This window comes from Gynuella sp. (assembly GCF_050297175.1).
GTDB lineage: Bacteria > Pseudomonadota > Gammaproteobacteria > Pseudomonadales > Natronospirillaceae > Gynuella.
Genome location: NZ_JBNKSF010000026.1, coordinates 114,064 through 171,734, shown reverse-complemented (window position 1 = coordinate 171,734; position 57,671 = coordinate 114,064). Strand labels below are relative to the sequence as shown.

Sequence of the window (57,671 nt, the reverse complement as noted above, 5' to 3'; positions counted from 1 at the left end):
TGTACCTGGGGAGTGGCGGCATGACTTAGCTTCATCTCCAGATAGAGTCCGAATTCGTCATGCCGCATAGTCAGAGGTTCGGTACGCGCAAACAGTAATTCCTGTACTCTGGTCAGCTGCACAAAGAATTCATGCAAAGAGCTACAGGACAACAAGTAGTAAGAAACTGCACCAAATTGACCAACATCCAGTGAATTCGCCACCTGCAGATGCATATTCTGTTGCCCGGTGGTTTCCACCAACCACTGCAGCAGCTTCTCAAGCGTTTGCATTTCTACCCTGGACTGTGGATTAAAAGGCCCCCAGTCAAATGGTCCATATAGCCGTTCCGCCAGCTCAAATACCTCTCCCCGGCCCAAAAAATGATGCCGTACCGGTGCAACAAGCTGCAAAGAATAGCTACTGATCTGATTCACCATGACTGTCCCCAACATTGACTTTTCTATGACTCGGATATCAGTACTTCGACAACCTCAACCGTACCAGACTGAATATTGCCTGACAGACTAACACCGTCAGACTATTTTTGCGCAATGGCTGATATCGTCGAGGCAACTACGAAGGTAGGTGTCAACGGCAATCAGCGGTTATGCATATTCGCGCAATGGAATGAAAGAGAAAAGAGTGACAACGCCACATTTGGTGTGAAAGGTGTACTAAAAACTCTCTCCTATATTCCATTATAGAAGAGAGTCGCAGAATCGCTACATCCGTTGGAAATCGTATATTGGTCCCAAATTCAATAAACCGGTCAGTTCATCCAATGCGGACCGACCTTCCTGCAACAGCGCCGGGTCACTGAGGTCATCAAAGCTGATTCGGTCACGGTAGTGCCTGTTCACCCAGACATTCAGCTGGGTAAACAGTTCGTCCGTCAGCAGACATCCGGTGTGAACCGCTGCCAACTCCTCTTCTGTAAGAACCACACGCAAGCGCAGGCAGGCAGGTCCACCACCATTTTTCATGCTTTGTTTGAGATCAAAAATCAGCAGTTCATTGATTGGATTGCTGGTATCACCCACCAGTTGATCCAGAAATGCCGACACCGTGGCAATTTCCCGGCACTCCTGCGGCACCACCAACACCATGGAACCATCCTGTCGGGATAACAGTTGGGAATTGAACAGATACGACCGAATCACATCGCTCAATGGCACCTGCTCAGCACTGACCCGGATCGTTTTCAACACCCCCGGGCGCAGTTTTTCCTCCAGTTCCCGCAACAATTGCGCTTCGTTCAAAAATGCCTCTTCGTGATAAAACAACCACTCACGATTACCAACGGCTATGACATCATTATGAAATACTCCTGCATCAATCGCGTGCGGCGCCTGCTGGGCAAAGACTGTGCGCTGGGGCTCCAAACCATGCAGCCTGGCAATCGCCTGCGAAGCCTCAAGGGTCTGCCTGGCCGGATATCGCGTCGGACGAGCGCTGGTGTGACTGAATGCATGCTGCCCGTAGACAAACAACTCCACTCCCGGCTGACCATAGTCGACGCACAAGCGAGTGTGATTGGCAGCGCCTTCATCACCAAACTGATTAACAGCCGGCAACGCGGGGTGATGAGCGAAGACCTCTTCCCGCGCAAAAATCGCCTGCAGCATTCGGCTGGTCAACGGATGCTCGATGGAACGATGAAACTTATTATTCAGATTGGCTGCAGTGAAATGCACCCGACCATCGTGAGTATCTGCACTGGGAGACACAGTAGCTGCATTTGCCGTCCACATACAGGAAGCCGAACTGGCGGCAGCCAGCAGCTCGGGTGCCTGCCTGGCAGCGAGTTGAAGAATACTGGCTTCGGTACCGCTGAAGCCCAGCATTCTAAGAACCGGAATATAAGGACGTTCATGGGGCAAGAGGATGCCTTGTTTAAAACCGGCATCATGCAACTGTTTCATCTTGGCCAGCCCTTGCAGGGCGGCCTGTTTCGGATTCGATGATTCCGCCACATTGTTGGCAGAGGCGACGTTGCCATAGGATAGTCCGGCATAACTGTGCGTCGGACCAACCAAACCATCAAAATTGACCTCGTAAACACTCATAGTGTTAATCCCGGTGGTAAACTGGCGGGAACGGAAGCCGTATCATCTTCCATTGACGCAACTGGATAGGCGCAGTAATCAGCCGCATAAAATGCTGACGGTCGGTGGTTGCCCGATGCGCCCACACCGCCGAACGGAGCAGCACTGGAAGCTCCGGTAATCGGTTTATTCCAATTGATAATGCCAGCTCTGACCTCTTCAACAAACAACTCGTATTCACTGCGTTCATCACTGATCAGTCCGGCCGACAATCCATAACGAGTGGCATTCGCCAAACTTAATGCCTCTTCCAAGCCTTGATAACGATAAACACTCAACAGAGGGCCGAAATATTCCTGATCAGGCACATTATCAACACCCGTCAGATCGATAATGCCAGGACTCAGCAACGCAGTACCGGGTTGCAATGATTGGAGTTCATACAACGGCCGTCCACCGAGTTCAGATAAATGTTCCCAGGCTTTGACAATCCCCTGCGCGGCCGGCACAGATACCAACGCGCCCATAAAAGGCTGAGGGTCAGCATCGTAATGACCAACGGTCAACTGTGAAGTGCTGCTAACCAGAGCTGCCAGAAACTCATCCCCGGCATCTCCGACCGGTACCATCAAGCGCCGGGCACAAGTACAACGTTGCCCGGCTGACAGAAATGCCGATGACAGAGTGTGGTGAACAGCACCTTGCAAATTAAAACGGGAACCAATGATCAGGGGGTTATTGCCGCCCATTTCCAGAGCCAGAATTTTGTCCGGCCGACCAGCAAACTGTTGATGCAGCAACTGTCCTGTGTTGGAACTGCCGGTAAAAAACAGACCATCAATACCACCATGACCGGCCAGCGCGATGCCTGTTTCTTTCTCACCCTGCAACAAATTCAAGACTCCGGCCGGCAATCCGGCCTGCTGCCAGAGTTGCACCGTTTTTTCAGCAGTTGCCGGTGTCAGTTCGCTGGGTTTGAACAACACGGTATTACCAGCAATCAACGCCGGTACAATATGGCCATTAGGCAGATGCCCTGGAAAATTGTACGGTCCGAAAACCGCGACAACCCCGTGGGGCCGATGACGCAGTACTGTCCGTCCCTGAGGGGTGTCGTTTTCACCATAACCAGTACGCTGCTCATAAGCCCGGATGGAGATATCCACTTTTCCTTTCATAGCCGCTACTTCGGTACGTGCTTCCCAAAGCGGCTTGCCCGTTTCCAGACCAATAATATTGGCCATAGCCTCCTGGTTTTGCTCCAACAATGAGGCAAACGTCCGGATGGTATTGAGGCGTTCTTCGAGGGTGGTTTTACGCCATGTACGAAAAGCATTTCTCGCCGCTTTCACGGCAGCATCCACCTGCTGTTCAGTAGCAGCATTGCCCTGCCAGACAACATCTTGGGAAATGGAATGTGTGGAATAAAACAACCCGCCTTCGCCAGCGAGCCATTGGTCGTTAATAAACAGTGACTCTGTCATCGTGAACTCCGTAATTCGGTTAAATAAATGTTATATTCTGGATAACAGCACCTGCGTGTCAGACCAGTTCTTATCGTCAGAATTTATGTTCGGGGGAAATTCCTACTGCCCGCACCACATCACCCTCTCCACTGCCCAGAACAGCTGCCTGTTCAGGTGTCAACGTGACCTGGTCATTGGTGAAGTTAAACCGGCTGCAGGTAATGACCCGCCAGTCTGCCAGTTGCCGGTTACACACCATCACGGTGTCCATCTTGGGTTCTTTAATAGCAGCGACTTCGGTACGTACCTTCACCCGGAATAACCGGCTGGCACGCACGGCACGAATCTCCCGTAACCGGCACTGCACAGAAGGACCGGCATCAAAAATGTCGAGATAGTTGTTTTTTCGAAACCCTTCCTGCTCCAACAGGGCCAACGCCGGCTCGGTGTTTTCATGCACCCGACCAATGACGGCCTGTGCCTCTGGCGACAGAAACGGGACGTAGATGGGATATTTGGGCATCAGCTCGGCAATGAAGGCTTTGTTACCCAGACCGGTCAGATAATCGGCCTTGCGAAACTCCATGGAGAAAAAGTGCCGGCCAAGGCTTTCCCAGAAAGGTGAATGTCCCTGAACATCAGAAAACCCGCGCATTTCGGCAATCACGTATTCAGAGAAGCGCTCGCTGAATTCCGCCAGAAACAAATATCGGCTTTTACTCAAAAACCGGCCATTCATTCCTTTACGATACTGAGGCTTCAAATAGAGCGTACACAGCTCACTCATGCCGGTCTGGTCGTTGCTGAGAAACAGAGTGGCGATCTGTTTATGCACTCCGAGTTCCTGAGAGGCATGGACGGTATTGCCCAACCGGTAGTTGTACCAGACATCCTGGTGACCAATCTGGCTTTCAATTGCGCTGATACCAATGATGTCACCGCTTTGTGTGTCTTCCAGCACGAACAGGTACAAGGCATCTTTTTGTTCAACCTGGTCGGCAAAGGATTTCACCGAACGGCTGACTTTGGCCATCATTCGATCATAATTGGCAGGTAACGTGGTCACGCCGATACCGGAGTCCTGTGCCATTTTGAACAGCACTTCCGTTTCATCGTTGACGATCGGGCGAATCAGATACATGATGGTTCCTTATAACATCGAGTAACCGGCTACAGTGCCGGCTTCCAGTTGCAGAGCGTCAGCAATTTCCGGATTAATGCGAACAGTATCTCCCACACCGTCCACCAGATTACCGATGACACAACGGAAGTCCCGCAGGCTCTGATTACTGATCAAATATTTTAATCCCCCTACTTGATGACTCACCTTAATCTGTTTGGCGTGATAATCCTTAAGAGTCTTCAGGGATTGCTTTTGTGCCATCAAGACCGGACCACCATCAAAAATGTCCACAAACCGGGTTTTATTAAAACCTTCGGCCAAAAACAGCTGACAGTTCATCTGGGTCTGAGGGTGTTCGCGATTGATAGTTTCCTGGGCTTCCGGACTCAGCAGCGGCAGGTAGATCGGATGCTGAGGCATCAGCTCAGCGATAAAGGTTTTACTTTTGACACCGGCATAATAGTCTGCCGTGGCAAAATCGATATCGAAGAATTTCTGTCCAATACTGTTCCAGAACTCGGACTCTCCCTGCTCATTCAAAACCCCCTGTATTTCGGTACACAAACGATCTGAAAACAGAGACTGAAAAGCGCAGTAAAACATCAATCTGGCACGTACCAACAGCGCAAAACCATCGCTATGCTTATGTTCGGGCTTCATCGCAAATGACTTCAATACGGTTGAACCAGTCAACTCATGGGACAAATGCAATACCGGGATCTGGTTTTTCACTTCCAGGTGATGGGAAGCATGAATCAGATCCTCCAGGCGATAGTTGAAAAACGGATAGCCTGAACCAGCAGATGCTTCCAGACCGCACACGCCAATTACGCTGCCGGTCTCAAGATCCTCCAACACAAACATAAAGAACGGAAACTCTACAGCTTCCTGTTCCAGATTGAATGACTTGGTAGACAGACTGACAATGTCTGCCAGGCGTTCACGATCCTGCGGCAAACTGGTGACATTGACACCATTCTCAACCAGCAATCGTTCGATTGCCGGAATATCGATGACATTAACCGGGCGTACGATCTGCATATTTATCAGCCCGCCATTTTCGCCATGGCGTTGGCAATTCTCTGCAAACCGTCCTCAAGTTCTTCATCAGTCATGTTCAAAGGTGGTAACAGACGCAGGACATTGGGTCCGGCTACGTGCAACAGCACGCCTTCCGTATGGCCGATGTTCACCAGATCTTTGGCACGGTCCTGATAAGCAGGGGACATTTCGCAGCCGATCAGCAAACCACAGTTTCGGATTGCCTGGAACATTCCATACTGCTCGCCAAGTGCCTGAAGTCGAGACGTCAATTTTGTTGCAGTGGTCTCAACATGCTGTAACAGCTCCGGATCTGACAACAGCTCAAGAGCAACTTCACCGACTGCACATGCCAGGGCATTTCCCCCAAATGTAGAACCATGCGTACCGATGGTGAAGCTGGCAGCGATTTTGTCGGTAGTCAGCATTGCGCCGATCGGGAATCCGCAACCCAGCGCTTTGGCAGACGTCAAAATGTCTGGCACCACACCGTATTTTTCATAGGCGAACAACTTGCCGCTGCGGCCCATGCCGGTTTGGATCTCGTCGAAAATCAACAGTGCATTGTGTTTTTCACACAGCGCTTTAACCGCTTCCAGATAACCTTCTTTAGCCGGATGAACCCCACCTTCTCCCTGAACCGGTTCAATGATGACGGCACAGGTTTTATCGCTGATCGCGGCTTCCATAGCCGCAAGATCGTTATAGGGTACGTGGGAAATACCACCAGGAGTGGGTTCAAAGCCCTGTTTATATTTTGCCTGACCACCGACACTGACGGTAAACAGTGTCCGGCCATGGAAACTGTTCAACGTGGAAATAATTTCGTGTTTCTGCTCTCCGTAATGATCATAGGCATAACGTCTGGCCAGTTTGAGTGCCGCTTCATTGGCCTCGGCTCCGGAGTTGCAGAAAAATACTTTCTCGGCAAATGTCAGCTCACATAACCTGGCCGCCAGCCGCAGTGCCGGCTCGTTGGTCATAATATTGGCCAGGTGCCAGAGTTTTTCACCCTGGTCTTTCAAGGTCTGCACCAACCGCGGATGGGAATGACCCAGCGCATTCACGGCGATACCGGCCACAAAATCGATGTACTCACGACCTTCCTGATCCCAAAGTCGCGACCCCTGTCCTCGCACAGGAATGATCTTCGCCGGGGAATAATTTGGCACCATAACCTGATCAAATAAATCTCTACTGACGGAGGGCTTGGAATCTTTCATGTTTTTTCCTTGCTGATACTAAAAGTCAAATAGGCCTGGAATGACTGAACGTGTGTGTGCAGCCAATACCATGCAACCCGGCTCAATACATTCTAGGGACAATCCGGCTCGAACCCCTTACGGAGTTGCGACAGACGGTTATATATTTGCGGATTCCCCGCTGCGATGGAAGGGACATGTTACAGATATTGCGATGTCCGTACGTCTTATAAGTGAATGACCGGCAAAATATTGCCGCTGATAACCTAAAGGCCTTAATGTTTTTAAAGGTCGCGCCGATTTGATCCATAAGCCTTGAGACCCAGCAGAGGATGGCGCATGAAAATCAGTGATTCACACGTGTTATTAAACGGTCAGCAAACCCAATCAGTGCAGACTTCCGAGCTCACCAATCTGACGGTCACCATCACTGACCAGGAACAGGATCAGGCCACGGCTGAATCATCAACACAGAGTCAGACCTCCCCTTCAGACCAGCAGCGTGATGCATCACAAAGTGCTGGTATTACGTTGAGCCTGTCAACCACGACCACTGAGCAGCAGCAAATCAGCACCCATTCCTCTGTCACCCATCAGGACAGCGGCAGCACCAGCGAACATACTTCCAGTTATCTGGCGCAACAGTTGTCACAACAACTGACGGACACCGAAATCACCGTCAGCCGGGTATTCCCCGCCAGCCAAAGTCAGCAGGTTGACAGCGATGTGTATGTCTCCGTCGGCAGTGTACTGACCATCGAGCATGAGGAGACACTGTCGATGGAAGCTCTTGGGCAGGTCACCACTGAAGATGGCCGCAGTATCGATTTTATGCTGGCACTGGACTTCAACCGAAATGTAGAACAACAGCAAACCAATACGTTTGTCGGCAATGTGGATCTGATTGACCCCTTGATGATTAACATCAACGGCGGTGCGGTTGAGTTATCAGATTTAACCTTTGAGTTCGATCTCAATGCCGATGGCAAACTCGACACCGTCTCACAGACCGCGGCTGGTAGCGGATTTCTGGTGTTCGACAAAAACCACAACGGTACCATTGATAATGGCAATGAAATGTTTGGACCGGCCACAGGTCATGGATTTGATGAACTCAGACAATATGATGAGGATGGTAACGGTTGGATCGACGAAAATGACTCTATTTACAGCCAGTTGGGCTTTATGAGTTTTAACGACCAGGGGCAGTCGGTTGAATCACTGGCATCAACAGGTGTGGGTGCTATTTATCTTGGTTCCGTTGCCTCGGATTATGACCTCAACAATGATTCCGGTGAGTTTCAGGGCAGCATCAAACAGAGTGGTGTTGCGCTCAGTGAAGATGGCCAGGTATTACTGGTGCAGGAAGTTCATCTGAAAAACTTTGAAATGCAACCAAACACGGGCCCATATACCCGCTTGGAACAGACCGTAAGTACGGAATCCGGCGACAGCCTGCATGTGGATTCAGCACTGAGCTTTTTCCAGTTTGACGATGCCACACTGGAAGCCCGTGATGCCCACACATTAGTGAGATTATCTTATGGCATGATGCCGGACTTTTCCTCTGTGCTCAATCCGCCACTTACCCGCTTTGACGAGCGTTCCAGCCGTCATCACAGCAGCTATGAGGTTAACTGGGAAGTTACAAAGCAGCAAACTGTTGCAAATAGTGCCGGCTCCCCACAACACAGCCATCATTCATCGCATATGCAACAATGGATTGCCAGTTCCATGCGCAACATCTCTACTACGGACAACCATGTGTCAGTATTAGATCGTCAACCACAGGTAACGATTCCCGAAGCGGCTCGATTCAGCTTTCTGGAAAACCTGCCTGATCGCTTTGATCTTGACAACAGAGATACCGACCCACGATTACAGGAAATGCGCTCCATGATTGAAAACCTGAAGCGCATGCGACAACAGCAGCAACAATCACTCAGAAATCTTTCGGAATATACCAATATTCAGAATCTGGTCCGTTGACCATCCACTTTGTTTCGGCCATCAGCGCAGTTCGCCGGTGGCCAACCAATGAGCACAGTCACTATCCAGTTCACGGGTAACGAACTGTTCATATTTTTCGATCTCCGAGGCACTCAGAACATCCCGCCAGCGACCATTGTTACCCTTATTCATAAACGTCTGCGCACCACCTTTCCAGATTGCACCACCAACGGGTACATATTTTTCCGCATGGCGTTTCATATGCTCAAAACTGCAATGCCGCAGAATATCCGGCCATATTGATTCATCGATCGGTTGTTCAATAAACTCTGCAATCCTGCGTATTTCACCAGCCATGTCCTGCTTGAGATTGGCAAAATGTACCATCAGGACATTCGGTGAATTGCGTACAGCCCACCAGGAACGAATGTGATGCCAGAATGACCAGAAAGGTTCGCCATCAGAATCCAGCCAATAGTGAAAAAATTCAACCACGGACATATCAAGACGAGGCATTTGTGGAGCCTCGACTTTGCCTGAATTTTCAGCCAGTTGTTGCTGTTGATCATGATCAATATTCACGACATGGTTGTATAAACTCCACAACACATCCCGACCATCACGACCGATATAAATATATTTGGCGTTATCGTTGAACAACAGCGCATCTGCCGCCAAATGAGTTTTGATAAAACGCCTGTGCGACTGAGCCTCAAGCTGGGCCAACGTAATTTCTTTTGGTACAAAAGCAAAGTCGAGCCAAGGGGATATTTCGGCCACATCATGTTTTTCTTCACCCGAAAAAATCAGTTGCGCCACAATCTGCTGCATCCAGGTTGTTCCTGATTTTGAATAGGTGCCAATCACAATATCATCATCACGATACTGGAAGTCATTCCATATGGTGGAATCAATTATACTTTTTTGAAACTCAGTGGTTTTTACCGGACTTATCATTTGATTCATACATCTGCCTCCTCTGTTTCCTTCACGCATCATATGCCCGCACAGAAGGCCCCCCTATAAAGCATTAGTAGGATACTTCGACAGATTTTCGCTATCTTTATAAAGAATTTATCGAAATAATAGGAAGCAACGACCTGAAAAATTTTTTAAATCAATCGCACATAAAAAATACGAAAACAAAATCAGAAACATTTTTTATTTTTAACACTTTATTAAGCGTCTTTTTGCATAAAAACTATCTAATACAGAACATATTCATTACGTGAAAAGTACCAATCATGGATTTGAAATGAACATGTGTTGTTTCAAGCAGTATGCAAAACAAATGGCACTTTCAAGTCAATAAGATATATTCGCGGTGGATTTGCAACAAAGTATCTGCACTATTTCTGCCCAATATTTAGGGAACTTCTGAAAAATGGTCTGTTTTTCATAGGCCCCTTAGAAATGCGATGCTAAGCACCTGCAGCCAGTGACACTCAATTTTCGTTGAACCAAACCGGATTTTTCCAACACCTTATCAGAGCGCAATTCGTTGACTAAGACGGCGTTCTTCGCTGGGCGTAATACCGTATTGGCTACGATATGCAGTGCTGAAATGAGCACCACTGGAGAAGCCACAGCTCAGACCAATATCTGCAATGCTATCGGAGCTGTTCAACAACATCTGGCGGGCTTTTTCAAGACGGATCTGTTGATAATATTTTGATGGCACCGAATCAAGATGCTTCTTAAACAGTCGCTCCAGTTGCCGACGGGATATTTTGACATGAACGGAAATATCATCTGTCGTTAAGGGTTCCTCGATGTTGGCTTCCATCAATGCCAACGCTTCAGCCAGTTTAGGTTGTTCCGCCTGTGTACGTTTGGACAGAGGAACCGGAGCTATGCGTGGGTGATTTCCCAATCGCTCATCCACGAAATACTGCGCCACCGCCTGCGCCAATTCCATCCCCTGCTGACGGGCCAATAGAAACAGCATCATATCCAGCGAGGCGGTTCCCCCCCGGCAGGTATAGCGGTTGCGATCCACCGCATACACATCGGTTGATAACACCACGGACTTAAAGGAGCTCATGATCTCCTCATACTTCCACCAGTGAATGACCGCCCGATAACCATTGAGCAGTCCGGCCTTGGCAAGGTCGTAACTGCCGGTGGCAATGCCAGCCAGCACACTGTCCGGATCCAGTCCCGTCAGCCAGGTATGAAGTACTTCTTCATACTGATAGGTCCCTGGAGAAGTACCGGCAATAAAGTAAGCATCCATAGGTTCCAAAGTGTCTACACAATGTTCGCAGGTCACTTTATTACCCAGAGAAGAGACAGAGCTGTTGCCAGTCAGGCAGGCATTTTCAATGCGATAATACTCTTCGCCCATCAACTGATTACATACCAGCAGCGCTTCAATCGCCGATACATAACTGATTGATGAATACCCGGGCATCAACACAAAACCAATTCTCAACGGAGAACTCCTTATACTTTTTCGATCATTTAACCATGATCACCTGTGCAGGTCTGCGGTTGATTCGTATTTTCAACACGACAGTCACATGCAGCAGATGAATAGTCTACCCAGAGGTAATGGCAAAAAAACGCTGATACTTTACAGAATGAAACAATGTTAGCGCTGATCTGTCTGAATATTTTTGTTTCAGTTTGCAGTAATCTGTCCAGTATTAAATCACGCCTCTTTGAGAGTATGCTGTTGATTACACTCGTTCCTTTCAAAAACCACGAAATTGCTCAACAGTTCAACTGTGCAGATGAATTTATCTTCCTTGATGAGCGGGGCAATATCGAAGCCGAAATCAGTGCAACGTCAAGCCCGACCGGTCTTGATCCTGGTCATGAGCAAAGGCTGGCAGAGCTGATTGGCGCTTTTCCATCATGCCGGGTGCTGGTTAAACAGATCTCTTTGGGATGCGCTTTGTTGCTGGAAGAGCACGGTGCAACTATCTGTAAGATTGACAACGACATCCGGTTCCTGCATCAGCTCCACTCGTCATCCCATAAGCAAACACAATAACGCCACGCCATTATAACGTTATAAACCGATCCACGGCTGGTACTGTGCCAGTAATATCTTCTGTCTCCAGATGTTCCACCCTCGCAAATTCCGGTCCCTGCCGCAGCCAGGTCAACAGTTGAGCGATTTCCGCTGGAGACCCATGAGCCTGCACTTCCACCCGACCATCGGCAAGGTTTTTGGCATGACCGGTGACCCCCAGAGATACCGCCATTTGTCTGGTGGAATAACGAAATCCGACCCCCTGAACCCGACCGGTTACCAACACCCGCACCGATTTCGTCTGACTCATGATGTTCTCCTGACATGTCACTGGATGTTATAAACAGAGCTTATCACCAATAGTAAGATATCATTCCATATTAGGCGTGTTCACGCTAATGGCTATCGGGAAAGCCATCAACCCACCGGTTTCCGACATCTGATGCGTGAGTTTTCAGCAATCTGCAGGCGGTTTGTAAAAAGCTGCCATTTACTGGAGTAAATGGCAATGTGAGAGATGCAACTCCGGACGGAACTGACAACGTCGAGGTCATCTGCTGAGACCGAAACGAACGTCCGTCACCTGTTCCCCCTCAACGAGTACAGTTTGTTATGATAACGATCATTCGCTTTACGGTTCTCTATCTCACTGATGCACAGAAAAAGGCAATAAACCAGTAGCAGAAGAAATCAGAAAAGCACAAAACCGTCAATTTGACTTACCATAGCAACAGAACAACTAACACTCGACTTTAGTCTTACATAACCAACCGTTGTAAAATTACCAGCCGCGTTTCCTATAGTGAAAAACAGCGACTATGACAGCCACTAAAATCAAAAAAAATCGATTTCAATCGCTTATTGAACAACTGTATTCAAGCATGGAAAAAACCAAAAAATGAAATTTCGCTGAAACCATTATTTCGCCACAAGAGAATCATTCTTGTCCTTATCGCTAGTTTTACGTCAACATTCTTTCAAGTTATTTATTCCGTAATAAAAACATTCTGGTTTATTTTTTGAACGTCTAATACTTCAATCAAAAAACTGTCTCAGATCATACATCCTCAGCATGTCGGTGCTGTAATCCTGCGGGTCACCTCATATAAAAACCCCGAAGAGGTAAAGCATGCACAAACAAACCATGGACATGACTGTCCCTCCAGATTTATCAAAAAGCGGTGGTACGGGTCCGGCGGTCAACCGTCGTCCGGTCTATCAGGATTTTATGCCACCGTGTAACTCTGCCTGTCCTGCCGGTGAAAACATTCAGGGCTGGCTGGCCTTGGTTCATGACAAACGTTACCACGACGCCTGGCAATTGCTGATCGAAAACAATCCTATGCCGGCCGTTCATGGCCGGGTCTGTTATCACCCTTGCGAAGGCGGCTGCAACCGCGAACAGGTGGATGGGGCCGTCAGTATTCACCAGGTGGAGCGTTTTCTTGGCGACATGGCCATCGAACAAGGCTGGCAACCGAATTACACCAGTCGCAAGACCGGTAAACGAGTGTTAGTGGTGGGAGCTGGCCCAAGTGGTTTGAGCGCTGCCTATCATCTGGCCCGCATGGGCCATACCGTGGAAATCAGAGACGCCGGAACCCGTCCGGGCGGGATGATGTATTTCGGTATACCGGCCTATCGGCTGCCACGCGATATATTGATGGCGGAAATCCAGCGCATCGAACGTATGGGGGTCAAGATCACCCTCAATCACAAAGTTGAGGATCTGCAAAAAGAAAAAGAAGAAGGCGCATTTGATGCCGTCTTCGTGGCGGTAGGCGCACACATTTCCCGCAAAGTGGACATTCCCGCCAGAGAGGCCGGCAGAATACTGGATGCTGTCAGCTACCTGCGTGAGGTGGGCGAAGGACAACGACCCATGCTGGGGCGCAGAGTTGCCGTTTATGGCGGAGGAAACACAGCCATGGACGCAGCCAGAACCGCCAAGCGACTCGGAGCCGAAGAAGCCATGATTATTTATCGCCGTGACATCGATCATATGCCGGCGCATAAATTTGAAGCAGAAGAAGCCATGGAGGAAGGTGTTAAAATCAACTGGTTGCGAACGATTTCCGAACTGGAACTCGATCAGATCAAAATCGAAAAAATGATGCTCGATGAAAACGGCCGGCCACAGCCGACCGGGGAATATGAAACCCTCGAAGCTGATGCAGTCATTCTGGCTCTCGGCCAGAATATTGACTCAGAACTGATGCAAGGGATACCGGAAATCATGTTTTCTGAAGATGGCACAGTACAGGTCGATGAACACATGATGACGGCCCATACCGGCATCTTCGCCGGCGGCGACATGGTACCAAGCGAGCGGACGGTCACCATAGCAACGGGTCATGGTAAGCATGCTGCCCGAAATATTCACGCCTTCTTAAGCGGCCAGGTATTTGCGCCCAAAGCCAAATCTCCGGTAGTGCCGTTTGACGCTCTGCACATCTGGTACTACACCGACACCGAACAGACCTCCCAGCCTGTGGTTCCGCCGGAACAACGGACTCAGAGTTTTGACGAAGTACTTGGTAACCTCACTGAAGAGGAAATCCGTTACGAGGTCCGGCGTTGCTATTCCTGTGGCAACTGTTTCGAATGCGATGGCTGCTATGGAGCCTGTCCGGAAGATGCCATCATCAAACTCGGTGAAGGCCGTTTCTATCAGATTGATTATTCCAAATGCACCGGCTGTAGCGCCTGTGTCCTCCAGTGCCCAACGGCGGCAATCCATATGACTGACAAAGCTTGAGGAGATTACCATGGCTAAAACAAAACTCAGGCAGGTCACAATCGATGGCGGTGAAGCAACCGCTTACGTGGCTTATCGCGTCAACGAAGTCTGTGCCATCTATCCGATTACACCCTCCTCCCCCATGGCCGAATTTGCAGACCAGTGGGCCAGCCAGGATATCAAAAATATCTGGGGCGAAACGCCACTGATTGCTGAGATGCAAAGCGAAGGCGGGGCAGCCGGAACTGTTCACGGTGCCCTCCAGACCGGTGCCCTGACCACCACTTTCACTGCCTCTCAAGGCTTGATGTTGATGATCCCTAACATGTACAAAATTGCCGGAGAACTGACGCCGGCAGTGTTTCATGTTGCAGCCCGTTCACTGGCGGCTCAGGGTTTGTCAATCTTTGGCGATCATCAGGATGTCATGGCCGTACGCATGACCGGTTTTGCCCAACTGGCTTCTTCCACCGTCCAGGAATGTCACGACATGGCGCTGGTGGCTCAGGCTGCCACCCTGAAGAGCCGGGTGCCGGTGGTACACTTTTTTGATGGCTTCAGAACCTCTCACGAAGTCTCCAAAATCATCCTGCTGGAAGATCAGCAAATTCGCGCCATGATCGATGACAAACTGGTCTTTGCCCATCGTCAAAGAGCGTTGAATCCCGACCGCCCGCACATGCGCGGTACCGCTCAAAACCCCGATACGTATTTCCAGGGCCGGGAAAGCGTCAACAACTACTATCGGGAAGCCATCGGCATCTATGAAGAAACTCTGGAACAGTTTGCGACACTCACCGGCAGGCGCTATAAGCTGTTCGAGTACTATGGCGACCCCAAAGCCGAACGGGTGATCGTAATTATGGGCTCGGGTGCGGAAACCGCTATTTCCACTGCCGACTACTTGAATCAAAACGGCGATTCCGTCGGTGTTCTCAAAGTCCGTTTATATCGACCTTTCAGTGCTCGGCATTTTCTGGCCGCGCTGCCTGCCCAGGCTAAACGGATCGCAGTACTGGACCGTACCAAAGAACCCGGCTGTGAGGGTGAGCCTCTGTATAAAGATGTCGTGACCGAACTGGCTCAGGCCCTTGTTTGCGGGGAACGGAAAACCATGCCGATGGTCATTGGTGGACGCTTTGGCCTTTCCAGCAAGGAATTTACACCCGCTATGGTGGCCAGGGTATTTGCCGAACTGTTGCACGACCAACCCAAAAACGACTTCACCATTGGTATCATTGATGACCGCTCCAATACCAGTCTCGATGATGTCGAAGCGATGGATATAGAGCCTCAGGACACTGTCCGGGCATTATTTTTCGGGCTCGGTTCAGACGGGACTGTGGGTGCCAATAAAAACAGCATCAAGATCATTGGTGATGAAGAAGGCTACTTTGCTCAGGGATATTTTGTTTACGATTCCAAAAAAGCCGGCAGCATGACCACCTCCCATCTGCGTTTCGGACCGCATCCGATACAGGCACCTTACCTGATTCAGTCAGCCGGTTTTATCGCCTGTCATCAGTTCAACTTTGTTGACCATGTTGAAATGCTTGATCGAGCCCGTCGCGGCGCAACGTTTCTACTGAACAGTCCTTACGACAAGGACGAGGTATGGGATAAATTGCCGCGTCATGTACAGCAGGAGATTATCAATAAAGATATTCAGTTCTACGTCATAGATGGTGCTAAAGTTGCCCGTTCGGTAGGAATGGGCCGACGCATCAATACTGTTATGCAAACCTGTTTCTTTGCACTTTCGGGTGTGATGGAAAAAGATCAGGCAATTGAGAAGATTAAACAGGCAGCGAAAAAAACCTACAGCCGCAAAGGCGAGGAAATTGTAAAACGTAACTATGCTGCTATCGATCAGGCACTGGCACATTTGCAACAGGTGAACTACCCGAAACAGGTCAGCAGTGAATACGACCCTGATCCAATGGCCGCATTTGAACAAGCGCCGGAGTTTGTCAAACAAGTAACCAGTGAAATCATTCACGGCCGTGGCGACCTGATTCCGGTATCTCTGCTACCCGACGATGGCACTTTCCCGACCGCCACGACTAAATGGGAAAAACGCAACATCGCTCAGGACATTCCCATCTGGGAACCCGACCTGTGTATTCAGTGTGGCAACTGTTCTATCGTCTGCCCACACGCAGCGATCCGGGCTAAATTCTACAATGAAGATGTCTTGGCACAAGCACCAGAAGCATTCCGTTCGGCCGAAGTCAGTGCCCGTGGGTTTCCGGACATACGGTACACGCTTCAGGTCTATCCGGAAGACTGCACCGGCTGCGGATTATGTGTTCGTGCCTGCCCGGCTCAGGACCCTTTGGACGAGCACCATCACGCCATCAATATGACGGACAAAGAAACCTGGTTGAGTACCGAAAAGGTCGGACTACAGTTCTTTGAGCAATTACCTTATAACGATCGCAACCGGGTTGATTTCTCCAACGTTCGCGGAGTGCAATACCTACAACCCTTGTTCGAATTCAGCGGCGCCTGTTCCGGTTGTGGCGAAACACCTTATCTGAAACTGATTAGCCAGTTATTTGGTGACCGTTCACTCATCGCCAACGCAACCGGCTGCTCCTCCATCTACGGTGGCAATTTGCCGACCACTCCCTGGAGTCAGAATAGCGATGGTAAAGGACCGGCATGGGCTAACTCTCTGTTTGAAGACAATGCCGAGTTTGGTTTTGGTTACCGGCTGACGGTTGATCAACATACCCGACTGGCACAAACCCGGTTACAGGAACTGGCTTCCGAGATCGACCTGGACCTTGTAGCAGAAACTCTGAATGCACCTCAGACGCTGGAAAGCGAAATCATTCAACAACGCCGTCGGGTGACAGATATCAGACAAAAACTTGAACAGCTGAAGACTCCCAAAGCACAGGAACTGTTATCGGTTATCGACCACCTGGTCCGTCGCAGTATCTGGATCGTCGGCGGCGACGGCTGGGCCTATGACATTGGTTATGGCGGTGTCGATCATGTCCTGGCGAGTGGTCGTAATGTCAACGTGCTGGTGATGGATACCGAAGTTTACTCCAACACCGGTGGCCAGGCCTCCAAAGCCACGCCTATCGGAGCGGTTGCCAAGTTCGCTGCTGGCGGAAAGGTTGTGCCACAAAAAGACCTGAGTCTGCAGGCCATTGCCTACGGGAACGTCTATGTCGCCAGAGTTGCCCTGGGTGCCAACCCGCAACAGACATTACAGGCTTTCCGTGAGGCAGAACGTTACGATGGACCATCCTTGATCATTGCTTACAGTCACTGCATTGAGCATGGCATCAATATGGATGAGGGCCTGGAGCAACAGCGTCTCGCCGTTAAAGCCGGTTATTGGCCGTTGTATCGTTACAACCCGGCACTACACAGCGCCGGTAAAAATCCGTTTATTCTGGATTCCCTCAGACCTACCATTGACGTCAAGGATTATGCTTATCGAGAGAACCGCTACAAGGTACTCAGGGATCGTAATCCAGAAGAGGCAGATCGCCTGATGCAGCTGGCCCAGCAGGTAGTGAACCAAAAATGGTCAGTTTACGAAGAAATGGCCACGCGCTCAGCCGACGAGTTTATTCCTGACACTCGGATGTAACGCGTTTATCAGGCAGGCTGCACCCCACACAGCCTGCCATCCTTCGTCCCATCGCTCCCACCATATACTTATTTAATTCATCAAATCGCTATTCTTATAATATTCTCCACCAGCCTCTCACACCAAACCGGGCATTGACGACACCCATTAAATCAAATAGCTTTAAACAGATTTTCGATTCGTACGTCCGAAATATTTCAATAAAAATAAAACAGATAAAAAAAGGCAAATATGAAACACACCATAAAATCTATTTTTAAATTAAAAAAACCTGCACATCCGATCATTTCAAAAAGCATGAAACATATGCTCGTTGGCATTGGTTTTATCAGCGCAACACTGACATCATGTGCCGGCCTGGAGACACAAAAAATGACTGACTCAGCCACTTTGCAGATATTTATGGCTGGCGATTCAACCATGGCCATCAAAGATCCCTCCGACTATCCAGAGACCGGCTGGGGTGTCCCTTTTGCCAAGTTTTTTGACAAGTCCGTCAACACCATTAATCTCGCCAGAAACGGGCGCAGCACCAAAACATTTATTTCTGAAGGACGATGGCAGGCCGTTATCGATAACATTCATGCCGGAGACTATGTCTTTATTCAATTTGGTCATAACGATGAAGTGCCCAGCAAAGTCGAACGCTACACCACTCCTGAGGAGTACAAAGCCAATTTAAATCGTTTTATCAAGGATGTGGAAACCGCCGATGCTCATGCGATTTTGATGACCCCGGTGGTACGCCGAAAATTTGATCAGAATGACCACTTGGTATCAACTCACCCTTACGCCCAGCTGGTACGCGAAGTGGCGGCAGAACATCCGGAAATAACATTCATTGATATGGAAAAGGTGACACACGACTATTTCGAAAACCTGGGCCCCAAAGACTCGGAGTTGCGGTTCATGCACCTGCAACCGGGTGCTCATCCCAACTATCCTGATGGCAGATCTGACAATACCCATTACACCGAATTCGGTGCCCGTGAAGTGGCGCAACTGGTACTGGCGGAACTACGGAAAATCAATCACCCATTGACTAAATACATTCGTGTAGCAGATCCCAAGCACCTGAAAAAATAGGCTCTGCTACATCCACTGCCGTGAATATGAAACATCCTAAAACGATATTCATATACGCGGCTCCACTGACCATGACCAGCACCATAATTCCAGACCGGACCAGATCGTCAGTGAAATCATTATCTGGCAAACAATTGAGTCAGGTCTTTGAACGCTTTGAACTCCAAAGCATTACCACACGGGTCGAATAGGAACATGGTGCCCTGTTCACCCACCTGACCTTTGAAGCGCACATAAGGCTCGATCAAAAACGGAATATCGAAAGATTTCAGCCGCTCAGCCAGTGCCTCCCACTGAGACCATTCCAGTACTACACCAAAATGCGGTACCGGAACATCGTGACCATCCACCGCATTCGTGTGAGCCTGTTGTTGTGCCGGGGTCTGAAGATGTTCATGGATGACCAGCTGATGCCCGAAAAAATCAAAATCGACCCAATGCTCGGAAGACCGGCCTTCTTCCAAACCGAATACCTCAGTATAAAAATTTCGTGCCGCATTGAGGTCATAAACTGGAATGGCCAGATGAAAAGGTTGCAGACTCATACAGATTTCTCGTTTTGTGTTTACGGATGAATCGATCAGGACGGAAGCCGTCGATCACTGTTTAACATGAAAACCATTTATCCTGCAGACGATAGGGCGTTATACCCATAGACAGGCCGAATGTAAGAGCGCAATCGAACCTATCAGCTATTTGTAGCTTGGCAAGCAGGCGGTGTCCATGTAAGAGGTTCCCTAACTCAATGTCTCAGATGATACTTCATGTACGCCCGGCTCAGCACGAACAGCAGCATCCAGCAGGGCTCGGGCAATATTATCAGCCGGATTGCAACGCCACCGTCGAGGCAGAACCGGTGCCAGTATGGTCAGCAGTAATTGCATACTCCGTTCTCCCAAACGAAACTCAGTCCGCTGACCAGCGATCAATCCCGGCCTGACCAACGTAACGGATGCAAACGACAGCGCCTGCAGATCGCGCTCCAGTTCACCTTTGACCCGGTTATAAAAGAACCTGGAATTCACATCTGCTCCCATGGCCGAGTTGAGCACGTAACAGCGGCCACCATATTGTTGCGCGTGTCGGGCAACAGCCAAAGGATAGTCATGGTCGATGCGATAAAACATCTCGCGGGAACCGGCTGTTTTCAGGGTTGAGCCCAAGGTGCAGATAACGGCATCACACTGCCAGAGCTGTGCGTCATCGGGCAATTGATCAAAATCGACACTATGGCATTGCAATTTCCCAGTCGACGCCAATGGCTTGCGTGCCAACACCGTTATGTGACTGATTCGGGGATCAGCCTGTGCCTGCGTCAGTACTTGCTGGCCAACCAGACCAGTCGCCCCCACTACCAGTATTCTCATATGCCTGCCTCAAGAGATATCCATGTAACAACCGCTGTCGCGCCGCTCATCGACGTTGAAAGTTACGCCAGTATATGCAAGACACGACGGCTTTGCTTTATCTCCAACAAATCAACGACATGCGCCATATAACAGATACAGACACTGTATTTTTTGTGAAAGTGACTGAGATGGGTCAGCCTAGGTCAATGAGGGCTCATGTACACTAAAGAAGACGTTATAACCGCCGGCCTGAAGCATCTGATAATGAAACTATGTGACCTTGTTCAACGCCGGATAGCTGGAGAACCTTCGAACTGAACCCGATCAATAATAGGTTGAAGGCATAAAAACGTTATAATCTATATTTCCATACGATCTTTCTTTCACCTGCAGCCAATATCGGAACTCAGTATGAACAAAAAAGGTTTAGAAATTTTAAGTAACCCAAGAACCAATAAAGGCACCGCTTTCACGCTGGAAGAGCGCCAGCAACTCGGTTTAACCGGTTTACTGCCGCCTGTGGTCAGTAGTCAGCAACAACAAGTCAATCGTTCACTGGCCAATCTTCGGAAAAAAACTACCCCCATTGATCAATATATCTCCCTGGCTGCACTGCAAAAACGCAATGAGCGTGTTTACTATAAAATACTGATTGATCATATCGAAGAATTTATGCCGGTGGTTTACACCCCAACTGTTGGCAAAGCCTGTCAGGATTTCGCGATAAATTTCCGTGAAACCAATGGTTGCTATATTTCCTATAATGATCGCGGCAACATTGAACAACTACTGCAAAACTGGCAAGAGGATGTCCGTCTGATCGTGGTGACCGACGGCGAACGGATTCTCGGCCTGGGTGATTTGGGCAGCAACGGCATGGGCATCCCGATTGGCAAACTGTCTCTGTATTGCGCCTGTGCTGGCGTTGATCCTGCCCACTGTATGCCGATCATGCTGGACGTGGGAACAGATAATGAAGAGGCCCGCGAAGATCCATTCTATCTGGGCCTACGTCAGCCCCGCATCCGTGGCGAGGAATATGACGCCTTTGTCGACGAATTCGTACAAGCCGTCAAACAACAGTTCCCCAATGCACTGTTACAGTTTGAAGATTTCTCCACTCCAAATGCCGTCACTCTGCTGGAGCGTTATCGCGATCAACTACTGTGTTTCAATGACGATATCCAGGGCACTGCAGCAGTCGCATTGGCCGGTTTGATGGCCGCCACCCGGATCAACGGCATGCAGCTGAAGGATATGCGTTTTATGTTCCTGGGTGCAGGGTCAGCCGCGACCGGTATCGGTGATCTGGTGGCCAAAGCCATGCAGCGTCAGGGGCTTAGCGCCGAAGAAGCCAATGCCCGCATGGTCTTTAACGACAGCAAAGGTCTGGTCGTGAAAAGCCGCGATTATATCAAAGAACATGTACGCCCCTTTGCCGCCGACATGTCACCGATGACGGCCCTTGAAGCACTGAAGGAATTCCGCCCACATGCGTTAATTGGAGCCACCGGCAGACCCGGCCTGATCACTCAGGAGATGGTGGAGTTCATGACCGCCAACAACGAACACCCTGTTGTGTTTGCACTTTCCAACCCAACAGCCAATGCTGAATGTACCGCGGAAAATGCCTATCAGTGGAGTAACGGACAAGCAGTATTTGCCAGTGGCAGCCCGTTTGACGTGGTTCACATCAACGGCAATGTGAAAGTTCCGGGTCAGGGCAATAATGCCTATATTTTTCCGGGTCTGGGCCTTGGCGCCTTACTTTCCGGTACCACTCGTATCAATGACGACATGTTGATTTCAGCCGCCGAAACACTCGCCGCGGAGGTCTCTCAGAAACAGATCGATCTGGGATGTTTGTATCCACCACTGAAGCAGATACGTGAAGTGTCTGCCAAGATTGCCGTCGCGGTGGGTGAAAGTGCCCAACGCAATGGGCTATTGAAAGGTGAGCTGCCGGAGCAGTTTGAAAGCTTTGTCAAACAACATCAGTACGATCCCAGCTACTGATCAGTCAGCTGATCACAGCCCGTCAACATGGTGACGGGCTGCTCTGAACATTAGTCCTGTCTGCGTCTGAGCAGCGTGACCAGTCCGAGCAATAACACCCCAAAGCCCGCAGAACCACCCCCTGATGAGTTGCTCGGGTTGTCTGTTGCGGGTTTTTCTGATCCGGGCTGTTCGCCCTCCGATGACCCTGTCGGCCAGTCATCAATATGACCATCAACATCGCGGTCTGCCCAGATTCTGCCCAGTAACAACATTCCCGGCGCTTCAGTATTGCTGCCAAACTGCCATAGAGTCTTGCCCTCGGCATTTTTGACCTGGTCGTAACCCTGATAACTCAAACCGTTACAACGATTAGCGGCGCTGGTGGCACATTGTATATCCACCAGGTCGAGATATTGCGGCGCAGGTGCCCAGTAGCCATATTGATAGCCACAGGCTTCATCGCGGCCAGCCAAATCTCTGGCCCAATAAATGCTGTTGTATTTCTGATCAAGATCACAGTAACCAACAACGGCCCCGAGCTTAAACTCATCGTCTTCATCTTTTTGCAATTTAACCAGAGAGATGGCCCGGGAAAGACTTCCTTTAGCCACCCCCCCAAAGATACCACCTGCAAACTGATTGCCAGGATAGTCACCGTCGATCAGCAACGAACCGGTCACCAACAGGTCCTCTAAGCTATCGCTGACTGAGTAGCCGGCAATCCCGCCAATATAGTTATGTGCGGTGACATTCACTTCAGCAATCAGACGTTGATACTGGCTGTCGTGACTTTTCCCAACGATGGCTCCAATCCGTGTTTCTCCGGAAATGGATGCGCGCACCACGACATCGCTCATACTCGCATTGGCTAATTCACCAACCACGCCGCCAACGATGCCTTCTCCCGATACGTCAGCCTCAAGACGAATACCTGAAACACTGGAACCTTCATCAACGATAGCGATCAGTCCACCGATAATATTACAATCATCAACTTCGTCACAGCTGCCGTTAGTGCCCATCGCAGTCACTTTTACCTGCGCGGAAATATTCTCAACCCGGGTTTTCCAGATATAACCCAGTAATGTTCCGGACTCCCGTCTGGCTGTTATATCGGCCTGCAGCTTCAAATCATGGATGTAGGCTTCTTCGGCATACCCAATCAGGGCTCCAAACCTCTCACTTGGTCGTACCATGAACAGATTCCGGATCATATGACCGTTTCCATTCAGCTCGGCCGCAAATTTGACCGAAAACGCCCCTAACGGTTCCCAACCAGCTCCCTCGTTCCAATACAGATCACCTTCATCGATGCGGCCATTGCCATTGGTATCAAAATCCAGATCCGCCACCAGTTCATAGCCATGACAACCGGACTCCGGACAACCAGTATTCACACCATACAAAGTATGTCCCTGGAAATACTGGATGACACCAACGGTATCGTAATTGTTGCGAATCTCATTCAGATCCTGCAGATCCTCGATTTCGATCAGGCCATCATCATCAAGATCATAGTCCTGACGTTCTGCGCCATAGGCGTGGGAAACAGAGAAACAGGCCAGTGTGGCCAGAGATAACGTTCGAATTGACCGACTGATAGTATGCATGAGCACTTCCTTAATGCCAGAAAAGGCCGCTTAGCATACTGGTGGGATTTACGAAGGACAAGAAAGATTCTTACATAGGTGTATGGATATTAACCATTTAGCCCAATCATAGTGGAGTATCTTATTGGCCGGCAACACTGGCCAATAAGATTGCTCAATCAGATTAATATGACAATCACATTAACCATTTCCACCAGATAAAGACCAGTAAAAAGCCAAACAGATAAACCAGTCCGGCAATTGAGAGCCACTTGAGGCCGGAGCTGACGGCTAACTCACCGGATAACCGGGTACGACCCACCAACATATGATTCAGCAACGCGAAGAATGGAGTCGTCATAAATGCCATGATCATGGCAAAGTTCAACATGGGCAATAATGCCGATGCCCAGAAGGCAATAATGCCCAGCGCCAGTACCGATGTCAGCAATACCCAAATACTGTATGAAACTTCACTGTATTGTGGTTTTTTCTGCAGTAATGCCAACGACTCTGCGACGACTCTGGAATAACCATCTAAAACCGTTATGGTGCTGCCAAAGATGCAGAAAAAAGCGATCACGGCAATCAGATAACGGGACCATTCACCGATTGTCGAGGCATATAAGCCTACCAGCTGGTGAGTAAAACCGATTCCGGATCCAGCTAATGTGACACCGCTGCCATGTAAAACCAACGCCCCCAGAGCCAGAAACATGACCGCCAGAATAGCCGTTCCTACATAGCCGACATTAAAGTCAAACAACGCCGAACGGGGTGTGACTTTCTGCTGACTGCACTGACTTTTAAGCCATACTGAGGTAATACTGGATATTTCGATTGGTGCCGGCATCCAGCCCATGGTAACCACCAGAAAACCAATGGCACCGATGGTCCACGGTGAAGCAGTCTCCACCGCAACCGGAGTCGTACCGCTCTTTCCAAACGCTATCACCACTGCCAGCAGTGTGGTTATGGTCAAAACAATCATGATTGTCTTGGAAAGAACATCCAGTGCCTTATAGTGACCGGCAAATAAGATAAACAGACAAGTTACCACCACAATCACCGACAAAGTGATCATGGACAGCTCAAACGGCACAAAGTAACTAAGCAGGCTGGCACTGAATAACACCAGTGCGGCGGTATTGATCACTGCGGAAAAAATACATAATACGGCAAACAGCCATAAATAAGCCTTGCCCATACCTGCATATCCGCGCACAAGGCTGTTACCGGTTGCCATGGTGTACTGAACACCAGCCCGAAAAAACGGATATTTAAACAGATTGACCAGCAGAATCAGCAACACCAGTTGCCATCCATAAATAGCTCCGGCTTTGGTAGAAGCCACCAGGTGAGAACCACCCACTGCCGCTGCAGCCATCATGATTCCTGGACCGAAAGAAGAGAAAAACCGCGACAACCGAGAATTACCGGCAGCCTGCTGCGCAATCGCATTTTCCATGGAGTATCCTTTTTTACTAACAAAAAATAGAGAGGGATTGTGGTTACGAATACTGAGGATCAAACTGAAAATATGCTGGAACATCTGAATGATATCGGCGAGGAAACCGGAGCAAGGTAAAAATCTGTGACCAATCCGCCTGGTGCAGATATGGACCGCTCGTCTGATCAGCGACTGAAGCACTGGATGTTCCGAGCCGGAAGCGGATGTTTATAAAGTATAAATAACCGATTCGAGCAGATTTTGAACCTGGCATGGCAACACAGGTAATAATTCAGAGACTCCTTTTGTAGTTTATAAAGTCAATACGACTAACCATACAGATCCATCACGAACTGTAATCATAATGTTACATCAATATTCCGGGCATTGGTAAGCCTCGATTTTTATAAACTGGTCAACTTCCGCCCTACTGTTGTGCAACCATCGGTAACCGAGTGATACATCCTGGCACCTTAATGCTGATTCCCCCCCATTATGGCTTTTTCGATCTGCATAAAATGACCATGAAAAATCAATGGAATAACAAAGACACCTCGCTTCGGGTACTCCATGAGCCATTAGTTCCCACCTTCTGCTTTTCACATACAAAAATACCGGAAGCATGCTCATCAATTAGTACAGACAAAGGGTGTTTTCTTTGACCGGGGGATCAGGCTTTGCTTTGTTATTAACTTGGTTATGGTAGCGGGCCGGGAATAACCATACTTAAAATACAGTAATAGCAGAATAAAGGGCGGCGAAGAAAGCAGACTACATCTGTGACCAATCCGTTGAGAGCGAATTTTTGCCGCCCCTTTGCGACGCTGGCAGTTGTTCAGACGTTGTTATAAGCATTGCTATTTGCGGTGACTTCCCATTCATAACCACCCAACCAGTTACGCCAGATGTTTCCAGCGGTTCAGAAAAAGACTGCGAATTACGCATATTTTCCCTGCATTGATTCTGAGGATGGCGGCTCAATGACAGAAGGGGATCTCTAAACAACAGGTTTTTATGAGAACGAGGACGCACCGCGCGCAGAACCGCAGTTTACCCGTAGTAAATGAGGATTTGAGCACGGAGCTGACAAAGTAATCGCGGAAAAGAGACTTGTTAGAGATACCCATAACAACAACCCGATACAGGGGATACGAAATACATGATGAAAACATCAACGATTACATCCTTGTTCGCCACGAGCGTTCTCTGGCTGTCAGCAGAGGCTTGGGGACACAGTGCGATGTTCACAGACGGTTTCAACTATGATGACTCTAATGGCGGTGGCGGAAATCCGGCTATGGAGAGACTGCTGACAACAGACTCATTCTCACTTTCTGCCAATTCCACCACTGCCACTTGCACCGGAGGCTCAGCCAATGGCTATCCATGCGACAATATTGATCTGTTGTCATTCCTGCCTAAAGCCAGCATGGGCGGCGGCAATGCTGACCTCAGCGATATCTGGGGCTACACCGATCCGCAGACCGGTGCTGAAATTGCCATTGTAAGTCGTACCAACGGCACCTCATTCGTGGATGTTACCGACGGCAACAATCCTGTGTTTCTGGGGTTTCTGCCATCCCATAACAACGGCAATGACTCCTGGCGGGACGTTAAAACCTATGACCATTATGCTTTCATTGTGGCCGATGGCAGCAGGAACCGTACACATGGTTTGCAGGTATTCGACTTATCGACTCTACGCAATGTAACACCGGGCAGCACATTGAGCGAAACCGCCCATATGTCCGGATTTGGTAATGCCCATAACATTGTCATTAACGAGGCCACCAGCTACGCCTACATCGTCGGCAGCAATCAATGTAGTGGCGGACTCTATATGGTGGATATTTCCGATCCACTCAATCCAACCTATTCAGGCTGCTTTTCCAGTGATGGTTACACTCACGATGCACAATGCATCATCTACAATGGACCGGACACAGAATACACCGGTAAAGAAATTTGTGTCGGCTACAATGAAGACACCATCACAATTGTTGACGTGACATCAAAGTCCAATCCGTATCAGATCTCCCGTACCACTTATGCTGGCTCGCAATATACCCACCAGGGTTGGTTCGCGGATGATAATCATGCCATTTTGATTATGAATGATGAATTGGACGAGCAGTACAACGGCCACAACACCACATCCTATATTTATGATGTCAGCAATCTCGACCAACCGGTTGAACTTGGGCGCTATGTTGGTCCGACAGCGGCTATCGATCACAACCTGTATACCCTGAACGGATATATTTTTGAATCCAATTACCGCGCCGGTTTGCGCATTCTGGATGCGGCGGATATCACCAATGGAAGCCTTCATCAGGTGGGGTATTTTGATACCATCCCAGCCTCCAACTCTGCGCAATTCTCCGGAACCTGGAGCAACTATATTTATTTCGCCAGTGGCAACATCATTACCAGTGATATCGGCAATGGTCTGTTCACCTTAAAACCAGACTGGGATGCCATCAGCAATACGGATCCCGATCCAGACCCAATCGCTTATTGCAACGCTTCTGGCAATGATGCCAAGTATGAGTGGATCAGCCAGGTCGACATTGGTGATTTCAGCCACGCTTCTGGCGCGGATAACTACGGCGACTTCACCAGCCAGACCATCAATCTGGCAACCGGCGAATCCCCCATATCACTGGTTCCGGCATTTTCCAGCAACAGCTACGGCGAATTCTGGAAAATCTGGATTGACCTGAATGGCGACGGCGATTTCAACGATACTGGTGAAGAGGTCTTCAGTTCTGCAGGAACCTCTAACAGTACCGTCACCGGAGCACTCAGTATTCCAGTCGATACCGCCGGCATCACAACCCGCCTGCGTGTGAGCATGAAATACAATGGAGCACCGGCCCCCTGCGGTACTTTCGACTATGGAGAAGTAGAAGACTACACTGTCAACATCGGCACCGCCGACAATGGCGGTTCTGGTGATACGGCCTTTTTTGAGAGCGTGACCGCCGTTCAAATACCGGACAACAACAGCACTGGTGTCTACAGTCCGCTGACAGTCACGGGGAATACTGAAGCTACGTCAGTGTCTGTTACGGTGAACATCACCCATACCTATATTGGTGACCTGATGGTCGACCTGGTCGACCCAGAAGGCACCATCTACTCTCTGCACAACCGCACCGGCGGCTCAGCAAATAACCTGGAAAAAAGTTACTCCGTGACACTAACCGGAACGATCATTACCGGAGAATGGCAACTCAGAGTTCGGGATCTGGCTCGCCAGGACAATGGAACCCTGAACAACTGGAGCCTGCAGTTCTAGTAAAAGCTGCTGACAGCTGTTATCTGAATCAGAGTCTGTACGCAGATTCTGATTCAGATACAGGCACGAACCAAATGATTCAAAACAACATGACAAACACCTATCCCATAGATATTCCATCAAGCCATCACAATCGTAAGGAGTTGGCGAATGTCGGTTAATTTCACCCGAACCCTGTCAGGCTGCATGTTATTTATCTGCTCACTGTTCAGTCAGGCAGATACGAGACTTTTGCAACAGGCGAGCCGCTTATTGGAACAGGCGGAAACGTTGGAAATGGACAGTGTGTCGGTGTTTGGCAATGCCAATCAACTGATGCAACAAATCAAAACGCTCCGAGCCGATCAACGGAATTTTGCCGGGACCGAACAGGAACCGCGTCTGGTTGAGGTCGCAGATGTTCTGAACGAACAGCGCCAGCAACTGCAACAGCTTGGCAGCCGTCTGCGTCAACACAGCACCGCGTTAAAAACACAAGGCAAAACTTTATTGAAAGATGGTTTTCTCCAGGTCTGGCCTGACCGCATCCACCTCACAAATACCATGCATCTACTATCGGACCCGCAGCCAATCATGGCACATAACACCCAGGTACGCTCCGTCCATCCGACCATGTTAAATCGCATGGATAGCGGACCGGATATACAGCAACCGCAAGACATGACCATGGCAATGCCGGCGATGGGCGGACAACAGGCTCCAGAAGATCTGGATGTATCCACCTTTCAGGTATCCCGACAATTGCATTATTTCGCACATATCGAACCACTCGATGGACAGGGTATTCCTCTCAATAACATTCACCAATGGACATTATGGTTGACGGACGCAGAGGGAAATCCGGTCACTCAAGCTCATATCGACATCACCGGCCACATGCCTGGGCACGTTCACGGTTTGCCCACACAACCCCAAATCACTGACGAACTCTCACCAGGAGAATACCGAGTGGATGGCATCAAATTTCAAATGACCGGCTGGTGGGTGATGCAGTTCGAAGTTCATAAAATGGACAAACAGGATACCTTGACTTTCAACCTGGTACTCTAAGAGGACAGTATGATAACCAAACGATGCGGCAATGTGTTATTCGCCCTTTTACTCTTTATAAGCAGGGCTCACGGCGCGTCTGATCCTTACCTGTTTACCGATGCAGATATTATCTTTCTGTCAGGATTTATGCTCAGTGACTCTCACCGGTTACCAGACACACCGGACAACAAAGTGGCAGATGATGAACGTGCTGCCCGGCTTGGCCATCAGCTGTTTTTTGATCGCCAGCTCAGTGCCAATGGTGAAGTTTCCTGCGCGACTTGCCATCAACCTGAACAACACTTCACCGATGGTCTGGCGAAGTCCGTGGCATTGGGAATTACCCGTCGTAACGCTCCATCCATTCCTGGTGCACTATACAGTCCCTGGCAGTTCTGGGATGGTCGTGCCGACAGTCTGTGGGCACAGGCATTGGGACCATTGGAAGACCTTCACGAACAGGGTTTGGATCGCACCAGCGCAGCCCGCTATTTTATTTCTGCTTACGGCTCCAAATATCAGGCACTGTTCAACAATGCGGAACAGGTGGACGTGGTACGTCGACTGAGTGTACCTGCAAGTCCTGCTCATCCTGGAGTGCATGCAGATAACTGGCAAGCGCTGTCTGATACGGAACGCACGGCCGTCAATCAGGTCTTTGCCAATCTCGGCAAGGTACTGATGGCCTACGAGCGCAGACTGACACTGCCACCGGCTCGCTTTGACCATTTTGTTGAAGCTCTCAAAGACCAGGCAGAACCATCCCACTTACACACACTCATGAATCCTCAAGAGGTAGAGGGTATGCGTCTGTTTATGGGAAAAGCGAATTGTGCCAGCTGTCATAACGGGCCGATGTTTTCAAACTTCGAGTTCCACAACATCGGTGCTCCGGAACCGGACCAAAGTCATGTGGATTTGGGGCGTTATGAAGGCGTTATTACTTTGCAGAACAGTGAGTTTACCTGTCTGTCACCTTACAGTGATGCTGCCACAGAGCAATGTGAAGAGATGCGCTTTCTGAAAAAGCAGGGGCCAGAGCTGGTCGGTGCTTTCAAAACCCCCAGTCTGCGCAATGTGACCCGAACCGCACCGTATATGCAGTCCGGTCAGTTCAGTTCTCTGCAAGAGATTGTCAGTCACTACAACAAACCAGTACCACCGTTCTACGATCGCAGACAACATCCAAACCGGCCACACTTTGATATTCTGCCGCTGAATCTGACCGAACAGGAACAACAGCAACTGATCGCATTCCTGGATACCCTCACATCACCCATACCTCAGGACAGTCCGTGGTGGAACACGCCCTGATCCAAGTCCGGCAGCTGAGTATCCAAAAACAGCTGCCGATTAACTCTGAGGCTATTGTGAAACCGGTATGGTAGCAGTATCCCAGTGTTCTACCATTTTCGTCCCTTTAACCCGGAACATATCAAACCAGGTGGTAGTATAAGGGTGGCCATTAGCGTCCTTGTCACTGGCCACTGTTGCCAGCACCACCAGATCACCCTCTGCCACCATATTCACTAATCCATCCAAGGTTGGCTGAACAGCCTTTGGCTGAGCAAATTGACGGAAAAAATCCATAAATCCAGAGAGTCCGGTATTGGCCAGAGGGTTGTGCTGAATATAGTTTTCAGCGAGATACTTCGGAGCTTCCTCAACCTGCTGAGCATCCAACAGCACTCTCCACATGTCATATACCCGACGTTTGTTGGCGGCCAGTTTGACATCGTGACTACTCAGTACCGCCTGTTGATCGGGGTTTTCCACTACCGGAACATAACGACCAGCAACACTGCCTGGAGCGAGTGTACCGTTATCCCAATGCTCAGTGATGACTCCATTGTCGACCCGGAACATATCAAACCAAGTAGTTGTATACGCACGCGGTTCATGGTGTTCAGCCGCAAACACGAGCACCACCAAGTCTTTTTCAGCCACAATCGCAACCAGATCCTCCTGGATACGGTCCGGTATTGGCTTGGCAGCGCCAAACGAACGGATGGCAGCCAGAATGGCATCGCGTCCGGTATCGATATTGGGATTATGCTGAATATAGCCAGGGGCAAGATATTTTTTACCGGCTTCCACATCATGGGCATCCAACAGCGTCCGCCACATGTCGTAAACCAATTGTTTGTTGGCCGCCAGTTGGGGATCTACACTGCGCAGCATAGCCTCATGATCAGGATTCGCGGTTACTGCCACTGCCGGTTTTGGCATAGCCTGTTCCGTCTCGTGGGCTTTCATCGGCGCACAGGCGGCCAACAAAGTGACCGTGCAACCTGCCAGCAAATAAGCAATCTTCAATCTCATGGTTACTCTTCCTCTTAGCGCTCCTGCGCAGTATTTTTGATATAAAAAATTTATATACTATATATTGTATACTATTACAACCAACCCCAGATCAGCAGAGCACTAACCGCGAGCGACCACTCAATTCTGACGGCATTTTTGAATTCACTGACAAAACGGACCGCCACCGATCATGCTCTCGCACATACCATAGCAGTCCATCCGTTTACCTTCGTCAAGACTGGCAATGCCTCAGCGCTCACAAATCTCACCAATTCATGCGACTAATGCACGATTACCCACCGAATGGCAAAAAGCCCGACAAGATCTTGAGTTAACCTGTCGGGGTTTTACACTGTTCTAAACTCAACAACCTGTACAAGAGACACGCATGAACGACTTCACCGGTTCTGACCGTTATATCGCCAGCCAGGAGTTGCGACTGGCAGTCAATGCGGCAATGATGCTGGAGCGCCCCTTGCTGGTGAAAGGTGAGCCTGGTACCGGCAAGACAATGTTGGCCGAGGAAATCGCTGCCAGCCTGAGCATGCCGCTGGTCCAGTGGCATATCAAGTCCACCACCCGGGCGCAGCAGGGGCTCTATGAATATGACGCGGTATCGAGACTGCGTGACAGCCAGCTTGGCGATGACCGGGTTCACGAGATTGGCAACTACATCAAACCTGGAAAACTCTGGGAGGCTTTCACCAGTGAACAGCGGTCAGTGCTGTTAATCGATGAAATAGACAAGGCTGACATCGAGTTTCCTAACGATCTGCTGGTTGAGCTCGATCGCATGGAATTCCATGTATATGAAACCGGTGAAACCATCAAAGCCCGGCAGCGCCCGGTGGTTATCATTACTTCCAACAACGAGAAGGAGCTGCCCGATGCTTTTCTGCGCCGCTGCTTTTTTCACTACATCCAGTTTCCCGACGCCGATACCCTGAAAGCCATCATCGATGTTCACTTTGCTAATATCGAAACAGACCTGGTCAGTGATGCCTTACGCATCTTTTTTCAGGTTCGCGAGGTCCCCGGCTTGAAAAAACCACCGTCCACTTCGGAGCTGATCGACTGGCTCAAGTTGCTGATCAGTGACCGGCTCGCAACCAACACCCTGAAAGAAGGTGGTATCCGTGAAGCTCTGCCACCGCTGTACGGTGCATTATTGAAAAATGAACAGGATGTGCAGCTGCTGGAGCGGCTGGCCTTTATGAGTCGCCGCTGATGCTGATCCGCTTCTTCTCGACCCTGCGCCAACATGGTCTGAAAGTGACTCCCAAGGAGTTACTGACTCTGCATGAAGCGCTGCAGGCAGGGTTAAGCCGTTTCGATATGGATGGTTTTTACCAACTGGCACGTTTATGCCTGGTCAAGGATGAAACCCAGTATGATCGATTCGATCAGGCGTTTCAGCATTTTTATCAGGGTCTGGAAGCCATGCCTGATCCACTTGGTGGTGAGATTCCCGCAGATTGGTTGCGCCTCGAACTTGAACGCCATTTCAGCGCTGAAGAACGCGCACAAATTGAAGCACTGGGTGGGCCCGAAGCACTCATGAAAGCATTAGAGGAACGGCTTAAACAACAACAGGAGCGCCACCAGGGTGGTCATCGCTGGATAGGTACCGGTGGTACCAGTCCCTTTGGTCACGGAGGTTATAATCCCGGCGGGGTTCGTATCGGCGGACCTGGCGGCCAGCAACGGGCCATGAAAGTCTGGCAACAACGGCAATACCGCAACCTGGATGACAGTACAGAACTCGACACCCGCAACATCAAACTGGCGCTGCGAAAACTGCGACGCTTTGCTCGCAGCGGTGCCCATGAAGAACTCAATCTCGACGATACGATCCGGTGTACCGCACGTAATGCCGGCCTACTGGATATACGCACCCAACCGGAACGACATAACGCTGTTAAAGTGCTGGTATTCTTTGATATCGGCGGCTCAATGGACAGCCACGTCAAGATATGCGAAACATTGTTTTCGGCCTGTCGCAGCGAGTTCAAACATCTGGAGCATTTCTACTTCCATAACTTTATTTACGACCACCTCTGGAAAGACGCACACATGCTGCGGCATCAGAGTATTGCTCTGGAAAACATCACCCGAACCTACAGCCCGGATTATAAAGCGATATTCGTTGGTGACGCCTCCATGGCACCGTATGAAATCAGCGCCGCCTATGGCAGCATTGATTTTATGAACACCCGTCCGGGCAACGTTTGTTTTGAACAGCTAAAACAACACTTCAGCCGCAGCGTCTGGCTTAATCCAACTCCGGAGCCCTACTGGCACTACACTCAAACGATAGGCACTATTCAACAACTGATGGAAGGACGAATGTTTCCGCTGACCGTTCAGGGACTGGACAAAGCAATCACCTGCTTACTTGGAAAAAACAAAACCTACGCAACCGAATCATAATTGTGATCGACGACAAAGACGTCCATATTCAAAATCCTTCAAACCATGTTTTTTGGACAACCGGTCCGCTTCCAAAAACTCCTTTGCCGCCAGTGTCGGTTTTGTAACTGCTGCATATACTGAGGGTGGTTTTCCAGTTCCTGGTAGTCAAGTCCATTGTTATCAAGTTCCAACAACCGACACAGGTATTCGATTGCCTGGGTATAATATTGGGACTGTTCCATAGTGAGAATATTGTCAATCAACGCTCGATAACAGACGACCATCGCCAAAGCCTGTTGGTGCAGTTCGAATGAAGCCAACCAATCCCGGATCATATGTTTATCAGATAACCGAACGCACTTACCGGCAGAGATCAAAACGTCAGCCGCTGTCTGCACATTGCCGGTCAACAGCAACATGTTAATTGCATCATTGGCATCGGTCATTTGCCGGGCAATCTCATTCACTGTTTCCTGAATCAGAGGAACTTCTTCCGCCGAAGCAATCTTCCAATAAGCAACGAGATGAGAATAGCTGGGATCAGCTTCAAACTCACTGCGTAAACTCAGTTTAATCTGATTGATATCACCTTTGGCCTGCAGCAACTGAATACTGAGCGCTCGATGTTGCTCACTAGCAGTATCCCAGCCTGGTTGATCGAGCCAAAAATGGGCACGCTCATAATTTTCGATATCAAGCGCAAATTCCACAACACTGCTCATTTGGATTTCTGTCGCTTTATTATCCCCAAGGAAAGTGGCTGACTCAAACAGCGAGATATCTGCCAGTGCTTCAGCCACAGACTTAAGACCATTGACAGCGAGAGACGTATTACGATTTAAACCAACAAGATAGGAAAGATCATTCGGATCAATATTCATGGCCCTTTGTAGCTGATGTTCAAATCTGCTGGCCAACTGCCTCAATTCTGCCTCACTGAGCAGGATATAACTGTGACTAATGATGTCGTCAAAGCAGCCATAATCATTGTGATCGAAATAAAACAACACCTTGGCCACCCAATCCACATTATCCTGTGATGAATTACTACGCACCTGGGCAGCTATATCCAGCCATACGTCAATAGAACGCTTAAAAAAACGGGTGATTTCACCGTCGGAGTCATCACAATGACCACGTATGTCCTCACAGTGATCCAACAACATTTCCAGGAGTATCAGCGCCTTGCCCGCATGCAGCTGACGCATACGGGTATTGATATCAATGAGTAAATTCTCTAACTCTTCAACAAAGCCATATACCGACTGCCAGTCAACAAACTCACTTTCTGAGGCGCATGCGCGAATTTGCCGATGGATGGAATTGAATACTTTTTGAGTATCATCACCATCCTCATCAAGCATAACTTCTTCAACATAGTGATCTATTATTTCGTTGATATATGTATATTTTCCGTATATTTTCAACAATAAGCACGACAATTGCCGCTTACTTAAAAATCGAAGAGCTTTTTCAATACTCACAAAACACTCCCATGTCTTTTTACGACCATAAAAATCATAAACCAAGCCTCTTTTATGGCCACAACATTTACTTTTCTATCACATAAATGACGACAAAAATCCAGACATCAGACGAAACCGATACGACACAGCAGACACCTTGAATAAACAACCACTTCACGCCAACAACATAAATGCAACATGAAAACCACCTAAAAAAGGATGCACATTAAGCATTTAATGTTTGGCATTCAACGGCGGTATAAGAAGTTTTAAGTGTATTTGTGTTACTACCATACTACCGAACGTTTTGGCGAAAGCATGTTCAACAGCAATTTATCTGCTTTCATAACTTCCGGGACGTAAAATTCTTTTTGGTTTCACGATCTTCCATATAGAATGACCGTTTTGTCCAGGAATTATGGATATTATTGTTCGTGAATTGCCAATTTAATAGCGACCCCCTGTCGCTATCAAGTACTTCTCGTCGTTATCTATGAACCTAAAAAATGGATCTTGCTGGTTGACGTCAGCGAAGACCTTTTATAAACCGCCAAACTAAAAATAGAAAACCTATAAAATAAGTGAAATAACAGGGAAATGGTTTCATAAAAAGACACTTCCACCACTCAGCTGACCACAGCAACTATCAATACATTATTATTTTTATGTGCATACACAACGCGACAGTCGTTTACTGACTCTCTACGAAACAATACAAGACCACCACAATCGATCGGTACAACCTGGATTCATTTTTTCTTTTACCTTTCATCCCTAATACTTCTTGAACAGGGTTAAAATGATTTTTACTACAGTAACATCAAAGTAAATTACTATCATTGGAATCCAGAAATTTTGAATGTCCGCTATTTTAAAATTATCCATGTCATCATAAAAAAGCTCTTAGAGTCAGCGCGATGTAAGAAATACGAGACTTCTCTGAACATCATGCCTTACATTGTAGAGCACATTTTGCATGTATGGATCATCTTAAAAAACACCTAACCTCTATAAGGCTTACCCCTCAGATGCGTAAATCGTTTCAGCAATATAGTCGTCGCTAAAAAATCTGTCATTTATTTGCACACCAACCAAAAATCCCTAAGCCAACTCATATTCAAACGATATATTCGACCTCACGTCTGCGCCAGAAGTTTCAATTAAAATAAAACAACTGAGCCACAAAACATTCATCTCAAAGTACCAGTAACGGAACACCTTGACATATGAGAGCGTCAGTCTAGGGAATCTCTGAAAAATGGCCTATTTTTCAGAGATTCCCTAGACACAAAAGCGGACTAAAACCGCGGAAAAAGCTTCCCGAAGCGAAACCCAACTAATAACAGCCCCGAAAACGTTATCATGATTACACAATGCACTGAATTATGGTTATGCAAAACTATGCCCTGATGGTCGAATAAGCTCCATGTAGCAAACATCATCATCGAAGGAAGTTCGGGTTGGACAACCCATCAAGCATCTGAAATGAGCACGGCTTGTTTCAGACGTTATGTAGCCCGCACACTATGTGTGAGCCTTCAGGGATTTATTTAAATTGGGTTTGTTACAAGGAGTATTCATTGGCGGTAATGGATAAGCTCCCAGAATAATGTTGGCGAGGAATTCAGGGCAGGCGACAACCTGTGACTCACCCACTCTGAGTGGATTTGGACAGGCCCACCGTTAAAGACTGAGGCACAGGATGTGCCCCGCCTAAAACAGTCGTTTATAGATCATGAATGAGCCTTTTTACGAGGAAGCTTTACATTCCATTCGCAGCACAAACAGACAACGAACAATCCGTTCACCAACATTATTCATAAGTTCATTTAATTAACGATACAGAGTATGTACCTGTGGTATCCACCGGCTTGCGATAAAGTCAATTGCCAGCATGGTAATCATTGTCGCTGCTGCCATAGGAAAAAGCAGCGATAATGGTAACAACAACCATGTCGCATGCTGCCAGCGCCGAAGATCTTTGGGCATCGGAGGAGCACCTAGAACCAGTAACTTACCTGGTCTTCTTTGCCACCACATAATCACACCGGTGATGCACAACCCCAATACGCCGACGCAATAGAACGTGCACAACAGCAGATTCCACCACCCCATTTGCCCCATATGCAGCGCTATACCTATCGCCATGCTTTTTGCAAACCAGTTGTAGTCCTCATAACCAATATCAGCCAGCACCGCTCCATTGTAGCGATCAAAGTGTATGGTTCGATCATCGGTGGCATTCTCGATATCGCGCCCCATACTACTGGCGGTCGCTGTATATACGCCGGTATCACCTACAGGAAAATGTAACTGGAAACGACTGAATCCCATCGACCGGGATCTTACGACCAGATTGTCCAACGATACACTGGAACCATCCATTACCAGGGACTCCGGCATGGGCGCTTGTTCCAGATTCCATGGAATCTGCTTAAGCCCTTGACGATTTAACTCATCATGTGTCAGTACAGAAGAAACATTTGCAGCACTTTTTTCCATTGGAAAAGTACTCCAGGCCTGAACGAGTTTAGCGCCCCAGACACTGGTCCAGGAAAGCCCGGAAATACAGAAAAACAACAAAAATACAGACAGCAATATCCCGGATACCGAGTGTATATCACGCCACATACTGCGATTGCCCCCAAAACGAATACGCAACGCCTGAAACAGGGACTTATTACCTCGCGGCCACCAGAGAAAAACCCCCGTCACGATTAGCAGAATTGTCAGACTGGTGGCAATCTCAATCATCCAGTCTCCTGTCAATCCCAACATAAAAGTGCCATGCGTATCATCGGCCCAGGCATATAAGGAATGAGTGATACTGAGATCACCCAGTATCCGTTCTGCGACCGGATCAACGAATACCCAGAAGTCTTCATCCGGACGGCTCAGTTGAAACCGGGTGGCATCGTGCGGTCCTTGAGTGACATAGAGGTACTTGATAGTGGCGTCCGGGTAGTGATCGGCCACCAGTCTGGTCTGCGCTTCATAGCTCATGGAACCATGCCGGTCATACGGTAGGTAAAATAGATCGGCATGAAGCCATCTTTCCAGTTTCGGGGCGTACAACATCATCAGCCCTGTGACTGATAGCATGATCATAAAAGGGACGACATATAAACCCGCGTAGAAATGCCATCGCCATATAGATAGATAAAACGACTTACTATTATTCATTACACAATACTCAACTCTGCCACTGTCGCAGCATATCCAACGTTAAAATTCAAATCTCAACGAGACGAAATTACATAAAAATCAGACAGAAAATGAGTTTTGGGGAGGTGCTCGAGCGAAGTAATGGGGAAGAATATCGACTGAGACTTCCGTCACCGCCGATGACGGGGTCATCTGGAAAGCCTGGTTAATACGAGATATCAGGACCGTATCATGGGTGTCCAGCAAAAAATGAACGCAGGGACAGCCCTCGTGTGAGAGTCCGGAAGCGCCGTGCCGGGATTGTTGGTCGTCCTCCAACAGCACGATCTTAATACCGTAAACAGTACACAACTGGACCATTCGGCCATTAATTGCACCATAGCCATTGACCAGGGGTATGGCGAAGTAAGAAAGCCAGGCTGCCAGTGCAATGTTATAGAAACGGCGAGTCATCAACTAATCACAACATGAACGAATGACACAATATATACAAAGCTTTTCCTATCAGCCATCAAAACCTGACAGCTGCAGTTTTATGTCAGAAATATGAACGACATGCTTAATCGTATCGAGCACTGCAGGTATGATGCTGCTGAATATTCTATCAATGGAGTTGAACTTGAAGCGTTCCTTTAAAGTTGTCGGCAGCGGTATCTATCTGCCAGGAGCCCCCGTCCTCTCGACGGTGCTGGATGAGCGCCATCACCTCGCCAGAGGTAGCATCGAAGCCCGTTGCGGCGTCTCTGCCCGTCATTACGCGGAACACGAAAGTGCCTCCGAAATGGCACAGGCAGCACTTGATGCCGCACTGCATCAGGCTGGTCTGACGTTTGCGGAAATAGACACCCTGATCGCCGCATCCGGTACCATGGAGCAGGCAATTCCATGTAACGCAGCAAAAATACTGGCTCGTTATCCAGATTGCCCTGGCATAACCGCATTTGATATCAATATGACCTGCCTCAGTGCATTAATCGCCATGGAAACAGCTGCATCCATGCTGCTCTCAGGGAATAACCGCATCATCGCCATTGTCAGCAGTGACATTGCATCTGTCGGGCTGAACTGGAAACAAGTTGAAACTGCAGGTCTTTTTGGTGATGGTGCTGCAGCGTTGATCATTCGTGCCGCGCCACAAACCGGCAGCACGCTTGACGGTTCATTGTTTCGTACTTATCCCCAGGGCGTAGACTATTGTCAGATTGCTGGCGGCGGCAGTCTTTTCCACCCAAGCAAAGCACCAGATGATTATCATCCTTACGGAATGTTTCAGATGCAGGGCAAAGACCTTTATCGGTTAACCGCCAAAGTCATCGACAGTTTTATTGGTGAATTGTTAAGTAACAATGATACCGCTCTCGATCAGATTGACTGGGTGGTTCCCCATCAGGCGAGTGGCGCAGCACTTGAACATCTGATCAAACGTTTGTCTGTCGACCCGGACAAAGTCGTCCAACTGTTAGCTTCCCGAGGGAACCAGATAGCTGTTTCATTACCGGCTGCGTTACACGAATTACTGACAACCCGCCCAGTCAAAGCCGGCGACCGAATCATGATGATAGGCACCTCTGCCGGCCTCAGTCTTGGCGGAGTGCTGTTAACCCTATGAACCTGCAATTACTGCATGTTGGCCATTGCTTCCACCCGGAGGCCATCATTACCCGAGGAGGGGCCTGGAAAGCACAACAGTTTCCAGCCATTGTCGGATTATTCAGGCATCCCAGGCTTGGTTATGTATTGTTTGACACCGGCTATGCCAAACGTTTTTTACAGGCCACCCAACCATTTCCACAACGTTTCTATCGCTGGCTGACTCCCATGCATCTGTGTGATAAACAACAGTTGCAGACACAATTAAAAGACCAGGGAATTGCGAGTGAAGATATTCGTCATATTTTTATTTCTCACTTTCACGCAGACCATATCGCCGGACTACTGGACTTTCCCCACGCCACTTATATCTGTTCACGTAGCGGATTGCAGTCCATGCGCCAGCGAACAGGTATAAGTGCACTGATAAAAGGTTATCTGAAGAACCTAATGCCAGTGGATTTCGAGCATAGGGTGCGCTTTATTGAAACCAGTCCAGAGTACCAACTGCCTGTTGATATGGCACCATTCAGCAAGGCTTATGATATTTTCAATGATGGTTCATTTCTGGCCATCGAACTACCTGGACACGCTTTTGGCCATTTTGGGCTGCTGACAGCTATTGGAGGTGAAAGTGTCTTTCTGATTGGAGATGCCTGCTGGACAGAAAAAACCCTGATAACAGCAAGTCGCCCTCATCCACTGGCCAATCTGGTACTCAGCGATACGCATCAGTATTACGACACCATCGATAAACTTGCACAACTCTATGGTTACAACCAATCGATCCGTATTGTCCCCAGCCATTGCATGAGCAGCTATGAACGCTTTTGTGCCCATCACCATTAAACGCCTGGCTGCTTTTGTATATGGCTATTATCAGGGAAAGAGAGGTCCCAGACGTTCACATGCAAACTTGAAACGCCGTCAGAGAAAATTATTTCAACGCCTCAAAAAACGAACACTGGTACGGACAAAATGGTACCATTCAATGATCGATAAACCTTTGCCCGAATTCCCAATCATAGACAAAATCACTTTTTTACAGAATTTTGATGCCATTAATACTGTTAATCTGACGTTGGAAGCATGTGAACAACATGGTCTGGATGCAGAACTCCAGCGTGACTTTTCCAAGAGTCTGGGACAAGTGTCCGTAGGACTTTCATCCGGTACCAGTGGACAACGAGGCATATTCCTTACCACTCCGATCGAACAGGCGGAATGGGCCGGTTATATTATTGCCCGCAATCTGCCACTGCGATTCAGACGGCAGCGGGTGGCACTGATCCTGCGTTCCAATAATACGTTATATGAGGCATCCAGAGGGATACTGCTACAGTTTCGCTTTTTCGACTTAACCAAACCATGGCGAAGCCTGGCCACGGATCTGGAGCAATACAATCCGGATATTCTCATTGCCCCAGCGACTGTTTTGGAGCAGTTAGCAAGTAGCAACATTGTCATTCATCCACAAAAAATCATTTCTGTTGCAGAAGTACTCGAAGCTGATACCAGAGAACGCATCACTGAAAAATTCCGAATTTCAGTGGATGAGATCTATCAATGTACCGAAGGTTATATTGCATCCAGCTGCAGCTTTGGCCGGATGCATCTCAATGACGACATCCTGATAATTGAAAAAGAATGGCTGGATCGAGAAAGCCGGAGGTTTGTTCCCATTGTCACCGATCTGCGCCGCCGCAGCTTGCCATTAATTCGTTTTCGACTGGATGATATTTTGGTACATGATCCCAAACCATGCCCTTGCGGATCCTCTATGACGGTTATCGAAAAAGTAGAAGGCCGTTGTGATGATATATTGTGGTTACCTGATTACCAAAATCGTTGGCATGCGATCTTTCCTGATTTGATACGCAGAGCCATGATGTTGTGTAGTTATTGTTACGATCAGTACCAAATCGAACAGTGGTCTGACAGCTGGCGCATCTTCGTGGAAAGCGAACAGATAAATGTCGCCCAGGTCAATATTTATAAACAACTGAAAACGTTGGCCGAATCTCAAAACAGACACTTGCCAAGACTTGAATTTCATAACGGGATACACCAATCTAATACTCAGAAATTCAGAAGGGTTGCCTGTAAGGAAAAACCACCCGTCAATAGGGAGACAGTATGACCAAAATTTTGGTAACAGGTGCTTCCGGTTTTGTTGGCAGCACTTTCATGCAGCGTTTTGCGACACATGATGACCTTGAGTTATTTGGAGTTGCACGGCGTGCTATGCCGTGGAGCAATTATGCCCAGGTGGATCTGGCCGAAGGACTGAATCTCGATTTCAAACCTGATGTGGTCGTCCATGCGGCGGCCCACGTTTCCCCCTGGGGAACTGAACAGGAATACCACCGCAAAAATGTCACCGCCACGCAGGAGGTCATACGTTTCTGCGAACAAAATGAATTCCCCCGATTGATTTACCTTTCCTCCAGCTCGGTGTTTTATCGCGACGAGCCACAGTTCAATATTACTGAAGATTCTCCCATTGGACCGAAGTTCATCAGCTGGTATGCCGCCAGCAAATATGCTGGCGAGCAACTTGTCAGTAACTATCGTGGAGAACACGTAATCCTTCGCCCTAGAGCTATTTTCGGCCCGGGTGATACCGTGTTGTTTCCACGAATACTAAGGGCAGCTCAAAAAAACCGTCTGGCACTGCTGACAGGCGAGGGACAACCAGCCATTGGCGACTTTATCTATATCGAAACACTGTGTGACTATATTCTGACTGCTGCAGTTAAATCAGGCCTGCAGGGTGCCTATAATCTTACCAACGCAGAGACCGTCGAATTTCAGTCACTGTTGCTGACCATTCTGGATCGTCTGGGCCTGCCCCATCCCACTCGCCGGTTAAAGGTATCCACAGCCATGCGCATCGCCGGTTGGCTGGAATGGCTGTACAAAGCGTTACACCTGCCCGGGGAGCCTCCGGTTACGCGCTACAGTATCAGCGTGTTTGCACACAGCAAAACCTTTGATCCCAGCCGCATGCTCAGAGACCTTGGCCCACCGTCCGTATCACTTTCTGAAGGCATAGAGAGGTTTGTCACATGGCAACGACAACATGCTTGATACGATGACAACAACCACTGACAATGTTGATCTACAATGGCCTGATCAAGCACATACCCTAATGAATATCCGACACCTTATGGATATTAGAGACGAACCCCATTTTGCACACTGGCATAGCCGTATTCAGCGGTTTATTGACCAAGGCTTGAGCTGAGATACCCACCATGGCTTTAGGTATTGCATTTCTTACCGGACAAACCCACCTGGACTCATGCTCTCTCAGCCAGGATCAGCAACAGTTTGCCCAGCAACTAATTCGCCGTGGGGTCCATCTGGAACCGCTGAACTTTCCTTACCGGGAAAACATGAAGCCCTACCAGCAACAGCCACCGGTGGCAACTGTATTGACACTCGGCTGGCAATATCTACGCTCGCGTACCCAACAGTTCAGCAATGATTACAGCGCCAGCCTCCGTGATCTCATAAATAAACATCCCCGAACATTATTTTTGGCGGGTCACTGCGGATTGGAATTTCTAAATAATATTGAACTGCCGGAATCCTTCCATCACCGCATCCATGTTCTCGCTTATGGTCCGATAGCCCGTTGCCGTCTGAACTATCCCACCTTGCTGGTGCAGGGGCGACGAGACTGGATATCAAAGTTTTTCTTCTCTGATGTGGACTTCCAAATTCAATGTGGGGTTTCCGACTACCTTCGCAGTCCCGAGCTATTACAACTGGCCAGATTGCAGATCGATAAATTATTACAGGACACCCCCGCGCCAGCTGCGCGAAAACCTGTCAGCACCATGACCTGATCTCCGGGCAGTCAATTTTATTCAGGCAAAAAGTAGCTGTTTTGCTGACCGGCGAAATGTTGCTGCACAAAATCTACAAACACCCGTTGCTGATTGGGAACATACTTTGAGCGGGCATACTGCATCATCACAACCCCCTGATAGCGTCCCCCCAACTGCCAATCCGGCAAAACCCTGATCAACGTTCCCGCCAACAAGTAGTCAGTGACAGTAAATTCTGGAAAAACAGCAATACCCAGCCCCTGTAACGCAGACTCACGGCGAATTTCCGAGTGATTAACAGCAATAGGACCATCAACAATGACCGCCACTTTTTGATCGCCCTGAAAAAACTCCCAGGTCAGATCATCAGCTTCCTCACCAATTCTGATGCATTGGTGAGTTTTGAGCTGCTGCGGCGTTGTGGGAGTGCCATTACGAGCCAGATACTCCGGGCTGGCACACAATAACAACCGACTATTGATCAATGGCCTGGCCACCAAACCGGGTACCGGAGCATCAGTAATCGAGAAGATCACATCCACTTCATCACTGATCGGATCAATAAAGTGGTCCACCACCTTAAAATGCACACTGACTTTTGGATGCCTGCGGATAAATTCCAGTACCAGAGGCGTCAAAACCCGCCGGGCGAATGCCTTTGGTGCCGCAACTCTTAACAGCCCCACAACTTCACCGTTTTTTGCCTGAGCGGCACTCGCGGCGACACGTGCGGATGCCAGCATGCTCTGGCATTGCTGAAACACCTCCCTACCAGCCGTACTCAAATTCAAACGCCGTGTCGTACGCTCCAACAGGCGAACCTGTAATGCGGCCTCCAACTTCGAAACCGAACGACTGACCGCTGATGGAGACAAATTGAGGCGCGTAGAGGCCGCTGAAAAGCTCCCCGCCTCCACCACGGTTACAAGAATTGCCATATCCGGTAACAAGTTGATCAATTGATTCGTGTTCATGACGCAAAAGTCCTATGCGTATAACCAGGATTATATTCACCACTATATATAATTATGCTGGGTTATGGGAATACAGACAGGAGCCCCTCTTACCATGACCATGATTACCTCCACACATTCCGCTCCCCGCTGGGCTGAGTTATCTCTGCTACTGGTGGCCATCTTCTGGGGTACCAGCTACGGACTGACACAGACGGCATTGTCCTATACGCCGGTGATGTTTTTTATCGCAACACGTTTCCTGCTCACCCATATGGCTCTGCTGCCCAAAATGCTGCTCGAATTCAAACAGGGCCAGAATCCCGACTGGATCGTCGCTATTCCAACAGGCTTGATATTGTTAGCCATTTTCTGTTGCGAAGTGACCGGTGTCGCACACACCAGCGCCGCCAATGCTGCGTTTCTGATCAGCCTGAATGTACTGATGACGCCTTTTGTCGAATATCTGGTCACCGGCATCCGGCCTGGCTCAAAAACGTTGTTAATGGCATTGTTAAGCATACTGGGAGTCTATTGTCTGACCCAGCAATACAATTTGAACTGGTCACTCAACAGTGGTGACTGGTTAATACTGGCAGCAGCGGCACTACGCGCCGTCATGATCACCACAGTCAAACGCCTGCTGAAAAACCGACAAATCGCAACGGCCAGCCTCACGGCACTCCAATCCCTGGTCGTAGCGACCGGAGCAATGGTTTTGCTTATCTGCTTTACAGAAAAAAAGGCAATTACGATCCCACTGGAAGCACAATTTTGGTGGATCACACTATACTTGGTCGGATTCTGTACATTGTTTGCCTTTTTCGTTCAAAACCGTGCGGTGCAATATACCTCGGCCAGTAAAGTGGCATTACTGATGGGTAGTGAACCGTTGTTTGGAGCGCTATTTGCGGTTATTTGGCTAAATGAAAGCCTGAGTCTGACTCAGGCTTTTGGAGGGTTGTTGATTACGTTTAGTACGATACTGGCGACACGACGCTAGCCGGTTAATAACACTCTGCCAGGCTCAGCCACTTCAAATGCCTGCTCCTTGACTGATTGGCGCAGTACCAGATCAGGTTTAAATATCCGGTTAATGTCACATTTCTGATGCTGACTCAGACTGATTGCAAGCTTGGCAGCCTGCTGCGCCATACGGTTAACAGGAACACGGACAGTCGCGAGTGATGGCTGAAAATAACCCGCCAGCATGACATCATCATACCCAACGACAGAAACATCATCCGGAACCTTCAATTGGTATTCCTGTAATCGCCGGATAGCACCAATCGCCATTAAATCATTACCACATACCACACCGGTAAAGGGCAGATTGCGCTTCAAAATCCTACTGATTGCCTTGGCACCTGATGATTCGTTGAAATCAGCCTCAACTACGCGGTCTTCACTGAACCGCAGACCATATTCTTCAACAGCACGTCGAAATCCCTGAAACCGGGACCGGGCATCTGGTTTGAATAACGGCCCGGTGAGACATACGAGCTTTCTATGCCCTCTGTCCAACAGCGACTTCGCGGCCAGGTATCCTCCCTGTTCGTTATCCATCGCTATACAGTTTTTTGCTAATGCCGGAATATAGCGATTAATCAATACAACAGGTGTCTTTTGTGCCTGAACAAAGCCAATGATCTCTTCATCGCTCATTGCATCCAAATGCAATATCAGTGCATCACAATGATGTTTCAATAAAAAATGAATGGCTTCACGTTCCTGTGAAAGGTCACCATGACCATTACTAACAATCATCTGCCGCCCTTCCTGCCGGAGGACATCTTCGATATTGTGCATCATATCGCCAAAGAAGGGACCGGACAGGTCACTGACAACCAGACCCACAATATTCGAACGAAATGAATCAATTGATCCTGGTGTTTTATTTGACCGATATCCAAGTTCATTAATTGCATCCAGGACTTTTTCGCGTGTTGCTTCTGCAACCCATTTTGAATTGTTAATTACTCTGGACACAGTCGCAATAGAGACTTGTGCATGTTTAGATATTTGACGAATGGTAGCCATGATTTTTTTTGCTCTTTTAACTGGTTACACTGATTGAATCAGGCAAATACTACCCAAACTAATCATCGTCCTTTCACATGGGCATACCTTTAATGTTTCGCTTAATACTGTATTTTCCCTGACAGTCTTCATGTTGACTGCTCAGTCGACCCCATAAACTCTATCCACCAATGAAGACATTTATGTACAGCCGGGTCATGCAATTACGATTTCTAAGTATGAATGTTATCTCATAAATATTCCTACTGGATATATGCATACGCGCAGTATGATTCAGCCTGTTTTTTTTGCAAGGCAGATACAATTGTTTCGAGAACTGTAGCACGACTGTTTAAAGATGCCCTCCACAGTACTCATCCTTTGGCATGAACTCAAAAAAATACTTCACCAAACAACTTGTTGGCTTTTTTTTGAAAAAAAATGTTGCCAAGATATCGTTTTAAAAAAGATATTTTTCAGAATACAAATCAATATACTTAAGGAAAATATCCATTCAAAAAAAAGGAGCACATTAATGCTCCTTTTTAATGTCATTATCAATAATTATTGCGCTGGGGGACCAGCAGGCTCATCAACTGGCGGATAAGCGTTCTCCAACAGAACCCGGAAACCTTCTGGGAACCAGCGGCCTGCATGAGGTGCACCTGGCAATGCGTCGGTACCAAAACTTGAATCTTCGGTACTTTGCCCATCAGGATTACAATTTGGATCATGCTGTTTAGCTGGGTCATCTGGATCCGGTTCAAAGTTAGGATCAGCCACACCGTCAGATTCTCCTGGTGGTTTAACCCAGACAAACGCATCTACACCAGTGTATGGATCTGCCCATGGCTTATAACCAATGCCTCCAGGCTGGTTACACCAGTGTCCGCGATGATGCCGTTGATCGACCTTAGTGTTGTCAACATAGGTATTCAGATCGGAAGAACTATCAGCACTGTCTGGTCTTTTTACACCACCCCAACCGTTACGGCTGGTATCAATCAGCATACCAATAGTGCTTGGTGCACCTTTGGCAATCATTTTTCTACGGAATTCCTGTACGTAGCTTTTCTCATCGAAATAAGAATTCCACTGATAGAACTTAGCGGATCTGACCGGTTGCCCACCAACATTCAAAGTAGGATCTGGCAGATATGGCTCAACAGTCGGAGTATAGTTAGCAGTATTGGAAATAAAACCGGCAATACTGTCCCAACCTTCGTCAGTTCCTGTGATAACTTCGGAGATCAGGTCAACCGCAGGACCAAAGTTACTATCCCAACCAAGCCAGCCTGAATGCGCAGCATCAACATAAGCATATACATTATCAAGCGGTGAAAGTGCATTCAGTGCATAGGTGATACCTTCACGATAGCCACCCACACCATTCGCTTCCTGACAGGCAGGTACACTCAGGTTTGTCACCAGGTTAGGCAGGGAGTCGATTTCAACAATGGCGACGATACGGATATCTTTATAGGCAGGATCAGCCAGAATTTCCGCAATCGGATCAATATATTCCGCCTTATACCGGGCCATACCGCCTTCAGAGATCAACAGTTCTCCATTGGAAGCAAGCGCCTTACAGTCACGATTCGGCAGGTCGTAAACCACAAACATAAACAGGTTTGCCCCCTGAACTAATGCTTCGTTCAAGTGGTCACGTAAACCCATCAAGGTTGAAGTGCCTTCAATCGCACCAATACGGTCCATCCAGACTGCAGTATTGATATCTGCAATGGCAGCACCACCAGGTTCAGCTGCTGCTTTAGCAGACCACTCTGGGTTTACATACCATACCGCATCACGGAATGGGTTATCGACCCGAGCGGCACCACTGGAGCCATCGGTTACGGTGATTGTGGTAGATGCCTGATCACTGTCCTGGCCATCGCTGACGGTCACAGTAACAACATAAGATCCCGGATCTGAGAACAAATGACTTGGGTTTGGCCCTGTTCCAGTGGAACCATCGCCAAAGACCCAGCTATAGGTCAGCGGATCATTATCCGCATCCGTGGAATCACTGGCATCAAAAGCGACAACCACAGGTGCTTTTCCACCGCGAACATCGCTGCTGATCACTGCATTTGGAGGTGTATTACCACTTTCAGTCGTTACAGTAATATTGACACTGGCGGTGTCTGTCAGCGAGCCATCACTAACGGTCACAGTGGCAGTATAATCACCTGCTGCGGAGTATGTATGTGCAGCTGTGACACCAGTACCGGTTGTTCCGTCGCCAAAACTCCAGCTATATGTCAATGTGTCACCATCGGCATCGGTGGAGCCGCTGGCGGAAAAACTGACTGCCAATGGGGCATTGCCAGTTGTGGGTGTCGCCTGGGCAGCTGCAACCGGGGCCTGATTGGTCGGAGTACCTCCACCACCGCATACACTACCGGTAACTGTCGGTATCTGAGCCGCCGCACCGGTGGAGCCTTTGGTACCCTGGAGCCCAAACTCTGCGCTCTGGCCTACAGATATGTTGCCATTCCATCCGAGATTAGTGGCAGTATAGGGATTGGTACCGGTTACATTTGCATTCCAGCCACTGGTTACCTGAGAGCCATCTGTGTACTCCCAGCCAACCTGCCAGCCATCGATGGCGCTGTTACCGTCGTTTTTGATTTTAATTATTGCAGTGAAGCCAGTATTCCATTCACTGTTTACCAGATACTCACAGGTTGCCGCCTGAGCCGCGGTTCCGTAAATGGCTCCGATCGTCAAAATGGATGCTATGGCAAAATTGCATCTTCGATTTGTCATAAATTTGTTCCCATTGATCTATGCGATTCTTAATGAGTGCGTTATTCCTTACTCAACTACGAATGCCGTAATAATCTCGCGTAGTTTGCTAGCTCTGATGACAATAGTTTTAAAATTGAATGTCAGCAGATCAATGTCCATTTTTTGCTGTGTCGTTAAGCCAGATTCAAGAATACGTAACCAAACACATCAGCTTCAGCCAAAACTCTGACGGACGTTTTTTCTATATTACTATCGTCCGAACGACTATTTTTTTAATTACGTTTTTTGGAAACTTCCTGGACGTATTTGTTAATCGACGCCAAGACAATAGACAGAAAAGTGTTCGCCGAAAATGGTAACAACGTAAAAACCTGCCCCCCTCAATCCGTTCAAAACAATTGAATAGATAAGCCAGATAATTAACTAAAACTCATCATAGAATTCTAAATATAACGAAATGAAATATTTTTCATCAACAACGAACAGTCATGGTAAAAAGCCTGAAATATACCAAGTTAAAGGCTTTTATCCGAAAAATAGGATTGGTATTTTTATGGATGGCAATGAGACGAATTTCTCATTTCAAATAAAACAAAAAAACTCAACATGTCAGCCAATTAATAGTTAACAATGTAACTAAATGTCCTTTTATTTAACAAACCAGCGCTCAGAAAACCTGTAAATCCTGTAACAGACCTTGGTTTTTTCAAGGCGCAAAATTTTTATCCATGACATTAATGCAGCCCTAACAGCGTTATAAGCAACAATATGGAGTATTAGTTCACAATATTCACAGATGCTGCGAACATCGTGAAATGAGCTGCGAGAAAACACTATCTTGCCGTCCAACCACCATCCAAAACAATGGTCTGACCGGTAATATTCTTACCTGCCGGCGATATTAAAAAATCTACCGAGGCAGTGATTTCGTCCATACCAATAAACTGCTTTTTAGGCATAGGAGCCAACATAATATTATCGATCACAGCCTGCTCAGATATTTCATGTTCATGTGCCTGCGCAGCAATCTGTTGTGCCACCAACGCAGTCTTCACATAAGCAGGGCAAATGGTATTGATCGTTATGTCGTGTTCCGCGACCTCCAACGCCACCGTCTTGGAAAAACCGAGTAAACCATGCTTGGCTGCGACATAAGCACTTTTATATGGCGATGCCACCAGTGAGTGAATGGAACCGATATTAACGATTCGGCCGTAGTTCTGTTGTTTCATTCTCGGCATGGCTGCCCTGGTGAGCATGGCTGGACCAACCAACAGAACATTCAGCACCATCTGCCAACGCCCGACAGGAAAGTCCTCCAACCGGGATACGTGTTGAATACCGGCATTGTTTACCAACACATCCACCCGCTCACACTGCTGAATCACTGCATCGATATCTGTACTGGAACAAACATCGAGCTGTATACCCTCTGCCTGACCACCATTGCTGCGAATCGACGCTGCCGCCGATCTGGCCGCCCCTTCATCCAGATCAGTCACGATCACTTTAAATCGCGTTGCCAATGATGCAGCAATCGCCAGACCGATCCCCGCACCTGCGCCAGTCACTACTGCTACGGGCTGAGTCGCCATACACTTCTCCTTAATATTGTTGTTTTTTTCACCAGAATCCGTATTTGCGCAAATTTCGTCAATACGACCTGCGGTTAATCCGTCAATAATTCCGCTGGCCAGAACCTCCTGCCAGACAAAGATCACAAAAGCATCCCTGTAGTTTAGGCCCATTGCACCGGAAAACAGCTTGGGCTTTTGAATTTTCCCCGCTCTGCTATAGCATTAGCAGCAATTTTTACCTGAGAGCTTTGATCATCATGGCAAATTCATTACAGGACCAGCTGCTGAAAGCCGGGCTGGTTGATAAGAAGAAGTCCCAACAGATAAAAAAACAAAAGCAGCAGGCCGAGAAACTGCAGCGTAAACACAAAGTATCGACAGAGGACGATAAGGTCGATATAACCGCGGTCCGGCAAGCCGAAGCGGAGAAATCCAGAGAACTGAATCGCAAGCGCGATGAAGAAGCACGGGCACGGGCGATTTTGGCCCAGATCAAACAAATGATCGAAACCAGCCACATCAATCATGATACGGGTGAGCTGACCTTTCATTTTAAACACGGTACTCTGGTGAAGCAGATGTACGTCACAGCAGAACAACAGGCTCAACTTGAACGTGGTCAGCTGGCTATTGTTTCATTTGAGGACAGCTATCGTCTGGTACCCAGAATTGTTGCGCAAAAAATAGCCGAACGTGATGCCGAACTGGTGATTTTCCTGAACGAACCAGGTTATGCCGGGCAAAACCAGGCAGATGAAGACGATCCTTACAAGGATTTCGTCATTCCCGATGACTTAATGTGGTAATGCAATTTGTTTACACACTTTGAACTTTCCGAATCGCTGCTCAAGGCGATCACCCAACTGAACTGGGAGCAGCCGACTGATATTCAGCAGGCTGTCATACCCAAAGCACTTGAACAAAAAGACCTGCTGCTGAGTGCCAGCACTGGAAGCGGTAAAAGCGCGGCTTTTTTGTTGCCGCTGCTTGAGCGACTGGTGCGCCGAAAAAAAGATAATACCGACACCCTTGCACTCATCCTGTCACCCACGCGAGAACTGGCCAGCCAGTTATTCAACGATTGTCAGGCTCTGGCAGCTTTTACCGGCATCAACAGCATTGTTGTCACCGGCGGTGAGAGCCTTAAACCACAGGCCGCCAAAATCCGTAAAAACCCGGAAATCATCATCGCCACACCGGGACGCCTACTGGAACACCTTACGGCCAAACAGGTATTTCTGCAGGATCTGGAATACCTGGTTATCGACGAAGCCGACAGAATGCTCGACATGGGCTTTCATGAGGACGTTCTGAATATTGTCAAAGCTTGTCAAACACAACGCCAGACACTGCTATGTTCAGCAACCCTGAATGATCCGGCAGTATTGCGGCTGGCCCGCGAAATCATGACTCCCGATGCCGAACACATCGATCTGACGGAAACCCAGGAACAGCCAAGTATCCGGCAGCAGATTATTCTGGCAGATAACCGGAAACATAAAGAAAGGCTGCTCGACTGGCTGTTACAGAACGAGACTTACGACAAAACGATTATCTTCTGTAATACCCGCGATCAGGCAGATTCTCTTGGCAACGTTTTACGTTACCATGATCACCGGGTGGAAGTACTGCATGGCGAAAAGCAGCATCAGCAGCGAAAAAAAGTCATGCAGGCTTTTACCAACCAGGGCCTGAAGATATTAGTGGCCTCAGACGTTGCAGCCAGAGGGCTTGATATCGACGGCATAGATCTGGTGATCAACTTCGATTTTGCCCGTAAAGGTGATGATCATCTGCATCGAGTGGGGCGTACCGGCCGTGCAGGTACAGAAGGGTTGGCCATATCGTTTGTAACCGCTAATGAATGGAACCTGATGGTCGGTATTGAGAGATACCTGGGAATTCGCTTTGAACAACGCCAGATCAAGGCACTGAAAGGCAGTTTCACCGGTCCGAAGAAGCTTAAGGCATCCGGTAAAACCCAGGGCTCGAAGAAAAAGAAAAACAGCAGCAAGACTGTTGTGAAAAAGTCCAGACCCGCTAAAAAACCAGCAACTGACAGCGGTGGATTTGGAGTCATCAGGAAAAAAACCAAGAAAGACTGATGTCGGAATATCGTGGTCGTTTTGCCCCCTCACCGACGGGCCCTCTACATCTGGGGTCACTGTTTACCGCAGTGGCCAGTTACCTGCATGCACGCCAACAAAATGGCAAATGGTTGGTGAGGATAGAGGATCTTGACCCGCCCCGCGAAGTACCTGGGGCCAGCGATGATATCCTTAGAACGCTGGAACGCTTTGGCTTGTACTGGGATGAATCAGTAATTTATCAAAGCCATCACCATTCGTATTACCTGGAAGCCATTGAGCAACTTCGACAGCAGCATAAACTGTTCTGGTGTCGTTGCTCACGCAAAGAACTGGAATCGTTTGCCGCCTATCCAGGTCACTGCCATCGTTACGATTCAGACAGGCCCGACAGTGCGATTCGGGTCCGCACCGATCAGCAAATTATTCAATTTGACGATCTGCTACAAGGATGTGGCCGTTGGTCTCTGACTGAACAGGGGGGCGATTTTGTCATTCGCCGGCGCGATGGTTTATTTGCTTACCAACTGGCCGTCTGCGTTGATGATCATGCTCAGCATATCAATACAATCGTGCGCGGTATCGACCTCTATGATTCCACCTGCAAGCAAATCTACCTACAGCAACGACTGAACTACCGCACGCCAATCTATGCGCATCTACCGGTGCTAGTGAATCACACCGGACAAAAACTCAGTAAACAAACGTTTGCACGTCCGGTAAACGACCTGGAGCCTCGCAACTGTCTGTTATGGGTACTGAAAGCGCTGGGTCTGACTCCGGATCCTTCGATGGATCTGAACGACATGTTAGCCTGGGCGACGAAGCAGTTCGATATCCATGCTCTTTACGGTCAAAAACAACTCCTTGCACCAGAATTCAGTGAATAATAACCCAATCATAAAGTCCGGTGAGGTAGCGTAAACCCCATTGATATCATGGCCTAACATTGGCGCAAGGCCAATAATGACACATCTCATTTTCATACTCTCAGTACAGCATAACGAATGACCGGGTTATAACCACTGAGCCAGTTACTGCAATAACCATTGCAGCTTATGAGATGACCATTTTTCACCAAATGGAGGATGTTGCGAATGAAATGCGTTGTGGTCGTTCATTCCAGCGGTGATCTGCCTCCGGGCTCTATCCCATCCAATCCGATTTTGCTTTGACCCTGCATTTTTCCATCAATGGCAAGAAAGCTGTCGACAAACTGTCATCCGCCGAAACAATAAAAATGATATTCGTGGTTGGTCTACTGACATCAATGACCAGTATAACCCTGGGTCTTCAGGGAGACACCACAGGCCAGAATGGTAACCAATATCAAAACACGTGATAACGACTGTTTGATGTTTCCCTCACCATATCCAGGACGGTACGAACTTTCCATGAGTATGAATCGGCATACGGATAAACCTTCGTCATTAACGATGTTTTGCTGGATTTGACACTCGGCTGGTACAGCCAAAAACTCATGGTGTTAAAGCGCTCATCAGGGGGATGGGCATGACCGCTAAGATCAATCTGGGGACTGGCAGTATTTCGGTTGCCAGCAAACATAAGAACGATGGGGCCTCTAAAAAAATAGGAATAGTTTTGATGCAGACGAGGAAGTACCACTCGCAACACCGCAATTTACGGGTGTAAATGAGAATACGAGACGGGGCCTGACAACGTCATGCGCGAAAATAGGCCATTTTTCAGAGGTTCCAGAACGGACTCCCGGCCCTTGTGAGCGCCGGGAGCAATGACAAACGAACGGTTATTCCCGTTCTTTTACATAGGGGATACCGACCGCTTTTGGCGCCCGGGATTGACCGATAAAGCCCGCCAGCAGAACCACGGTCAAAACATACGGCACCATTTCAATAAACTGCACAGGAATCGCTCCTATACCCAGAATCTCCACCCCCTGAAGCCGAATGGCATAAGCTTCCAACAGGCCAAACAGGAAACAGCCGAACATGGCCGGTACTGGGCGCCATTTACCAAAAATCAACGCAGCCAGCGCAATATAGCCCTTACCAGCACTCATATTGGGAATGAACTGCGCCACATTACCACCGGTAGACAGGTATGAGCCGGCAACGCCAGTCAGAATACCGCAAACAACCAACGCCAGGTAACGCATTTTAATGACCGAAATCCCCGCCGTATCGACCGCAGCAGGGCTCTCACCCACTGCTCGCAGGCGCAAACCGAAACGGGTACGGAACAGAATGAACCAACTCAAAGGTACCAGCGCAAACGCGAGATACAATACGATGGAATGACCACTCAGAATTTCACCGTAAATCGGACCGATGATGGGGATATCCATGGCTTTTTCGGCACCCCACCAGTGGATTGACTCAAAACGCGCATCTCCCTGTAAATTGGGCGTCTGTCCTCCCTGATTAAACCAATAGCGCCCCAGAATCACCGTGGCCCCGGTCACCAGAATATTAATCGCCATACCGGACACGATCTGATTGCCCCGGTGAGTGATAGTCGCAAAGCCATGCAACATCGATAACGCAATAGTGGTACCCATGGCAGCCAGCATTCCGATCCAGGCAGAGCCACTGACGAAAGCCCCCGCAGCTGCCGCAAATGCCGCCGCAAGCAACATACCTTCCAGAGCAATATTCACCACCCCGGAACGCTCGGAAAACATACCAGCAAGTGCGCACAACACCAGCGGCGTTGACAATCGCAACATGCTGTCCAGAGGCAAAATGATCCAGTTAAACCAAAACTCAAGCATTTTGTGCCTCCTCATCATTTTCCGAACGGGAAGATGTCAGTGAGAGATAGAGTTTCTCCACGCTCGGTTTAAACATATATTCCAGAGCCCCACTGAACAAAATGATCAGCCCCTGCAGTACCACAATAATTTTGCTGTCCACACCTGGGAACTCAAACGCCAACTCTGCACCACCCTGATAAAGAAAACCAAACAACAGACTGGCCAGAATGATACCCACCGGATGGTTTCGTCCCATCAGAGCCACCGCAATACCCGTAAAGCCAAACCCCGCGACATAATTGAGTTTCAACTGATGCACATCCCCGGATATCGCATTGAGCGCGAAAAATCCGGACAACATGCCAGACAGGATCATCGCCAGCAGCACGATTTTAACCGAACTGACCCCAGCGTAAGCAGACGCAGAAGCATTAGCGCCAAAGGCACGGATTTCATACCCCCACCGGGTATGCCACAGGAACAACCAGACGAAGACACAACACAACAGCGCAAACACAAAAGAGAGGTTCCAGGGAGTTGGTGTAACATCGATACCCACTAATGCCAGCACCTCGTGCATTCTGGGTATCCAGCTGTTTTCCGGCAGGATGGCGGATTCAGATGCCATACTGGCTGCAGGTTTAAGCACTTGCACCAGCATATAGCCCATCAGAGAGTTACTGATCAGATTAAACATGATCGTGGTGATAACGATATGACTGCCACGCTTGGCCTGCAAATAGGCCGGGATATATGCCCACGCAGCGCCGAAAACACCCGCAGCAATAATCACCAACGGCACAACGATAATCGCTGGCAATGAATTA

At 48.6% G+C, this 57,671-nt stretch carries 43 protein-coding genes (2 of these 43 only partly in view); 20 read left to right on the top strand and 23 right to left on the bottom strand.

Annotated elements, in window-relative coordinates; all coding sequences use genetic code 11:
* From ACQY6I_RS09740 to ACQY6I_RS09715, 6 genes are all read right to left on the bottom strand, one after another.
* Positions 1-419 carry the start of an HDOD domain-containing protein gene (locus tag ACQY6I_RS09740; protein ID WP_428241295.1) on the bottom strand. 1,462 nt of this gene lie to the left of the window's left edge, so the window shows 419 of its 1,881 coding nt (coding positions 1-419); the start codon lies at positions 417-419; its stop codon lies off the left edge, out of view.
* Positions 420-704: 285 nt separating this feature from the next.
* Positions 705-2,048, bottom strand: a complete 1,344-nt coding sequence (gene astB, locus ACQY6I_RS09735) for an N-succinylarginine dihydrolase (RefSeq protein WP_428241294.1) — start codon at positions 2,046-2,048, stop codon at positions 705-707.
* Complete coding sequence (gene astD / locus ACQY6I_RS09730) at positions 2,045-3,511, bottom strand: succinylglutamate-semialdehyde dehydrogenase (RefSeq protein ID WP_428241293.1); 1,467 nt, start codon at positions 3,509-3,511, stop codon at positions 2,045-2,047. The genes astB and astD overlap by 4 nt, the downstream gene beginning before the upstream one ends.
* Positions 3,512-3,587: 76 nt before the next feature.
* Entirely contained in the window at positions 3,588-4,634 is a 1,047-nt protein-coding gene (gene astA / locus ACQY6I_RS09725; protein WP_428241292.1) for an arginine N-succinyltransferase, read from the bottom strand.
* 9 nt (positions 4,635-4,643) lie between these two features.
* Complete coding sequence (locus tag ACQY6I_RS09720; RefSeq protein WP_428241291.1) at positions 4,644-5,657, bottom strand: arginine N-succinyltransferase; 1,014 nt, start codon at positions 5,655-5,657, stop codon at positions 4,644-4,646.
* Between the two features lie 5 nt (positions 5,658-5,662).
* Entirely contained in the window at positions 5,663-6,880 is a 1,218-nt protein-coding gene (locus tag ACQY6I_RS09715; RefSeq protein WP_428241290.1) for an acetylornithine/succinyldiaminopimelate transaminase, read from the bottom strand.
* Positions 6,881-7,198: 318 nt separating this feature from the next.
* On the opposite strand from ACQY6I_RS09715, the gene ACQY6I_RS09710 reads away from it, so the two are divergent.
* The gene (locus ACQY6I_RS09710) at positions 7,199-8,848 is read left to right on the top strand and encodes a hypothetical protein (RefSeq protein WP_428241289.1); all 1,650 of its coding nucleotides are present in this window, start codon (positions 7,199-7,201) and stop codon (positions 8,846-8,848) included.
* Positions 8,849-8,869: 21 nt separating this feature from the next.
* Here the strand turns inward: ACQY6I_RS09710 and ACQY6I_RS09705 are convergent, their stop codons facing one another.
* Both ACQY6I_RS09705 and ACQY6I_RS09700 read right to left on the bottom strand, forming a co-directional pair.
* Positions 8,870-9,775 (bottom strand): sulfotransferase domain-containing protein, encoded by a 906-nt coding sequence (locus ACQY6I_RS09705; protein ID WP_428241288.1) that lies wholly within the window; start codon positions 9,773-9,775, stop codon positions 8,870-8,872.
* Between the two features lie 520 nt (positions 9,776-10,295).
* The gene (locus ACQY6I_RS09700; RefSeq protein ID WP_428241287.1) at positions 10,296-11,243 is read right to left on the bottom strand and encodes a GlxA family transcriptional regulator; all 948 of its coding nucleotides are present in this window, start codon (positions 11,241-11,243) and stop codon (positions 10,296-10,298) included.
* 243 nt (positions 11,244-11,486) lie between these two features.
* Between ACQY6I_RS09700 and ACQY6I_RS09695 the strand changes: the two genes are divergently transcribed.
* A complete protein-coding gene (locus ACQY6I_RS09695; protein ID WP_428241286.1) occupies positions 11,487-11,807 on the top strand; it encodes a hypothetical protein in 321 nt (106 codons plus the stop codon).
* Positions 11,808-11,817: 10 nt separating this feature from the next.
* On the opposite strand, the gene yccX is transcribed toward ACQY6I_RS09695, so the two are convergent.
* On the bottom strand, positions 11,818-12,099 hold the full coding sequence (gene yccX / locus ACQY6I_RS09690) for an acylphosphatase (RefSeq protein ID WP_428241285.1): 282 nt from the start codon (positions 12,097-12,099) through the stop codon (positions 11,818-11,820).
* A gap of 819 nt (positions 12,100-12,918) precedes the next feature.
* On the opposite strand from yccX, the gene ACQY6I_RS09685 reads away from it, so the two are divergent.
* From ACQY6I_RS09685 to ACQY6I_RS09675, 3 genes are all read left to right on the top strand, one after another.
* Positions 12,919-14,547, top strand: coding sequence for an NAD(P)-binding protein (locus tag ACQY6I_RS09685; RefSeq protein ID WP_428241284.1), 1,629 nt, complete (start codon positions 12,919-12,921; stop codon positions 14,545-14,547).
* A 10-nt stretch (positions 14,548-14,557) separates the two neighbouring features.
* On the top strand, positions 14,558-18,142 hold the full coding sequence (gene nifJ, locus ACQY6I_RS09680) for a pyruvate:ferredoxin (flavodoxin) oxidoreductase (RefSeq protein ID WP_428241283.1): 3,585 nt from the start codon (positions 14,558-14,560) through the stop codon (positions 18,140-18,142).
* Between the two features lie 372 nt (positions 18,143-18,514).
* A complete protein-coding gene (locus ACQY6I_RS09675; RefSeq protein ID WP_428241282.1) occupies positions 18,515-19,228 on the top strand; it encodes a rhamnogalacturonan acetylesterase in 714 nt (237 codons plus the stop codon).
* 119 nt (positions 19,229-19,347) lie between these two features.
* Here ACQY6I_RS09675 and ACQY6I_RS09670 read toward each other — a convergent pair whose 3' ends face one another.
* On the bottom strand, positions 19,348-19,773 hold the full coding sequence (locus ACQY6I_RS09670; RefSeq protein WP_428241281.1) for a VOC family protein: 426 nt from the start codon (positions 19,771-19,773) through the stop codon (positions 19,348-19,350).
* Positions 19,774-19,965: 192 nt separating this feature from the next.
* On the bottom strand, positions 19,966-20,595 hold the full coding sequence (locus ACQY6I_RS09665) for an NAD(P)H-binding protein (RefSeq protein ID WP_428241280.1): 630 nt from the start codon (positions 20,593-20,595) through the stop codon (positions 19,966-19,968).
* Between the two features lie 393 nt (positions 20,596-20,988).
* On the opposite strand from ACQY6I_RS09665, the gene ACQY6I_RS09660 reads away from it, so the two are divergent.
* On the top strand, positions 20,989-22,593 hold the full coding sequence (locus ACQY6I_RS09660) for an NAD-dependent malic enzyme (protein WP_428241279.1): 1,605 nt from the start codon (positions 20,989-20,991) through the stop codon (positions 22,591-22,593).
* A 50-nt stretch (positions 22,594-22,643) separates the two neighbouring features.
* Here the strand turns inward: ACQY6I_RS09660 and ACQY6I_RS09655 are convergent, their stop codons facing one another.
* A complete protein-coding gene (locus ACQY6I_RS09655) occupies positions 22,644-24,185 on the bottom strand; it encodes a hypothetical protein (RefSeq protein WP_428241278.1) in 1,542 nt (513 codons plus the stop codon).
* A gap of 175 nt (positions 24,186-24,360) precedes the next feature.
* Complete coding sequence (locus tag ACQY6I_RS09650; protein ID WP_428241277.1) at positions 24,361-25,632, bottom strand: NRAMP family divalent metal transporter; 1,272 nt, start codon at positions 25,630-25,632, stop codon at positions 24,361-24,363.
* A 1,141-nt stretch (positions 25,633-26,773) separates the two neighbouring features.
* On the opposite strand from ACQY6I_RS09650, the gene ACQY6I_RS09645 reads away from it, so the two are divergent.
* The 3 genes from ACQY6I_RS09645 (at position 26,774) to ACQY6I_RS09635 (ending at position 31,261) form a co-directional block, all read left to right on the top strand.
* Entirely contained in the window at positions 26,774-28,915 is a 2,142-nt protein-coding gene (locus ACQY6I_RS09645; protein WP_428241276.1) for a choice-of-anchor B family protein, read from the top strand.
* 150 nt (positions 28,916-29,065) lie between these two features.
* Entirely contained in the window at positions 29,066-29,965 is a 900-nt protein-coding gene (locus ACQY6I_RS09640; RefSeq protein ID WP_428241275.1) for a FixH family protein, read from the top strand.
* A 9-nt stretch (positions 29,966-29,974) separates the two neighbouring features.
* Positions 29,975-31,261, top strand: coding sequence for a cytochrome-c peroxidase (locus tag ACQY6I_RS09635; RefSeq protein WP_428241274.1), 1,287 nt, complete (start codon positions 29,975-29,977; stop codon positions 31,259-31,261).
* 51 nt (positions 31,262-31,312) lie between these two features.
* Here ACQY6I_RS09635 and ACQY6I_RS09630 read toward each other — a convergent pair whose 3' ends face one another.
* Positions 31,313-32,269, bottom strand: coding sequence for a nuclear transport factor 2 family protein (locus ACQY6I_RS09630; protein WP_428241273.1), 957 nt, complete (start codon positions 32,267-32,269; stop codon positions 31,313-31,315).
* Between the two features lie 370 nt (positions 32,270-32,639).
* On the opposite strand from ACQY6I_RS09630, the gene ACQY6I_RS09625 reads away from it, so the two are divergent.
* Positions 32,640-33,479 (top strand): AAA family ATPase, encoded by an 840-nt coding sequence (locus tag ACQY6I_RS09625; protein ID WP_428241272.1) that lies wholly within the window; start codon positions 32,640-32,642, stop codon positions 33,477-33,479.
* Positions 33,479-34,681: a vWA domain-containing protein gene (locus ACQY6I_RS09620; RefSeq protein WP_428241271.1), complete on the top strand. Its 1,203-nt coding sequence runs from the start codon at positions 33,479-33,481 to the stop codon at positions 34,679-34,681. Before ACQY6I_RS09625 ends, ACQY6I_RS09620 begins: the two co-directional genes overlap by 1 nt.
* 38 nt (positions 34,682-34,719) lie before the next feature.
* On the opposite strand, the gene ACQY6I_RS09615 is transcribed toward ACQY6I_RS09620, so the two are convergent.
* The 3 genes from ACQY6I_RS09615 to ACQY6I_RS09605 all read right to left on the bottom strand — a co-directional run bounded on the left by ACQY6I_RS09615 (position 34,720) and on the right by ACQY6I_RS09605 (position 39,747).
* Entirely contained in the window at positions 34,720-36,147 is a 1,428-nt protein-coding gene (locus tag ACQY6I_RS09615; protein WP_428241270.1) for a DUF6880 family protein, read from the bottom strand.
* Between the two features lie 1,815 nt (positions 36,148-37,962).
* Positions 37,963-39,312 carry a PepSY-associated TM helix domain-containing protein gene (locus tag ACQY6I_RS09610; protein ID WP_428241269.1) on the bottom strand — a complete coding sequence of 450 codons (1,350 nt, stop codon included), beginning with the start codon at positions 39,310-39,312 and terminating at the stop codon, positions 37,963-37,965.
* Between the two features lie 81 nt (positions 39,313-39,393).
* Positions 39,394-39,747: a hypothetical protein gene (locus ACQY6I_RS09605; RefSeq protein WP_428241268.1), complete on the bottom strand. Its 354-nt coding sequence runs from the start codon at positions 39,745-39,747 to the stop codon at positions 39,394-39,396.
* 166 nt (positions 39,748-39,913) lie between these two features.
* On the opposite strand from ACQY6I_RS09605, the gene ACQY6I_RS09600 reads away from it, so the two are divergent.
* The 5 genes from ACQY6I_RS09600 (at position 39,914) to ACQY6I_RS09580 (ending at position 44,738) form a co-directional block, all read left to right on the top strand.
* The gene (locus tag ACQY6I_RS09600; RefSeq protein ID WP_428241267.1) at positions 39,914-40,903 is read left to right on the top strand and encodes a 3-oxoacyl-[acyl-carrier-protein] synthase III C-terminal domain-containing protein; all 990 of its coding nucleotides are present in this window, start codon (positions 39,914-39,916) and stop codon (positions 40,901-40,903) included.
* Entirely contained in the window at positions 40,900-41,733 is an 834-nt protein-coding gene (locus ACQY6I_RS09595) for an MBL fold metallo-hydrolase (RefSeq protein WP_428241266.1), read from the top strand. The genes ACQY6I_RS09600 and ACQY6I_RS09595 overlap by 4 nt, the downstream gene beginning before the upstream one ends.
* Positions 41,705-43,024 (top strand): F390 synthetase-related protein, encoded by a 1,320-nt coding sequence (locus ACQY6I_RS09590; protein ID WP_428241265.1) that lies wholly within the window; start codon positions 41,705-41,707, stop codon positions 43,022-43,024. The genes ACQY6I_RS09595 and ACQY6I_RS09590 overlap by 29 nt, the downstream gene beginning before the upstream one ends.
* Positions 43,021-43,974, top strand: a complete 954-nt coding sequence (locus ACQY6I_RS09585; protein ID WP_428241264.1) for an NAD-dependent epimerase/dehydratase family protein — start codon at positions 43,021-43,023, stop codon at positions 43,972-43,974. The genes ACQY6I_RS09590 and ACQY6I_RS09585 overlap by 4 nt, the downstream gene beginning before the upstream one ends.
* Positions 43,975-44,141: 167 nt before the next feature.
* Positions 44,142-44,738: a hypothetical protein gene (locus ACQY6I_RS09580; RefSeq protein ID WP_428241263.1), complete on the top strand. Its 597-nt coding sequence runs from the start codon at positions 44,142-44,144 to the stop codon at positions 44,736-44,738.
* A 17-nt stretch (positions 44,739-44,755) separates the two neighbouring features.
* Here ACQY6I_RS09580 and ACQY6I_RS09575 read toward each other — a convergent pair whose 3' ends face one another.
* Positions 44,756-45,694 (bottom strand): LysR family transcriptional regulator, encoded by a 939-nt coding sequence (locus tag ACQY6I_RS09575; protein WP_428241262.1) that lies wholly within the window; start codon positions 45,692-45,694, stop codon positions 44,756-44,758.
* A 94-nt stretch (positions 45,695-45,788) separates the two neighbouring features.
* On the opposite strand from ACQY6I_RS09575, the gene ACQY6I_RS09570 reads away from it, so the two are divergent.
* Positions 45,789-46,676 carry a DMT family transporter gene (locus ACQY6I_RS09570; protein ID WP_428241261.1) on the top strand — a complete coding sequence of 296 codons (888 nt, stop codon included), beginning with the start codon at positions 45,789-45,791 and terminating at the stop codon, positions 46,674-46,676.
* On the opposite strand, the gene ACQY6I_RS09565 is transcribed toward ACQY6I_RS09570, so the two are convergent.
* The 3 genes from ACQY6I_RS09565 to ACQY6I_RS09555 all read right to left on the bottom strand — a co-directional run bounded on the left by ACQY6I_RS09565 (position 46,673) and on the right by ACQY6I_RS09555 (position 52,041).
* Complete coding sequence (locus ACQY6I_RS09565) at positions 46,673-47,713, bottom strand: LacI family DNA-binding transcriptional regulator (RefSeq protein WP_428241260.1); 1,041 nt, start codon at positions 47,711-47,713, stop codon at positions 46,673-46,675. The two genes, ACQY6I_RS09570 and ACQY6I_RS09565, sit on opposite strands and share 4 nt — an antisense overlap.
* Before the next feature lie 543 nt (positions 47,714-48,256).
* On the bottom strand, positions 48,257-50,464 hold the full coding sequence (locus ACQY6I_RS09560) for a glycoside hydrolase family 6 protein (RefSeq protein WP_428241259.1): 2,208 nt from the start codon (positions 50,462-50,464) through the stop codon (positions 48,257-48,259).
* An 815-nt stretch (positions 50,465-51,279) separates the two neighbouring features.
* Positions 51,280-52,041: a 3-hydroxybutyrate dehydrogenase gene (locus ACQY6I_RS09555; protein ID WP_428241258.1), complete on the bottom strand. Its 762-nt coding sequence runs from the start codon at positions 52,039-52,041 to the stop codon at positions 51,280-51,282.
* Positions 52,042-52,280: 239 nt separating this feature from the next.
* Here ACQY6I_RS09555 and ACQY6I_RS09550 point away from each other — a divergent pair, with 239 nt between their 5' ends.
* From ACQY6I_RS09550 to gluQRS, 3 genes are read left to right on the top strand one after another with little or no spacing between them, the layout of a single operon-like run.
* Positions 52,281-52,829: a DUF2058 domain-containing protein gene (locus ACQY6I_RS09550; RefSeq protein ID WP_428241257.1), complete on the top strand. Its 549-nt coding sequence runs from the start codon at positions 52,281-52,283 to the stop codon at positions 52,827-52,829.
* 6 nt (positions 52,830-52,835) lie between these two features.
* Positions 52,836-54,128, top strand: coding sequence for a DEAD/DEAH box helicase (locus ACQY6I_RS09545; protein WP_428241256.1), 1,293 nt, complete (start codon positions 52,836-52,838; stop codon positions 54,126-54,128).
* Complete coding sequence (gluQRS, locus tag ACQY6I_RS09540; RefSeq protein ID WP_428241255.1) at positions 54,128-55,000, top strand: tRNA glutamyl-Q(34) synthetase GluQRS; 873 nt, start codon at positions 54,128-54,130, stop codon at positions 54,998-55,000. Before ACQY6I_RS09545 ends, gluQRS begins: the two co-directional genes overlap by 1 nt.
* Before the next feature lie 878 nt (positions 55,001-55,878).
* On the opposite strand, the gene ACQY6I_RS09535 is transcribed toward gluQRS, so the two are convergent.
* Together ACQY6I_RS09535 and ACQY6I_RS09530 are read right to left on the bottom strand one after the other, a co-directional pair.
* Positions 55,879-56,862 (bottom strand): ABC transporter permease, encoded by a 984-nt coding sequence (locus ACQY6I_RS09535; protein WP_428241254.1) that lies wholly within the window; start codon positions 56,860-56,862, stop codon positions 55,879-55,881.
* Positions 56,855-57,671, bottom strand: partial view of an ABC transporter permease gene (locus ACQY6I_RS09530; protein WP_428241253.1) — the 3' portion only. 314 nt of this gene lie beyond the right edge of the window; only the last 817 of its 1,131 coding nucleotides appear in the window; its start codon lies off the right edge, out of view; it ends in the stop codon at positions 56,855-56,857. The genes ACQY6I_RS09535 and ACQY6I_RS09530 overlap by 8 nt, the downstream gene beginning before the upstream one ends.

What these genes read in the sequence shown, in the direction of transcription:
- astB (WP_428241294.1), bottom strand. Translation starts at nt 2,048, where the DNA reads ATGAGTGTTTACGAGGTCAATTTTGATGGTTTGGTTGGTCCGACGCAC.
- astD (WP_428241293.1), bottom strand. Translation starts at nt 3,511, where the DNA reads ATGACAGAGTCACTGTTTATTAACGACCAATGGCTCGCTGGCGAAGGC.
- astA (WP_428241292.1), bottom strand. Translation starts at nt 4,634, where the DNA reads ATGTATCTGATTCGCCCGATCGTCAACGATGAAACGGAAGTGCTGTTC.
- ACQY6I_RS09720 (WP_428241291.1), bottom strand. Translation starts at nt 5,657, where the DNA reads ATGCAGATCGTACGCCCGGTTAATGTCATCGATATTCCGGCAATCGAA.
- ACQY6I_RS09715 (WP_428241290.1), bottom strand. Translation starts at nt 6,880, where the DNA reads ATGAAAGATTCCAAGCCCTCCGTCAGTAGAGATTTATTTGATCAGGTT.
- ACQY6I_RS09710 (WP_428241289.1), top strand. Translation starts at nt 7,199, where the DNA reads ATGAAAATCAGTGATTCACACGTGTTATTAAACGGTCAGCAAACCCAA.
- ACQY6I_RS09705 (WP_428241288.1), bottom strand. Translation starts at nt 9,775, where the DNA reads ATGAATCAAATGATAAGTCCGGTAAAAACCACTGAGTTTCAAAAAAGT.
- yccX (WP_428241285.1), bottom strand. Translation starts at nt 12,099, where the DNA reads ATGAGTCAGACGAAATCGGTGCGGGTGTTGGTAACCGGTCGGGTTCAG.
- ACQY6I_RS09685 (WP_428241284.1), top strand. Translation starts at nt 12,919, where the DNA reads ATGCACAAACAAACCATGGACATGACTGTCCCTCCAGATTTATCAAAA.
- nifJ (WP_428241283.1), top strand. Translation starts at nt 14,558, where the DNA reads ATGGCTAAAACAAAACTCAGGCAGGTCACAATCGATGGCGGTGAAGCA.
- ACQY6I_RS09675 (WP_428241282.1), top strand. Translation starts at nt 18,515, where the DNA reads ATGACTGACTCAGCCACTTTGCAGATATTTATGGCTGGCGATTCAACC.
- ACQY6I_RS09670 (WP_428241281.1), bottom strand. Translation starts at nt 19,773, where the DNA reads ATGAGTCTGCAACCTTTTCATCTGGCCATTCCAGTTTATGACCTCAAT.
- ACQY6I_RS09665 (WP_428241280.1), bottom strand. Translation starts at nt 20,595, where the DNA reads ATGAGAATACTGGTAGTGGGGGCGACTGGTCTGGTTGGCCAGCAAGTA.
- ACQY6I_RS09660 (WP_428241279.1), top strand. Translation starts at nt 20,989, where the DNA reads ATGAACAAAAAAGGTTTAGAAATTTTAAGTAACCCAAGAACCAATAAA.
- ACQY6I_RS09655 (WP_428241278.1), bottom strand. Translation starts at nt 24,185, where the DNA reads ATGCATACTATCAGTCGGTCAATTCGAACGTTATCTCTGGCCACACTG.
- ACQY6I_RS09650 (WP_428241277.1), bottom strand. Translation starts at nt 25,632, where the DNA reads ATGGAAAATGCGATTGCGCAGCAGGCTGCCGGTAATTCTCGGTTGTCG.
- ACQY6I_RS09645 (WP_428241276.1), top strand. Translation starts at nt 26,774, where the DNA reads ATGATGAAAACATCAACGATTACATCCTTGTTCGCCACGAGCGTTCTC.
- ACQY6I_RS09640 (WP_428241275.1), top strand. Translation starts at nt 29,066, where the DNA reads ATGTCGGTTAATTTCACCCGAACCCTGTCAGGCTGCATGTTATTTATC.
- ACQY6I_RS09635 (WP_428241274.1), top strand. Translation starts at nt 29,975, where the DNA reads ATGATAACCAAACGATGCGGCAATGTGTTATTCGCCCTTTTACTCTTT.
- ACQY6I_RS09630 (WP_428241273.1), bottom strand. Translation starts at nt 32,269, where the DNA reads ATGAGATTGAAGATTGCTTATTTGCTGGCAGGTTGCACGGTCACTTTG.
- ACQY6I_RS09625 (WP_428241272.1), top strand. Translation starts at nt 32,640, where the DNA reads ATGAACGACTTCACCGGTTCTGACCGTTATATCGCCAGCCAGGAGTTG.
- ACQY6I_RS09620 (WP_428241271.1), top strand. Translation starts at nt 33,479, where the DNA reads ATGCTGATCCGCTTCTTCTCGACCCTGCGCCAACATGGTCTGAAAGTG.
- ACQY6I_RS09610 (WP_428241269.1), bottom strand. Translation starts at nt 39,312, where the DNA reads ATGAATAATAGTAAGTCGTTTTATCTATCTATATGGCGATGGCATTTC.
- ACQY6I_RS09605 (WP_428241268.1), bottom strand. Translation starts at nt 39,747, where the DNA reads ATGACTCGCCGTTTCTATAACATTGCACTGGCAGCCTGGCTTTCTTAC.
- ACQY6I_RS09595 (WP_428241266.1), top strand. Translation starts at nt 40,900, where the DNA reads ATGAACCTGCAATTACTGCATGTTGGCCATTGCTTCCACCCGGAGGCC.
- ACQY6I_RS09590 (WP_428241265.1), top strand. Translation starts at nt 41,705, where the DNA reads ATGAACGCTTTTGTGCCCATCACCATTAAACGCCTGGCTGCTTTTGTA.
- ACQY6I_RS09585 (WP_428241264.1), top strand. Translation starts at nt 43,021, where the DNA reads ATGACCAAAATTTTGGTAACAGGTGCTTCCGGTTTTGTTGGCAGCACT.
- ACQY6I_RS09580 (WP_428241263.1), top strand. Translation starts at nt 44,142, where the DNA reads ATGGCTTTAGGTATTGCATTTCTTACCGGACAAACCCACCTGGACTCA.
- ACQY6I_RS09575 (WP_428241262.1), bottom strand. Translation starts at nt 45,694, where the DNA reads ATGAACACGAATCAATTGATCAACTTGTTACCGGATATGGCAATTCTT.
- ACQY6I_RS09570 (WP_428241261.1), top strand. Translation starts at nt 45,789, where the DNA reads ATGACCATGATTACCTCCACACATTCCGCTCCCCGCTGGGCTGAGTTA.
- ACQY6I_RS09565 (WP_428241260.1), bottom strand. Translation starts at nt 47,713, where the DNA reads ATGGCTACCATTCGTCAAATATCTAAACATGCACAAGTCTCTATTGCG.
- ACQY6I_RS09560 (WP_428241259.1), bottom strand. Translation starts at nt 50,464, where the DNA reads ATGACAAATCGAAGATGCAATTTTGCCATAGCATCCATTTTGACGATC.
- ACQY6I_RS09555 (WP_428241258.1), bottom strand. Translation starts at nt 52,041, where the DNA reads ATGGCGACTCAGCCCGTAGCAGTAGTGACTGGCGCAGGTGCGGGGATC.
- ACQY6I_RS09550 (WP_428241257.1), top strand. Translation starts at nt 52,281, where the DNA reads ATGGCAAATTCATTACAGGACCAGCTGCTGAAAGCCGGGCTGGTTGAT.
- gluQRS (WP_428241255.1), top strand. Translation starts at nt 54,128, where the DNA reads ATGTCGGAATATCGTGGTCGTTTTGCCCCCTCACCGACGGGCCCTCTA.
- ACQY6I_RS09535 (WP_428241254.1), bottom strand. Translation starts at nt 56,862, where the DNA reads ATGCTTGAGTTTTGGTTTAACTGGATCATTTTGCCTCTGGACAGCATG.